The organism is Leptospira alexanderi serovar Manhao 3 str. L 60 (assembly GCF_000243815.2).
Classification (GTDB): Bacteria; Spirochaetota; Leptospiria; order Leptospirales; family Leptospiraceae; genus Leptospira; species Leptospira alexanderi.
The window spans coordinates 42,501-87,500 of sequence record NZ_AHMT02000061.1; the positions used below are offsets into that span (position 1 = coordinate 42,501).

General features: G+C 38.7%; 32 protein-coding genes and 5 pseudogenes (1 of these 37 cut by a window edge). 16 read left to right on the plus strand and 21 right to left on the minus strand.

Going from position 1 to position 45,000, the window contains the following annotated elements; all coding sequences use genetic code 11:
* The 3 genes in view from LEP1GSC062_RS19720 to LEP1GSC062_RS19730 are tightly spaced (each overlapping or abutting the next) and all read left to right on the plus strand, a layout consistent with a single transcriptional unit that may run on beyond the window.
* A protein-coding gene (locus tag LEP1GSC062_RS19720; RefSeq protein WP_010577486.1) for a proton-conducting transporter transmembrane domain-containing protein crosses the window boundary here: on the plus strand, positions 1 to 963 show its 3' portion. The gene continues 246 nt to the left of window position 1, outside the view; only the last 963 of its 1,209 coding nucleotides appear in the window; its start codon lies off the left edge, out of view; its stop codon occupies positions 961 to 963.
* The gene (locus LEP1GSC062_RS19725) at positions 964 to 2,373 is read left to right on the plus strand and encodes a hydrogenase large subunit (RefSeq protein WP_010577487.1); all 1,410 of its coding nucleotides are present in this window, start codon (positions 964 to 966) and stop codon (positions 2,371 to 2,373) included.
* Positions 2,370 to 3,191: an NADH-quinone oxidoreductase subunit B family protein gene (locus tag LEP1GSC062_RS19730; RefSeq protein ID WP_010577488.1), complete on the plus strand. Its 822-nt coding sequence runs from the start codon at positions 2,370 to 2,372 to the stop codon at positions 3,189 to 3,191. The genes LEP1GSC062_RS19725 and LEP1GSC062_RS19730 overlap by 4 nt, the downstream gene beginning before the upstream one ends.
* Positions 3,192 to 3,227: 36 nt before the next feature.
* On the opposite strand, the gene LEP1GSC062_RS19735 is transcribed toward LEP1GSC062_RS19730, so the two are convergent.
* From LEP1GSC062_RS19735 to folE, 4 genes are all read right to left on the minus strand, one after another.
* Positions 3,228 to 4,643 (minus strand): hypothetical protein, encoded by a 1,416-nt coding sequence (locus LEP1GSC062_RS19735; RefSeq protein ID WP_010577489.1) that lies wholly within the window; start codon positions 4,641 to 4,643, stop codon positions 3,228 to 3,230.
* A 1,566-nt stretch (positions 4,644 to 6,209) separates the two neighbouring features.
* Positions 6,210 to 7,025, minus strand: a complete 816-nt coding sequence (locus LEP1GSC062_RS19740) for a cobalamin-binding protein (protein WP_020985297.1) — start codon at positions 7,023 to 7,025, stop codon at positions 6,210 to 6,212.
* Positions 7,026 to 7,252: 227 nt separating this feature from the next.
* Entirely contained in the window at positions 7,253 to 9,217 is a 1,965-nt protein-coding gene (gene acs / locus LEP1GSC062_RS19745) for an acetate--CoA ligase (protein WP_010577490.1), read from the minus strand.
* Between the two features lie 114 nt (positions 9,218 to 9,331).
* Positions 9,332 to 9,883 (minus strand): GTP cyclohydrolase I FolE, encoded by a 552-nt coding sequence (gene folE / locus LEP1GSC062_RS19750; protein ID WP_002725546.1) that lies wholly within the window; start codon positions 9,881 to 9,883, stop codon positions 9,332 to 9,334.
* Between the two features lie 186 nt (positions 9,884 to 10,069).
* Here folE and LEP1GSC062_RS19760 point away from each other — a divergent pair, with 186 nt between their 5' ends.
* Positions 10,070 to 11,281: a glycosyltransferase family 4 protein gene (locus LEP1GSC062_RS19760; RefSeq protein ID WP_020985320.1), complete on the plus strand. Its 1,212-nt coding sequence runs from the start codon at positions 10,070 to 10,072 to the stop codon at positions 11,279 to 11,281.
* A gap of 485 nt (positions 11,282 to 11,766) precedes the next feature.
* On the opposite strand, the gene LEP1GSC062_RS19765 is transcribed toward LEP1GSC062_RS19760, so the two are convergent.
* From LEP1GSC062_RS19765 to LEP1GSC062_RS19785, 4 genes are all read right to left on the minus strand, one after another.
* A complete protein-coding gene (locus LEP1GSC062_RS19765) occupies positions 11,767 to 11,961 on the minus strand; it encodes a DUF1289 domain-containing protein (RefSeq protein WP_078124515.1) in 195 nt (64 codons plus the stop codon).
* 5 nt (positions 11,962 to 11,966) lie between these two features.
* Entirely contained in the window at positions 11,967 to 13,724 is a 1,758-nt protein-coding gene (locus LEP1GSC062_RS19770) for a cation:proton antiporter (protein WP_078124516.1), read from the minus strand.
* 272 nt (positions 13,725 to 13,996) lie between these two features.
* The gene (hpt, locus tag LEP1GSC062_RS19780; RefSeq protein WP_010577495.1) at positions 13,997 to 14,530 is read right to left on the minus strand and encodes a hypoxanthine phosphoribosyltransferase; all 534 of its coding nucleotides are present in this window, start codon (positions 14,528 to 14,530) and stop codon (positions 13,997 to 13,999) included.
* Positions 14,527 to 15,036: a SixA phosphatase family protein gene (locus LEP1GSC062_RS19785; protein ID WP_010577496.1), complete on the minus strand. Its 510-nt coding sequence runs from the start codon at positions 15,034 to 15,036 to the stop codon at positions 14,527 to 14,529. Before LEP1GSC062_RS19785 ends, hpt begins: the two co-directional genes overlap by 4 nt.
* Positions 15,037 to 15,120: 84 nt before the next feature.
* On the opposite strand from LEP1GSC062_RS19785, the gene LEP1GSC062_RS19790 reads away from it, so the two are divergent.
* The gene (locus LEP1GSC062_RS19790; protein ID WP_010577497.1) at positions 15,121 to 15,795 is read left to right on the plus strand and encodes a hypothetical protein; all 675 of its coding nucleotides are present in this window, start codon (positions 15,121 to 15,123) and stop codon (positions 15,793 to 15,795) included.
* Positions 15,796 to 16,078: 283 nt separating this feature from the next.
* Here the strand turns inward: LEP1GSC062_RS19790 and LEP1GSC062_RS19795 are convergent, their stop codons facing one another.
* The 6 genes from LEP1GSC062_RS19795 to LEP1GSC062_RS19820 form a co-directional block, all read right to left on the minus strand.
* Positions 16,079 to 16,660 carry a hypothetical protein gene (locus tag LEP1GSC062_RS19795; RefSeq protein ID WP_010577498.1) on the minus strand — a complete coding sequence of 194 codons (582 nt, stop codon included), beginning with the start codon at positions 16,658 to 16,660 and terminating at the stop codon, positions 16,079 to 16,081.
* Positions 16,661 to 16,682: 22 nt separating this feature from the next.
* Complete coding sequence (locus LEP1GSC062_RS19800) at positions 16,683 to 18,131, minus strand: M43 family metalopeptidase leptolysin (RefSeq protein ID WP_010577499.1); 1,449 nt, start codon at positions 18,129 to 18,131, stop codon at positions 16,683 to 16,685.
* Positions 18,132 to 18,246: 115 nt separating this feature from the next.
* Positions 18,247 to 19,365, minus strand: coding sequence for a quinone-dependent dihydroorotate dehydrogenase (locus LEP1GSC062_RS19805; RefSeq protein WP_020985313.1), 1,119 nt, complete (start codon positions 19,363 to 19,365; stop codon positions 18,247 to 18,249).
* 26 nt (positions 19,366 to 19,391) lie between these two features.
* Positions 19,392 to 20,474: an ABC transporter permease gene (locus LEP1GSC062_RS19810; RefSeq protein WP_010577501.1), complete on the minus strand. Its 1,083-nt coding sequence runs from the start codon at positions 20,472 to 20,474 to the stop codon at positions 19,392 to 19,394.
* Positions 20,471 to 21,424, minus strand: a complete 954-nt coding sequence (locus LEP1GSC062_RS19815) for an ABC transporter ATP-binding protein (RefSeq protein WP_039942826.1) — start codon at positions 21,422 to 21,424, stop codon at positions 20,471 to 20,473. Before LEP1GSC062_RS19815 ends, LEP1GSC062_RS19810 begins: the two co-directional genes overlap by 4 nt.
* A 101-nt stretch (positions 21,425 to 21,525) precedes the next feature.
* Complete coding sequence (locus tag LEP1GSC062_RS19820) at positions 21,526 to 22,416, minus strand: fructosamine kinase family protein (RefSeq protein ID WP_020985250.1); 891 nt, start codon at positions 22,414 to 22,416, stop codon at positions 21,526 to 21,528.
* 110 nt (positions 22,417 to 22,526) lie between these two features.
* Between LEP1GSC062_RS19820 and LEP1GSC062_RS19825 the strand changes: the two genes are divergently transcribed.
* The 4 genes from LEP1GSC062_RS19825 to mtnP all read left to right on the plus strand — a co-directional run bounded on the left by LEP1GSC062_RS19825 (position 22,527) and on the right by mtnP (position 27,651).
* Positions 22,527 to 23,456: a glycosyl hydrolase family 18 protein gene (locus LEP1GSC062_RS19825; RefSeq protein WP_039942828.1), complete on the plus strand. Its 930-nt coding sequence runs from the start codon at positions 22,527 to 22,529 to the stop codon at positions 23,454 to 23,456.
* Between the two features lie 198 nt (positions 23,457 to 23,654).
* Positions 23,655 to 24,503, plus strand: a complete 849-nt coding sequence (locus LEP1GSC062_RS19830) for a bifunctional helix-turn-helix domain-containing protein/methylated-DNA--[protein]-cysteine S-methyltransferase (RefSeq protein ID WP_010577506.1) — start codon at positions 23,655 to 23,657, stop codon at positions 24,501 to 24,503.
* Positions 24,504 to 25,122: 619 nt separating this feature from the next.
* Positions 25,123 to 26,691: a methyl-accepting chemotaxis protein gene (locus LEP1GSC062_RS19840; RefSeq protein WP_020985295.1), complete on the plus strand. Its 1,569-nt coding sequence runs from the start codon at positions 25,123 to 25,125 to the stop codon at positions 26,689 to 26,691.
* 96 nt (positions 26,692 to 26,787) lie between these two features.
* Positions 26,788 to 27,651 carry an S-methyl-5'-thioadenosine phosphorylase gene (gene mtnP / locus LEP1GSC062_RS19845; protein ID WP_020985319.1) on the plus strand — a complete coding sequence of 288 codons (864 nt, stop codon included), beginning with the start codon at positions 26,788 to 26,790 and terminating at the stop codon, positions 27,649 to 27,651.
* A gap of 7 nt (positions 27,652 to 27,658) precedes the next feature.
* On the opposite strand, the gene LEP1GSC062_RS19850 is transcribed toward mtnP, so the two are convergent.
* From LEP1GSC062_RS19850 to LEP1GSC062_RS19860, 3 genes and pseudogenes are all read right to left on the minus strand, one after another.
* The gene (locus LEP1GSC062_RS19850) at positions 27,659 to 28,483 is read right to left on the minus strand and encodes an alpha/beta hydrolase (protein ID WP_167324070.1); all 825 of its coding nucleotides are present in this window, start codon (positions 28,481 to 28,483) and stop codon (positions 27,659 to 27,661) included.
* Positions 28,484 to 28,489: 6 nt separating this feature from the next.
* Positions 28,490 to 29,818, minus strand: a complete 1,329-nt coding sequence (locus LEP1GSC062_RS19855) for an alkaline phosphatase D family protein (protein WP_020985278.1) — start codon at positions 29,816 to 29,818, stop codon at positions 28,490 to 28,492.
* Positions 29,819 to 29,912: 94 nt separating this feature from the next.
* A pseudogene (locus LEP1GSC062_RS19860) lies at positions 29,913 to 30,450 on the minus strand (NAD(P)/FAD-dependent oxidoreductase); the annotation flags it as partial.
* Positions 30,451 to 30,910: 460 nt separating this feature from the next.
* On the opposite strand from LEP1GSC062_RS19860, the gene LEP1GSC062_RS19870 reads away from it, so the two are divergent.
* The 5 genes and pseudogenes from LEP1GSC062_RS19870 to LEP1GSC062_RS19890 all read left to right on the plus strand — a co-directional run bounded on the left by LEP1GSC062_RS19870 (position 30,911) and on the right by LEP1GSC062_RS19890 (position 38,858).
* Positions 30,911 to 32,371 (plus strand): NAD-dependent succinate-semialdehyde dehydrogenase, encoded by a 1,461-nt coding sequence (locus LEP1GSC062_RS19870; RefSeq protein WP_020985286.1) that lies wholly within the window; start codon positions 30,911 to 30,913, stop codon positions 32,369 to 32,371.
* Positions 32,372 to 32,631: 260 nt separating this feature from the next.
* Positions 32,632 to 35,293: pseudogene (locus tag LEP1GSC062_RS19875) on the plus strand (methyl-accepting chemotaxis protein).
* A pseudogene (locus LEP1GSC062_RS25170) lies at positions 35,290 to 35,455 on the plus strand (methyl-accepting chemotaxis protein); the annotation flags it as partial. The pseudogenes LEP1GSC062_RS19875 and LEP1GSC062_RS25170, both read left to right, overlap by 4 nt.
* A 330-nt stretch (positions 35,456 to 35,785) precedes the next feature.
* Positions 35,786 to 36,787, plus strand: a complete 1,002-nt coding sequence (gene ilvC, locus LEP1GSC062_RS19885) for a ketol-acid reductoisomerase (RefSeq protein WP_010577519.1) — start codon at positions 35,786 to 35,788, stop codon at positions 36,785 to 36,787.
* A 449-nt stretch (positions 36,788 to 37,236) separates the two neighbouring features.
* Positions 37,237 to 38,858 (plus strand): annotated as a pseudogene (locus LEP1GSC062_RS19890) (caspase family protein).
* A gap of 235 nt (positions 38,859 to 39,093) precedes the next feature.
* Here the strand turns inward: LEP1GSC062_RS19890 and LEP1GSC062_RS19895 are convergent.
* Positions 39,094 to 39,300, minus strand: coding sequence for a hypothetical protein (locus LEP1GSC062_RS19895; RefSeq protein WP_004497032.1), 207 nt, complete (start codon positions 39,298 to 39,300; stop codon positions 39,094 to 39,096).
* A 176-nt stretch (positions 39,301 to 39,476) separates the two neighbouring features.
* Here LEP1GSC062_RS19895 and LEP1GSC062_RS19900 point away from each other — a divergent pair, with 176 nt between their 5' ends.
* Together LEP1GSC062_RS19900 and LEP1GSC062_RS19905 are read left to right on the plus strand one after the other, a co-directional pair.
* Positions 39,477 to 39,713, plus strand: coding sequence for a hypothetical protein (locus LEP1GSC062_RS19900; RefSeq protein ID WP_002620920.1), 237 nt, complete (start codon positions 39,477 to 39,479; stop codon positions 39,711 to 39,713).
* Positions 39,710 to 41,542, plus strand: coding sequence for a MutS family DNA mismatch repair protein (locus tag LEP1GSC062_RS19905; protein ID WP_020985280.1), 1,833 nt, complete (start codon positions 39,710 to 39,712; stop codon positions 41,540 to 41,542). Before LEP1GSC062_RS19900 ends, LEP1GSC062_RS19905 begins: the two co-directional genes overlap by 4 nt.
* Before the next feature lie 182 nt (positions 41,543 to 41,724).
* Here the strand turns inward: LEP1GSC062_RS19905 and LEP1GSC062_RS22655 are convergent.
* From LEP1GSC062_RS22655 to LEP1GSC062_RS19915, 3 genes and pseudogenes are all read right to left on the minus strand, one after another.
* A pseudogene (locus LEP1GSC062_RS22655) lies at positions 41,725 to 41,984 on the minus strand (LIC_13387 family protein); the annotation flags it as partial.
* Positions 41,985 to 44,036 carry an AsmA family protein gene (locus LEP1GSC062_RS19910; RefSeq protein ID WP_010577521.1) on the minus strand — a complete coding sequence of 684 codons (2,052 nt, stop codon included), beginning with the start codon at positions 44,034 to 44,036 and terminating at the stop codon, positions 41,985 to 41,987.
* Complete coding sequence (locus LEP1GSC062_RS19915) at positions 44,033 to 44,995, minus strand: ABC transporter ATP-binding protein (RefSeq protein ID WP_010577522.1); 963 nt, start codon at positions 44,993 to 44,995, stop codon at positions 44,033 to 44,035. Before LEP1GSC062_RS19915 ends, LEP1GSC062_RS19910 begins: the two co-directional genes overlap by 4 nt.
* Positions 44,996 to 45,000 lie beyond the last annotated feature (5 nt).

Below are 45,000 nucleotides of genomic sequence, written 5' to 3' on the forward strand. Positions count from 1 at the left end.
CCGATCGCTTGGAAGTTTCTTTTGATCAATTCCTTCGGGTTAGGGATCGCGTTTTTAGGAATCATCATAGTTACGGCTACGTTATACGGTATTGATCATCCGGTTGAAGTTTTGGCGGGTAAGTTATCCGAACATCCGGAAAATCTATGGATTGAAATCGGACTCTGGCTGGCGATTTTCGGGTATTCTGCAAAACTTGGACTTTTTCCAAATCATGTTTGGGTCGTAGATACTTACGGTGAAAGTCCGAGTCAAATCTCCGCATTGATCGCCGCGTTTGTTCCGGTCGCGGTAAGTTACGCGTTACGTCCGTTCATTCATATGGATCATCAATTGTATCCGACTACTTTCAGCGCGGCGGACGGGTTGTTAATCTTAGGAATTATAACGATGTTGCAGAGTATCGTTGCGCTCTATCAAAGGAACGATTTGAGAATGATGACTGCGAAAGTAGCTCTATTTCACAGTGGCGCGATCGGAATTTTTCTCTGGATGGATCTTCCTGACTCGGTGTTCAATTTTGTAATGGCCGGAAATATCGTAATGAAATCGGTTCTATTTTTAACGATGGGGATCGTGAGAATGGATGCCGGAAAGAGAGAGTTGAGCAAAATTTTTCTTTCTGAGAAAATCAATAAGAAAGCGTTGTCACTTTATACGGCTTCTTTGTTTGTCGCTTTTGTTCTTCCCGGTTCTCCGATTTTCGTAAATGATCTTTTACTTTTGAAAGTAGGTTGGGCCCAAGGTCAGTGGTTTGTGATTACGGTGCCGTTTTTAGGATTGATCTTTTTCGGAGTATTGCTCTACAAAACGGTTCCTCTTTTTAACTTAGAGGACCGGCCGTTTGCAAAGGAATTTGCCGGAACATTACAGATTCGTATGACCAATTCGCTTTTGCTTTTTATCATGGTACTCGGTCTCGGTATTTGGGGTTTTTATCATCTACTGCAAGGAGAATTTTGAATGCGTAGCGTGACTGGTTTATATCCGAGAAAGGGTAAAAAGGGTTACAACCGCTTTTGGCTTACAAGCGACGGAGTAGAACATGAGATCGTAGAATATTCCGAAAAGGAAGCCTTTGAGGACACCGCAAATCCGATTTGGATTCTCAGACATTCTCTTGGAACCGATCAGGGAGAAGAGGATTATTCTTCCTATGATTTCGAAAGATATATTACGGCAGATCGCAAAATCGATCTGGAAAAATTCGTAACCAAAAAAGGTATTAAGGATTTAGTATATAAAGGATTAAAAATACCGATTCCGGCGAGTCATTATTCTCACGCAGTCGGACCGATTCACGCGGGAGTGATCGAACCTGGGCATTTTCGTTTTATCGTAAAGGGAGAAGAGATTCGAAATTTAGACATTCGACTCGGTTTTCAAAAACGAGGTTTAATCGATTTGATCAAGGGAAAAGGACCGAAGGATTCTTTGCCCTATGCGGAAGCGATTTCAGGAGACAGTACAATTGCCTATGCGATCGCGTTTTCCAGAATTTTCGAAGAAGCGCAGAAAATCGTCGTTCCTCAAGAATTGGATTTTGCAAGACTCGTTCTTTTGGAACTCGAAAGAATTGCGACCCATATCGGAGATATGGGTGCGATCGCGGGAGACGTAGGTTATTATCCTTTACAAGGTGTTTGTTCTTTGCAAAGGGGGGTTCCTCTTGGAGTGATGGAAGCGTTGACCGGGAATCGTTTTGGAAGAGGAGCATTATCTCCGGGTAAGGTCGTTCTTAGAAAGGGACTCAACCGCGAAAAATTAAACGAACTCGCAGAAAGAATTCGCTCCGTTGCTGCGGATGTGGTCGCACATTTTGAACGCGCCGCGAACGTTTCTACAAACCGGGAGAGGCTGCAGTCTTGCGGGATAATCCGACAAAAGCAAGTTAGACATCTTGGTTTTATAGGACTGGTGGAGAAGTGCACAGGACTCAGCAGGGATCTTCGTAATTTAGAAAAATCATATATGTTTAGTTCTCCGATTTCTCTTGAGTTGAATCGGGATCATATGAAAGGGGACGCATGGGCAAGATTTTATTTACGTTGTGAAGAATTGAAAAACAGCGGTAAATGGCTCGTAGAGGCGATTCCGAAATTAGAAGCCGCTTTCTCTTTGAAATTCGGAAAGGTCTCGTCAAAATCCGCTGTCAAAAAAGGGACCTATTATTCCGCAGTGGAAGGATGGAGAGGACCGGTGCTAGTATCCTTGGATTTGGATGCTGTCGGTTCGATTGAAAACGCCTATATCAGGGAAGTTTCCGTTCCTAATTGGCACGCGCTTGAGTTAGCGGTAAGGGGAGAATACATCGGAGATTTTCCGTTAAATAATAAGTCCTTCAATCTGAGCTACGTAGGAGTGGATCTATGAAAATTATATTCGAGATATTGAATATAATTCGTCCTGCAAAAACGATGAATTATAAAAAGGTTTTACCCTTCAACCCCAACGCGAGGGGAATTCCGGTTCCGGTGTTATCTTCCAATGAATCCTGTCTTTCCTGCAAGTCTTGCGAACAAGTATGTCCGACTCATTCACTCAAGATTCATTCCAAGGATAAGATGAGTTTCGATTATGGAGCTTGTCTTCAGTGCGGAAGATGTTCCGAGTTTTGCTCTGATGGAAAGATTATCGATTCTGGTTTTGTTCATGTATATTCCACCGATCGGGAAGCCTTAAAAGTAACGTATACCAATGGAATGCCGGATGAAAAACCGGAAATGGAAACCGAGGAAGTAAAACGGTTTAGAAAGACCACAAAGAAAACCGGATTTCAATTTAGAGAGGTCGCTGCCAGCGGGAATAATGCAACCGAAGCGGAAATCAACGCAAGTTTTAACGCCCTCTTTGACAGTGAGGCGAGTAAAATTCGGGTCGTCGCTTCTCCGAAACACGCGGACGCACTTGTCTATTCGGGTCCGGTTGGACCGAATATGGAAGGCCCACTCGATACTGCGTGGGAAACAATGCCTTCTCCAAAAGCTCTTGTAGCTTGCGGTTCGGAAGCGGTTTCAGGAGGGCTTTTCAAACTCGGTAAACTTCCAAAAGAACCTGATTTGTTCATTGGAGGAGATCCTCCTCGCCCGGATGTGATTGTTTCCGCGTTTCGGTATTTGATGGGAACCGGAGAATTCTCTTTCAGAGCGGAACTGGCAAAGTTCGTTCAAAATTTAAAGGAAACCAAATAATCTATATTAGGCGGGAATAAAAACATGTACATCTATTTAAATAAATTTTCCCATTCTTTCCGTAGCATAAAGAGCTTCTCTGGATTTTAAACTCATACTTGAAAACAATGTTTCCGAATTCATTCCGCTTAAGATGTCTACGGGATATGTAATTCGTTTATCCTTTTTCGTATGAATCGGATAAAAACGTTTTTGATCTCTATAGGAATAAGTCGTTAAAATGACCGTTTCAACATCATGAAAGACCTGTTCTAAATTTCGAAGTAAGGTGTTTGTTTTAGAAGCGATGTTTTCGTTGATATCTTCCCAAGCGGAAAGTTCTCCCGAAATTTCTATGTTGAGATGAACGAGAATGGGCCCTTTTTCGGATTGTTTCGCTCGATTCTTTTCTAAGACTTTTCGAGCGACGTTTAAAGCATCCGTATCGTTTCCTCTTCCCGTCTTTACAAGAATCGCTTTGTTTCTCTGTAATAGTTCGAAACCGTCTCCATAACAGATCAGCTCCTCCGCATGATCTAAAATTTTCCACTTTTCAGTCTCGTTTAGATTGGATAATTTTCGCTTGTGATAGAGAGAATATGCAATATTCCAAATGGATTGATATAAAAGAGCGGGAATCAAAAGAGGGGGAAGATCTTTGACTGAAAAAAGTTTTTGAGCCAATGCGTTGAATAAATCGGGTTGAATCAATTTTTGAGAAGCGAAATCGTCCGATACGACAATTCCGATTACTTCCCGAATGAGGTACGACTTCATACAAAGTGCGGTTTGAAAATCGTTGAAAAAAGCAAGTTCTGGTTCCGCAAACAATTCTTCCGGAGTTTTAAAACCAACGTATCTGGCTGTTGAGGTATCTTTGAGAGGAAATTTTAAAAACGCCTTATGAAAAATATCAGAACTAGTTTGAAAGTCGAAATTACGAATAAACTCGGTCGTATCTAACGCACTTTCGTTTTCAAAGATCAATGTTTCCGCCATGGAGTCTGTGTTGGTAATTCCTTCCATCACATAGAGTCTGTCTTTTCTAAAGATCTTACGGACCGCTTGGGTTTGCTCTTGGATCGCTTTTCTGGCAGCTTGGTCGTCGTGATTGTGGGCGGCGCAACCAAGTTCTGGCAGGTCAGATCTATGCATATACGCGATGAATAAAGCGGGAGTGTTCGGTGTATTGCAGGTTGCGTCATTGATCAAACGATCAATACGATTCCAGAACCAAAAGTTATTTAGGTTTGTGGAAACAATATTGCCGTCCGTTCTACCGAAACGAATCGTAGTCACTGGATAACCTTTTAGTTTACTTCCGTGAACGCGGCCGTCGATACATTTTGTGACGAGAACTTTTGGTGCTCGGATACTGAATTCTCGAATGACGTGTTTCATCCTATGAATGGTTTCCGATTGAAGAATATTCTCTTCCAAATATTGATTCAGGTACTGATGAACTTCTTGCACAATCAGCCTCTTTTTACTGAGTCATTCGAAAAATGTTTTTGTCTTTTTTTGATCAAAAACAAAATTATTTTCGAATGGCTTCGGAATTTAAAATCTGCTCCAAAACCTTAAAAGAAATCACTTATAATTATTCAGTAAGTTCGTAATAAAACGTAGAAGTTCCACCGTTTTAATGGCGAGGCTTTAGTCACCATAGTGATTAGGGCTTTATATAAAGTCCTAATCACTAAAACCCTGACATCTAATATGTTAACATCTAAAAAGTTCCTACATTCTGAGGCTTTGGGACAGATTCTTATGCTCTAATAGTATCAGTTAGAAAATAATTGTAAAATTCATTTTCCAGTAGAATCACAAATTTTAAAATAAGCGTTTCCATCTTATTTAATCGGTAATTTGCCGATACGTTTGTTAACACGCCTTTAAAAAACTTCAAGGATAAACGTCGTGTAGAAGATTTATCATCGGGAAATTAAAATTTGTCTCATAAAAAATTCGATTTTTATAATTTAGGAAACTAAAACTTTTTTCTATAAAACCATCTAGCGAAAAATGAAAGTTTCTTTTTTAGGAATTTACTGCGAAAATCCGCCATTGTACTTGGAACATCATAATATTATAAATTATTTTTGAAGTAGATTCTTATAAAATGAAAATCAATTATAGTCTTATTTCAAAAAGTCTTCCAATCTTTTTTAACTAGATAGTTTACTAGAACAAAAAATGTAAGAACTCCTACGGCTCATAAATGATGAATAAACTGTAAGTTCTGTCGTTGAATTTGGATAAAATGGTTATTTTCCGCGTAAATGGCAAGGACTTTGAATTTAAATCCTGTCCTACTCATCTCTACATAATAGAGTGTCCAAGATTCTGCGCCTAAACGGGGATTTGTGCTAAAATTGCTGGTACTCCTTTATGTGAGATCAGTAAAACCCTGACATTTAATATGCTAACATCTAAAAAGTTTCTACACTCTAAGAAGTTGCAGTAAACTTTTAATAGAGTTATTGAAAAAATTGTATAATTTAACGTAAGTTCGGTGTAAGAAATCCATGATTCATTTTTCTGTAGGAAGTTCAATTTGAACTTTATAAATCTATTCTTACTACTCGGACGCATGAAAATGATACTCGAAAATAAGCGGTCGGTTTTGCAAAAGTACAACGGTTCTCAAAAATTAAGTCAAATCGGGAAATCTCGACTTTTTAGAGGAATATTCCAACATTCTAATTTTCGAAATAATTTATCATAGTATTTTATTCATGCGTCCGAGTAGTAAAATGTGGGAACTATAACAAATCGCAATTTTACGAACAAATTCTAAAAGCAGAGACTCCTACTTTTAGAAAATTCTTTCTCATTTTCTTATATCGAGCTCACGTTAATTTATAGTACCAAACTGCATGACTCGTCTGTTGTAATGAAATTAAAGCCATCCGGAGTTAATTTTTCAACAACTCTAATATAAAAATTTTTGGAGAGTTTTCATCTTAAAATTTTTTATTTCATTTTGAAACGCTTTTGTACAGCATTATAAGTTATTCCTAAGATTCTGAAACTTCTTTAAGAATGAATCAATCTGACAAGATGATCGATCCCTTCCTCAAATAATGCGGGACCAGGTTGGAGAATGATTGAAGAATCCAGCTCGTAAATTTTTTGATTTCGAATTGCGTTCACACTTTGCCAGTCCGGATGTTTCTGCACCCATTCAAAATTCACCGGTTTTCCGCACCAAGAACCTATGTATACGTCCGGATTTGCTTTCGCCACATCCGATGCAGAGATAATTCTATCCTTCGCTAAGGATTTTTTTTTGAGATATTCAAAACAATCTTTTCCACCCGCCAGCTCAATCAATTCGGAAACCCAAGAAATTCCACTAATAATCGGTTCGTCCCATTCTTGAAAGAAAACAGAAACACGACTCCGAGACAGATATCTTTTCTGAATTTCGTCTAACTTTCTTTTCCAACCTTCTATTAGTTTTTGTGTTTCGTTCCTTTTGTTTACGATAGATCCGAGGAGCAACAACGTATCAAAAATCTCGAAAATTGTTCTTTGATTCGTTACAAGAACGTTAAGTCCCTCCGATATTAAATCTTTTGCTAAGTTTGCTTGAATGTCCGAAAAGCCGATGATAAGATCCGGCTTCAACTCCTGAATACGTTTAATATTTCCGTTGATAAACGCGGAAACCTTGGGTTTTTGTTCTTTAGCTTTGAGAGGTCGAACTGTATATGCGGAGATTCCTACGATACGTTCTTCCTCTCCGAGTAAATAAAATAACTCGGTCGTTTCTTCGGTAAGACAGACGATTCTTTTCGGACCTAACCGAGCGACCATAGGAGCGAGGTTTGAGTTTCGCGAAGCGACCATAGGAGTAAGTAACTCATGTAACGCTTCCTAAGGGTCGCGTTACAGGTTTGAGTTTCGCGAAGCGACCATAGGAGTAAGTAACTCATGTAACGCTTCCTAAGGGTCGCGTTACAGGTTTGAATTATAGAATCATTCATCTTGTTCAAACAAAGTTTATTGGAATTCGGCATAATGATTCACTCACTTTTTACTTTTGTTTCGAAAGGGTTTCTATAGGAAATCCGATCTTAACTATGGAATTTCCTTTTGTCTTCGATTAACTTCTGAACCACTGACGGATCCGCGAGAGTGGACGTATCACCGAGGCCCTCGAATTCTCCCGAGGCAATCTTTCTTAAAATTCTTCTCATAATTTTTCCGGAACGAGTTTTCGGAAGACTCGGCGACCAGTGAATCACGTCCGGTCTCGCAATCTTACCGATCATCTTTTCAACGGTTGCAATAAGATTCTTTTTCAAATCGTCGTTAGTCGTAACACCTTCCTTTACCGTCACATAAGCGTAAATTCCCTGACCTTTGATATCGTGCGGAAATCCGACCACCGCTGCTTCGGCGACGGATTTGTTTTCTACGAGCGCACTTTCCACTTCGGCGCTTCCGATCCTATGTCCGGAAACGTTAATCACATCGTCGACTCGACCGGTAATCCAGTAGTAACCGTCCTTATCTCTGCGCGCTCCATCTCCTGTAAAATAATATCCTTTGAATTGAGAGAAATATGTATCAAAGAATCGTTTCGAATCTCCGTAAACTCCGCGCATCATCGAAGGCCAAGGACTTTTGATACATAGGTTGCCGGAAATTTCGCCCTTGTCCGTGAGTTCTTTTCCGTCGTTATCCACTAAGACCGGTTGAACTCCGAAGAACGGTAATGTCGCCGAACCCGGTTTTTGCGGAATGGCTCCCGGCAAAGCCGTGATCATAATCGATCCTGTTTCGGTCTGCCACCAAGTATCGACGATCGGACATTTACTTTTTCCGATATTCTTAAAATACCATTCCCAAGCTTCGGGATTGATCGGTTCTCCGACGGAACCCAAAAGACGAAGAGAACTCAAATCTCTTTTTTGGATATGGCCTAAACCCTCTCTCATCAAAGCGCGGATCGCAGTCGGAGCCGTGTAAAAGATATTCACTCCGTATTTATCAATGACGTCCCAAAATCTCCCTGCATCCGGATAAGAAGGAACCCCCTCGAACATTACGGAAGAAGCTCCGTTGGATAAAGGGCCGTAGACTAAATAAGAATGTCCCGTCACCCAACCGATATCGGCCGTACACCAATACGTGTCTTCCGGCTTTATATCAAATACATAATGAAATGTTAAATTAGCTCCGAGAAGATAACCGCCCGTGGTATGCAGAACGCCTTTCGGTTTTCCGGTGGAACCGGAAGTATAAAGAATAAAAAGAGGGTCTTCCGCATCCATCGGCTCCGGTTTACAATAAGAAGGTAAATCAGGATCGCCGATCAAAAAATGATACCAATGATCCCGACCGTCTTTCCAAGTCAGACCGGATTCGTTCCCCGTGCGACGGACAACGATTACTGTTTTAACGTTCTCTTTGGATTTTTCGAGAGCAAAGTCGACGTTTCTTTTGAGTTCAACGGGTTTGCCTCCTCGAAAACCTCCGTCCGCAGTGACAATCAACTTCGGCTTACAATCGTCGATTCTACTTTGAAGCGCTTCCGGAGAAAAACCTCCGAACACGACGGAATGAATTGCACCAATTCGAGTACATGCAAGAATCGTAATGGCTAATTCCGGAATCATAGGAAGATAAACAAGAACCCGATCTCCTTTTTTTACTCCATATTTTTTGAGAACGTTCGCAAAACGATTTACCTCTCTGTAAACGTCGTAATATGTAAGGACCCTGGATTCTGAAGGATTATCTCCTTCCCAGATCAAAGCGGCTTTGTTTTTCAAAGGAGTACTGATGTGACGATCTAAACAATTATAAGAAACGTTGAGCTTTCCGCCTTTGAACCACTCCACTTTTGCATTTTTAAAATCGTGATTTAAAACCTTGGTCCATTTTTTAAACCAAGTCAGTCGGTTTGCTTCTCTTGCCCAAAATTTGTTCGGGTTCTTGATGGATTCCTTATAAAGAGATTTATAATCCTTAAGGGTAATGTTTGTATTCTTTTTAAATTCCGCGGATGGTAAAACTACTCGTTCTTTTGCCATAACTTCCTCCGAATTCAGCAAAGAATGTTCTTTTTTTTCTCTCTGTCTACCAAATTGCGAAAAAGGAAATCCGAACCTTTCTCTTAGGAAAATTGTCCGAAGGAGGTTGATTACTTAGGTAGATCCGGTACGAATGAGATCCAAAAACTCGGAACGGGTTACCATATTTTCTTTGAAAGCCCCTAACAGGCAAGAGGTGAAAAGTTCCGAATTTTGTTTTTCGACTCCCCTCATCATCATACAAAGATGTTTCGCCTTAATGACCACTGCGACTCCTTGGGGATCAAGAACTTCTTGAACGGCGTAGGCGATTTGTTCCGTGAGACGTTCCTGAACTTGAAGTCTTCTGGCAAACACATCGACGATTCGAGGAATTTTGCTGATCCCGATGATCTTTTTGTTAGGAAGATAAGCGACGTGAGCTCTTCCGTAAAAAGGAAGAAGATGATGTTCACAAAGAGAATATACTTCGATGTCTCGAACGAGAATCATTCCTTCCGTAGGTTCTTCAAAGATCGCTCCGTTGACAACTTTCGTAATGTCGACGTGGTAGCCGGATGTCAGAAAGTCGTAGGCTTTTTTCACTCGTTTCGGAGTGTTGAGAAGACCTTCCCTGGTCGGATCTTCTCCGATCGATTTTAGAATGTTTACGATATTTTCTTCCAAATTAAACTCTCTTCATTCGATTATCCCAATTGAATCGGGAGTCTTTTTGTTAGATTCCTTTCGGAGGATTCCGGATCGGTTTTTTAAATCTAACGCCTCATTCCCATTCTCAAAAGTGCCTATTGAATCTTCCATCGGATTTTCATTTTATTGCAGATTTCCGACAGCGGGTAATTCTGTCTGATCATGGGAACCAAAAGAAAGGAAGTACAAAAAAACCGAGCTTTGGCGATCGGATTGGATGCGCGTATGATTGCTCATTCAGGGATTGGGATGAGAATCCGTGGTCTTTTGAAGTATCTCGGTCCAATTGCGGTGAAAGAGAATTTTCGGATCTATCTTTTTGGAGATGTAACGACGATTTTGAACGAAGGAATTTTATGTTATGAGTTTTCCGGTTTTGAGAAAGGTCGAAGTGAAGCTGAAACTTCGAATAATTCTTCTAAAAAAGAAAAGGGTTTTTCTTATCCTGTGATTCGCTATCACTCTCCGATTTATTCTTTTTCCGAGTTTTTAGGTCATCCTTTGATGGGAAGAATGGATCTTTTGGACATTCCTCATTTTAATGTACCTTTGCGCTATCTCAGAAAATCGATCGTGACAATCCACGATATCATTCCTTTTCGAATGAAGGAATTTCATTCAAGTTTTCTGAAACGAATTTATATGCAGGTCGTATTTCGTTTGCTTCGACGATTTTCAAAAAAGATCGTATCCGTTTCCGAATATACGGCAAAGGATTTGGAATCCGTTTTCGGTTTTTTTAAAGAGGAAATAAAAGTGATCCACAACGGAATCGACCAATCCGTTTTTTATCCTGCGACGGCTACGGAGAAAGAAAAATTTCTAAAAAAATATAAACTCAAAGAAGGTTACTTATTAAGCGTAGGAATCGGAAAAGGTCATAAGAATTTAAACTTTGTTCTCGATGCTCTAAAACCTCTTTGGGATTCTAAGATTCTAAAAACAAAATGGGTGTTAGGTGGCGTTTCGGGAAAAATTCCCGACTATTTGCAATCGGATATTATGGGTTATGAAGATCAAATTCTTCCTATGGAAAGACTGTCCTTGAACGAACTTCGTTGTCTTTATTCCTGTGCAGGGCTTTTCATCTTTCCTTCAAAATATGAAGGTTTCGGATTTCCTCCTTTAGAAGCCCAAGCCTGCGGCCGTCCGGTGATATCTTCCAATACAACTGTCATGCCGGAAATTCTTCGAGACAGTGTGTACTATTTTTCTCCGAATAAACCGGAAGAATTGCAAAGTCTTTTGAGAGATTTTTCAAAAAATCGAAATACTATAAAAAAATTGATCATAAAAGGAAAAAAAAATTCCGCCAGATTTTCTTGGGAAAAGGCGGCTTTAGAAATTTTGGAAGTTTATAAAAGTCTATCCTAAAAGTTTTCCCTAGGAACTCCCACGTTTTAGGGGGTAGCAAATTAGATGTTACTGATCTCTACATAAAGGAGTACCGCCAATTTTAGCACAAATCCCCGTTTAGATATAGAATTTTGGACACTCTATTATGTAGGGATGAGTAGTGGATAGTGTTTTAAATGTTTGTGGATAACATTTAGGTTTTTTAACTCCTGATTTTGTTCATCAAGCGGCCTGATTTCTGTAAACCTGATTTTAGGACTTTTTACATTACACTTTTTTAACCGGCCTCGAATTGTCACTGAATCTTGAATACCGTAGTTTTTTATCGCTGGTTCTGGTTGTATTTGCCACTCTCTATTTCCTCGATCACTTTCCTCTTGAATGTGTCACTGTAACGTTTGATCGTTGTCATTTTACCTGCCTTTGACTGACAACTTTTTCTTAGGATTTTACACCCAGCTCATTCGAAAATAAATTTACTAAAAATAGGAGAAATAAGAGTATTATAAATTACTTTTGCGTAGTTCTTTGGAAAAAATCTCTTCTTTGCGAATTTTCAATTTCAAGAACAAATTCTCTCTTTCAGAATCGGAATAACGAGACCAGTTTCCGATTTCATCAATGGTTCTAAAACATCCCTGACAATAACCGGATTCAAAGTCCATTATACAGATTTTATTGCATGGTGAACGAATCAATTTATTTACTTCATTCTAACTTTAGACTTGGAAACAACTTGTTTCTTCAACGGTTTTTTCTTCGATTTAAGCGGAACGTTTGCAATACCGTTTTTGGAATGATCTACGATCGCCTTCATTTCTTTAAAAAGAGACATTCCACTGATTCTTCCCGGTACGATCACGTGAGCGGCGCCACTTTCGATAAGAACTTCTGCTTCTTGTACATCGTCGGTGGTAAGAATGATAGAAGGTTGCGTGTGATGACAAATTCCTTTGATTGACTCCAAAAGTCTACGATTGGTTGTCCCTTTGAGAATCATATCAGAGATTGTACAAATTACATATCTTGCATCTTCGATTCCAAGATGATGTAAAGTTTCCGGATTTGCGAGATCGCCGTAAGCCCAACGAATCCCTTTCGCTTCCAGAAATCGACGAAAGACAGGATTAAAATCTACAATCAAAATTCGATTGAGCCATTCCGGTTTTTCACGTTCTATCTCCTCTAAAAGACTTTGTGCAATTCTAAAATAACCGAGAATAACGATGTCTCTTTTCGGCCGACCGTTAGCATAGGATTCGGTTCTTTTTTCTTCTTTTAGACCGATTATTCCCAATAGCTTTAAAATGAATCTTGAAATCGGATCATTGAAAAAAATGATATAAGTGGAAACTACCGATGCAAGAATCATCGAAGTCAAAACTGTAGATTCCAATTCTTTACTGATATGACCGTAGCCCATTCCCAATGAGAGGATCACAAGAGAAAATTCACTGATCTGAGCCAAGTTTAAACCGGTCACAATTCCGGCTCTAAGTCCTCTGCCGGAAAAATAAACCGGAGTCGCAACGGTGAGGACTCTACTAAAAATTACAAACACTACCGCTATTAAAGAAACACTGATAATCTGAATCGAAGGAATCGGAATTTTCATTCCAAGTGCAACGAAAAAGAGAGTGATGAAAAAATCTCTAATCCCCGAAAGTTTTGCGATAACGTCTGCTCCGTAAGGAAATGCGGCGATACTAATTCCCGCAATCAGTGCTCCCATCTCTTTGGATAGACCAGCCTTTTCCGCAAAACCGCAAAGTAAGAAACACCAGGCAATCGAAGTGATCAAGATAAGCTCCGGTTTGGAAGCCGCCGCTTGAAACAATCTGGATAAAAAGAATCTACTGATTAAAAATGAAACGCAGACTAATACCGAACCGACTCCAAGTGAACTCACAATCTTTAAAATCTGCGGATCCTGAAGACTCGGTTGGATACCCATAAAGATAATCGCCCAAATATCTTGTAGAACCAATACTCCGATTGTAAGACGACCTGCAATCGTACTCACTTCGAATTTATCATGTAAAAGTTTGACCACGATCATCGTGGAACTGATGGCCAGCGCGATGGCGAAATATAAAAGATCGAACTTACCGCTGAAGTTAGCGAGAATTTCCCTGAAAAATAAAAGCCCGAACAACACGCAGAACACAAACTGGATAATCCCAAGAATGAACATCGACTTTCCCATACGTGCCAGTTCTTTTAAATCAATTTCAAGACCGATGATGAACAAGAGAAGGATCAATCCGATCTCGGAAATCAACTCTATGCTCTCTTCGTTAACCACAAGACTTAAACCCAAATTCGGCCCAAGCAAAAGCCCTCCCGCTACATAACCCAAAATCAAAGGTTGTTTCGTAATCCTAGCTATGTGGGAGAAAAATGTAGCAAAGATGATACTCAAGGCTATATCATTTAAAAGGGAGAGTGACTGATGCTCCATTTATGGTTTGTCCTAAACTTTATTCCTTATCGCGTTTTAATTTTCACAACAAGTATTCGGTCTCCTATAAATCGCTCTGCATGCTAAGGTATGAAAGATTCTTAAAGTAAAAAACATTTTTTTTATCGATCCGACAAAAACCGGCACATAAAAAGAAACAGAAGGGGTGATTCGAAATTTTAAAACGACATTGTTCATAAAGAAACAATTCTTGAAAAAATGAATTGTTTCTTTCAAATTCAAGGTACAATAAAAAAATCTTAAACGGAAAATTACCCCGTTTCCAAAACATGAATGTCTGGCAGGTTTCTGTATTTTCCGTCGAAATCCATACCATAACCCACAACGAACTCGTCTGAAATCCTCCAACCCACATACTTTACAGGGAATTCTAAGATACTTTTTCTTTCCTTTAAAAGAAGGGTTACGATTTCCAAACTTGCAGGATTGCGGGTAAAGATATGTCGTATGAGATATTGAAGGGTAAAACCCGTATCTAAAATGTCTTCCACGAGAATCACATGACGATTGGAAAGGTCTGTATCGATATCTTTTAATAAATCGATATTTCCGGTTGAGGAAGTTCCGGAATAAGACCTTGCTTGAATGAAATCGACTTCTACCGAAAAAGGAATCGCTTTTGTTAAATCTGTAAAAAAGTACACTCCGCCTTTTAATACACAGATAAGAATCGGATTTAACTTTTTATAATCCTTTGTTATCTCGGAAGCTAGAAATTTTACTTTTTGAGAGATCTCCTCTCGACTAAAACAAGGACGTAAAATATTTGAATCAATCTCGTTCATCCGGGTATCCAGAATCGAATTATTTTTCCGGGAACTTTGCCTAATTCTTCCCAAGATTCCGTTTCAATTTGTATACTGAGAAAACCCGACGTAGGAAATTTAAGAAACACGGATTCGGAAAGTGATAGGTCTTCATTGCCTCGAATGAGTCGATTTGCAATTTCTTCGATTCCAGGATTATGACCTAATAAAGCCACATTCTTGAATCTTAAATTTAACTTTCTGATCATTGTTAGAATGTCTTCACTATCCGATTCATATAATTTTTCTGTGATTTTCGTTTCAGAGGATAGGGTTCGACCTTTAGTTATAATCCTATAAGTATCCGCAGTTCTTTTGGAATCTGAAACTAAAAAGAGATCAATTTTGAATTCTATCTTTTCTAAATATTTTCGAAGAGATCGAGCGTTTTTCTTCCCTTTTTCGGAAAGAGGTCTTCCGTGATCGGATTTGAATCCCGTTTCCCAATCCGACTTAGAGTGCCTGAATAAATGGATTTGCTTCAATGAATTTTGTCTCTCTTTTTACTGTTTTGCGGTCAACTTTAAATTCATTGACAAGATATAAAAGAGAAGGTTAATAATGAGGCTATGAAAGGTGTCTTTGCGTTAGCAAAAATTACTTTACTCATTTTAATACCGACATTGTTAGATGCACAATTGGTGGGTCCCCCGGATGAGGAAAAAGCGAAAAGAGACGTTCAAACTCATTGGCTTAAAAGGAACACTAGCGATAAAATTCAATCCATCGAAAGTAACGGAGAACCCGTTCTCATCGAAAACTCCAAATCTAACGCGGATATTTTATACAAATTTCCGTTTTTAGTTACGGTAAAGCACAAAGATGGTAGCGTAACGCGTACCGAAGTCGGAGCGAACTATATTTTTATTCGTACAAAAGGTTGGTTATTTTCAGAATTAGGTTTCGGCAAAAATATAGTTCTTTCCGATCCGGGTAGGGAATCTCCGGACAAAGAAACCGTTCTTAAATTAATCGAAGAAAGTTTACTCCAGGATCGATGGAAAGGAAAAACGATCGAAAATCTAAAAATTGGCGAACCGACAGCTGGAAGTGATTTGGAAACGCATTGGTATCGTTATTCGGGAGAATACGAAGTTTCAGATCTTAATATTCGTTATATCTGTTCGAACCTGATTGTAAAACTATTCAAAGAGGATTCATCCGCAACAGACTGGAAACTAGATTGGAAAGAAAAAGGAATCTGTAGACAAATCGTCGGAAGCTTGAACGAAACTTCCCCTTGAAAATATGGCATTCTTAACTTTTACTCCATTTCAAAGTGTTAGCGGCTCTGGTGATGAATGAGCGCTGTTTAATAGAGTATCAGTAATAACGTGAGTTAATCTCGATTCATTTGTAAATCGAATTTCTCGTTATCGGATATTCAGAATCGTTGTCTCTTTAAATAACCAAAACCTGTTTCTCGCCCATAGAAGCGAAACGCCTGAGTTTCACAAAAATGTGGGAACTTTTTAGATGTTCGTGATAGGATTAAGACGCTACACTCAGATAACGGATCAAATTACTTTACGGGTTCCTGATCGATGGATCCGACTTTCTCAAATTCCTATTTCTAATTCGATCCATGTTTTCTTTTTTCAATTTTTCCGAAAATCGAGTCGAACTGATTTTTCCCATTCGTAATTCTTTTAAAGTGTTTTGTACAAAAGTTCCGATTCGATCATGAGAAGAGAAGCGCTTTAGAAAATTCTCCGCATGATTTCTATCCGAAAAATAGAACGTTTTTCCATAAGAGAAGACGGCGGAGTTTCGAATAGAAGGATGTGCACCCTCGTTGGAAATGGTGGATTCCAAATAGTCCCTTGCGGAATTCCCTCCAAAATCCGCAATCAATTCGTTAAGTTGGGAAATTGCATATACTCTCAACTCCAGATCTTTTGCGATGGCTACCAGATATTCCTGAGGATTAGGATTGATTGCATAAATTTCTCGCATCAAAGTTTCTTTTTCAATGTGGCCCGTTTGTGTGACTACGGCTTTGATTTTTTGATATTGGCTCTGATCTAAAACCTGAGCTTGGGTTCCAAAAGAAACCCCAAATAAAAATGCAACGATTATACTGTAAAAGCTTATTTTTATATTCATCATAGATTTATTTAATTCCATTTTCTTAATATACAAGGGGATGTGAGCGAAGCACCCAGCCCTGTTCTCCCGTCAATTGAGTTTGATTGATTTTCGGATTTCCCGCCCAAAACATCAGATTGAGTCCTCCGCTATCGTAAAATCCCTCGCCTAAACATTCCGTCAAACCGACAATATTGTTTCCGTTCTGATCCCTGCACTCAGGGGTTTCCGGAAGCGGATCCAAAGAATATTGCCCTTTGAGTACGTCTTTTTCGACCACATGATAAAGACCTAAATAATGACCGGCTTCATGAGCGATTGTCTTTGCAAGAAATACCTGATCCGATGCGCAGATCAAATCTTGTCCTACCACCCCACAACCGGAAGCAGTTCTGTGATTTTCGATAAATACGACCATACCCGATTTCGGAGTACCCGTAACCGGAATTCCGGGTATACCGGATGAAATTCCTAAAATCCCAGCAGGCGCACTGCTCGAAATCTGATAATCTCTTGTGATGTAAATGTTCAAAGAATTCGAATCCTGTACATTAGATGGGTTATTCCTATAAAGAGATCCTAAAGAACCTACCACATCCCCATAATCATCTGAAATATTTGCGATTGTTAAGTAAGGAGCTCCAGCAGCAGCGGGCACCAAGGAAGCTGTGACCGTTACGTCGATTTTAACCGTATCTTGCGCATAAATATCCTTTAAAGTCTGTATCATCGTCGCCATCCCGGCTGTGGTGGGAGTTGCTACGACATTTTGAATAAAAATCAAGTTGATATTCAATTTTTTTCTGGATTGCCAGACCTTTTTCAAACCCGAAGAGGAACTTCCAAATAATCCGTTCTGTTCCGCACGAAATTTATATTCTTCGCAAGTTTGAGCCGTGTTATTCGTGATTTTTCGCGTAGTGACTAACGGCCCTGGCGCGGTTGGCACGATAAAATTCGCCCCCAAAAGATTATTGTTGAAATTATTATAATTCGAACTAGGCGCATAATATCCAGGAGTGGCACCTATAGGAAAAGCCGTCGTAACGGATCTATAACCTAAGGATTCGCTTTTTCCGCTATCTTGAATCAAATCTCCCGAAGCGTTTGTCCAAAGCGGATAAATAAAACGGTTCAAGTTGGAAGAAAACTGATGATTCTGTTCAGCATAAACGATTCCCATCGGATTGTTTCTTCCGATTCCGGAGAACTCCACCGTTCCGACAAGATAAGCCGTTCCGCCGTCTTGATACCCTCCACTTTCCGTTAAAAGAACCTGACTCAGATTGGAATTCGATACGCTGAAATTCGGTGCGCTTCCGCTGGTTCGAACGTTTTCTTCCGGTTCACAATGATAATTCGCCTCGTTGAGCAAATACAATCCCAAAAAAAGTTCCAAATTTTTTGAGTTTTTATCCTTTCCTCGATTTATAGGGCATCCCCATACAAAAAAACAAAGAATCAAAATCAGAATCAATGACCTTTTCAACATAGTTGTCAATTCCTAGTTTATATTATCGTAATATTCTAAAATATATGGTTTTGTTAAACACTTTTTATTTTTAGCTTGTCCGATCTGAATTCGTTTTTCTAAAAAAGATTGAAAACTATTTCGGATCGTATTGAATTTCCTTTTCTTTTCCCACCAAATCCGACACGGTTTTTAGATTTTGTTTTTTTAAGAACCGATCCAAAAACTCCAAAATCTTCAGAGGAAAAAAAGGTCCTTGATAGATATAACCAGTGTAAATTTGAATTAAATCAGCTCCTGCTAAAATTTTTTCTAGAGCCGCTTTTTCGGAATCGATTCCCCCGACTCCGATAATCGGAATTCTTCGTTTTAAAATTCGATAAGCGACTCGAACAAATTCAGTGGAACGATTTTTCAAAGGTGTTCCGGAAAGCCCTCCTTCCTTTTCCACGTTCGGATATGCTTTCAAAGAAGACTTATCAATCGTAGTATTGGTTAAAACGACGCCGTCGACTTTTAAACTCAAAGAGGACTCAAGCAAGGCCTCAAGATCTTTTGTCTCCATATCGGGAGCAAATTTTACGAACAACGGAATTATAAAATTCTTTCCAAGCCCGTTTTTAATTCCTTGAATCAGAGACACGAAATTTTCCTGTTTTTGAAAATCCCTCAATCCCGGAGTATTCGGAGAACTGATATTGATAACCGCATAATCCGCATAAGGTGAAAGTTTCTTGAGAGTATAAACGTAATCTTCGACCGCTTTTTCTTCGGAAATAATTTTCGTTTTACCTGCGTTGATCCCGCGAATCTTTCTCTTTTTTTGGGAAGCAATGATTCTCTCCGCCGAATCGGCGCCCGGATTATTAAAACCCATACGATTGATCAAAGCTTGATCTTCAGGATAACGAAACACTCTGGGTTTGAGATTTCCCTGTTGCGACTGTCCTGTGATCGTCCCTACTTCGATATGGCTGAAACCCATTCGAGAAAGAAAAGGGTAAAGTTCTCCCGTTTTATCAAAGCCAGCACCCATTCCCAAAGGATTTTCGAATTCGATTCCAGCAACTCTCGTTTTCAAACGATCACTTCGATAAGATGTCATCGATTCCACTAACGTTAAGATTCCAGGGAATTTTGCACTGATGTTAAGTAAGTTTTTTGCAAGTTCATGCGCTGTTTCCGGATCCAAAGAGAGAAAAAACGGTTTCAAAAAAGTCGAATATGCAGCTTGTTTCAAAGTCGAGGAAAACATCTCTAAAACTATTGAATCCGTGCCGATCAAGACCAGCGAAAAATTTTATTTCCTACAAAAAGAAATACGATTCCGTATATAAGTAACGCAACCACGGCGGGAATCACCGAAATAAAACCCGCCCCTTCGATAAAAACCGTCCTTAAAGAATCCGCCATCAACGTCAAAGGAAGATTTTTGATTATCGGAAGTGCGGTTTCGGGAAAATTTTGATAAGAGAAGAAGACTCCGGAAAGAGTCATCATAGGAAACGTAACCGCATTTATGAGCCCATTTCCGACTTGAGAACTCGCGGCCCTTGATCCGACGAATATTCCAATACAGGAAAATGCGAAATTTCCGGAAAGAAAAATCATAATTATGGCTCCGAAGGAACCTTCCAACGCATTCTCAAATGTAAATAAAGTAAATCCGAGTAGAATTGCCGATTCGATTGTCGTTACGATCAGTCTTGTAAAAAAGAAGGAAAGAAGAAAAGACAACTTACTCATCGGAGTTGCGGACATTCTCCGTAAAAGTTTTTTCATCCTCATTTCGATCAGATTCCAACCGACTCCCCAAAGACAGGAATTCATCACACCCATCGCAAGCATTCCGGGAACTAAATAGTCGATGTATCTCATTCCCTTCGAATCCGAACGATCCACCTGCAATTTAAAATCCGTATAACGCGAACGGATTTTTGCCAAGATCAAAAGATAATCTCTCTGACCGTTCGGGTTGTCCGTATCGAAGAAGAAACGGATTTTTCCACCTTGTGTCCTTTCGACGATTACGTTGAGTTTCCCTCTCTTAAGATCTCGAATCGCTTCATTTTTAGAAAGAACCAAAAACTTCAAGGAAGGAAGTTTATCGGAATCAGAAGTGAGAGTTTTTTCTTTCGATTTTTCGTTTTTATTGTCGGTGGAATCTAAGACTTTTTTAAGTTCTTCAAGTTGATAAGAATTTTCTAATATTGCAATTTTGACTTCTTCTGATCCCCGATTTTTAAACGCGACTCCGAGGATTCCTGCCATCGCGATCGGAAATACAAAAGCCCAGAAAAGAATCGCAGGTTCTCTGTAAAATTCTTTAAGTTGTATATTTATCAGTTGGAATGTTTGTTTCATTCTCCCAATCCTCTTCCGGTCATGCTAAGGAAAAGATCATCTAAGGTTTTTTTATGGCATTCTAATGTACTTAGTTTTTTTCCGGAAACGGAAATCGTTCGTATCAATTCCGGAAGATAATCCGTAATTGCGGAAACGTGAATTCTCGCTTCGGACTTCGCGGAATCCCAAAAGAACTTATACATTCCCTCTGATGGAATTAAATTTTCGGGATTGGATCCATCCTCCATAGAAAATCGAATAATTTCGCCGCTATCGGTTCTACCGAGAAGATCTGCCAGAGTTCCTTGATCTAAGATTCTTCCATGATCCATGATGATGATTTTTTCGCAGAGAATTTCCGCTTCTTCCATATAATGTGTGGTAAGAATCATTGTGGTTTTATCCTGTCTGAGACGGTTCAAAATTTTCCAAACGTCCCTTCTTGCTCCAGGATCCAATCCCGTCGTAGGTTCGTCCAAAAAAAGAATTTCAGGATAATTTAATATAGAAACTCCGAGAGCCAATCTTTGTCTTTGGCCTCCGGAAAGGTTGCTTACGTAAGTGTTTTGTTTCTCTTCCAGATTGATCAACTCAAGAATTTCGCTCAACCTTTGTTTTTTACTTTTATAAAAAGTCCCGAAAAGATTCAAAGTTTCTCGAACCGTGATCCGATCCATAAATCGGGTTTCTTGAAGAGCTAGGCCTACCTTAGATCTAAGAAAGGTTTCGTTTTCCTTCCAAGTAGTTCCAAGAATCGATATAGATCCCGTGTCGGGTTTTTGGATTCCCTCCAACATTTCGATCAAAGTGGTCTTGCCGGCCCCGTTCGGTCCGAGCAAAGCGACAAATTCCCCTTTTTGAATTTGGAGACTGAGATTGTTCACGGCAATCGTATTCTTAAAACGTCTTACGACGTTTCGAACATCTATCAAACTATCTTCCAGAAATGATTTTGTATTCCCGTTCAAGTAAGGCCCTTTTATATTTTAGTTTCAGTTTGCTTGTATTGTATCATTTGGAATCGTTTCCTAAATCTTAACAATGACAAATACGTATTTTCCGAACGGAATTAACTTTTACCGTAATAACGTAAGATTTGTCGAAGCGAAGATAAATAAGAAGATCCGAAGAGATTAATATGAACCAAAACGGGATACATCTGCCAAAACGGAATTCTATCTTTGAAATGCTCCGGGTTTTCGATTCCGCAAAAAGAAAGAATCTGTTGCATCTCTTCTAAATTTAAAGAGCTACCGAATAAGTTCAACATAGAGAGATCTTGTTCGGGATGTGAAAATGAAATTGAAGGGTCGATCAAATAGGAATGTCCGTTCTTTCCAGTAAGAATGTTTCCAGACCAAAGATCTCCGTGTATCAACCTCGGACTACTTCGATTGAGAGACCATTCTTCTGTAAATTTTTGAAAGACGTATTTTACATTTTCTACGTCCTTGCTCGCAATCAGCTTACGTGAAAAAGCTAAATCCAATTGGGTTGATAAGCGACTTTCCCAGAAGAATTTCTCAAAGGTGGAATACCATCGATTCTTTTGGGAAAGAGTTCCGATAAAATTATTTCGTTTCCATCCCCAAGAATTCGAATCCTTACGATAAAGCAATTTTAGATTTCGAATTAAATCTTCTCGAGTTCCCGAGGCCGATCCGGATTCAATGTAATCCATTACTAAAAGCGAGAAATTTTCGGTTTGTACAACTCCATAACATTCGGGAACGCGGACTCCGATTCTAAATAGTTCTTCCAAAGATTCTTTTTCAGTTTCAGCCATCTCCTTATTTGAAATGACTTTCACTCCAAAGGAATGATGAGGAACAGTAGCGAGATAAATTTCGTTAAGACTGGAAGAATGAAAAGTCACTTTGGGTCTGTACCCAGGATTTAAAATCCCAAGTCTGTATAAACCATCGCAGATTACCTCTTCTAAATCCATTTTAATAACCAAAAATTCACTTTTCCCGAATGATTCCGATTCTTTTCATGTAAGTAAAAAATCGGTCTGAAAGACTCTCGGATTGATTGAAATTTATGAACTGATTCTATAATTCATAAGGCGTGAACATCTTAAAATTTTTTACCGTATTATCATTGTTCGTTGGAAATGCACTCTGGGGAACTGATCGATTTTTATATTGGAATTACGTTTTAAGCGCATCCATTAAAAGGTACTCAACATCAGATTGGATAGATATCTTTTCAAAATCACACACGATCTGTTATACAGGAGCCGTCATTTTATCAAATGGTGATTTTAAGCCTTCGCCGCTCCCGAAAAATTTCATCAATCTGAGTAAGAATTATAAAATCAGACTAATTCCGTTGATTAGTACTATCTCTAAGAATAATTCTAGTTTTCTGAAATCAAACACAACCATCAAAGTTGGGATTCAAAATTTAGTTCATTTTTTGGAACAAAACTCAGAAATTGCCGGTTTGCATTTGGACATAGAATCTCTCTCAAAATCGGAGATTCCGAACTATAAGAAATTCATACAGATGCTGAAGCAAAGACTGCCCAAAGAAAAAGTTCTTACAATCGCAATTTTCCCACAATTAGAATTCCCGAATCGAAATTTGGTCATCCATTCCGATTTGTTTCAAGAAAAATCCATCGATGAATTTGTTTTGATGAGTTATGATTTTCATTCCCCAAAAACGAATCCAGGACCTGTCACTTCCATTTCACTGACAAGGAAGAATTTGGAATTCCTATTAAAACAAATTCCAAGTTCTAAACTCTGGCTCGGACTTCCTCTTTATGGATATTTTTGGAATCAAAGTGGTAAAGTAAAAATCCTTACACAAAATGACTTTCGAAAACTTAAGGAGAATTCGGAAATTATTCCAAACGAAGATGGTTTTACTGTTCTTAAAAACAAAAATGGAATCGGCTATATCTCCGATTTAAATACATTAGAAAAATATAAAGAACTAACTCAATCTTATGGACTCAAGGGAAGCGTTTTTTGGAGGATCGGTTTTTGACAAAGCTTGGAAAGGATTTCTTATGATATATTTTTTCCGTTCCCACGTCTGATTTAGATATTCTCTATATCCTAAAATTTTAAGGAAATTTAAGAACGACAAATACAAAGCTAAAAAACAAATTGAGAAATTCCAAAATATCCCAAAAACAGCAAGGATCGGGTTTTAAAAATTTGACTTTCGGATAACATTCTAAATATGGAACATTACAAGAAAATCGCAGAAGCAATACAGTTCATACAAAAACACGCCGTTTCTCAACCCGAATTAGATGAAATTGCAAAGTCCGTGAACTTGAGCCCGTTTCATTTTCAAAGGCTTTTTACCGAATGGGCCGGTGTCAGTCCGAAACAATTTCTACAATATCTTACGTTGCAAAATGCAAAATCCATACTTTCCAAACCCCAAGCGACTCTGTTCGATGCCGCATTTGAAATTGGTTTGTCCGGAACGAGTCGATTGCACGATCTATTCGTAAAAATCGAAGGAATGACTCCCGGAGAATTTAAAAACGGCGGAGAAAAACTCAAGATTCGATACAGCTTTCAAAAAAATGTTTTTGGTGATTACGTAATCGCTTCCACAGAAAAAGGGATTTGTAATTTATACTTTTATGATGTTTCTAAAGAACAGGTGGTTTTCGAACTGAAAGAGCAATGGAATAAAGCGAATCTAATTGAGCAAACGGACGAGAATCAAAATCGGGTCATTCGCTTTTTTGATAAAACATTCGACGGAAAAGAAAAAATCAAACTTCATCTTAAAGGAACCGATTTTCAAATCAAGGTTTGGGAAGCCCTTCTTAAAATTCCGGAGGGCCGATTGTCTTCTTACATGGATATTGCAAACTCCATTGGGCAAGAAAACGCTTCGAGGGCTGTCGGGACTGCGATCGGAAAAAACCCAATCGGATATCTGATTCCTTGTCACCGTGTGATCAAAAGTACAGGTGGCATCGGAGAATATCGCTGGGGTTCCGAGAGAAAAATGGCCATGATCGGTTGGGAAATAAGTAAGACGGCCCATTTAGTTTCGGGTATATCCTAAAATGGTGCAAAATTTGATTATGATCTTTAGGGGAGTCTTTGAAGAAATTATGAAATTTTCTTTTATCAATAATTCCAAAAATCGAATTTTCAATCCTATAAAGTAGGCGAGGTTGTAAAACTTTGATTTGTTCCTCGTTTTTGTCTGTCGTTTTCTAAACCGATTGAAAAGATATTGGGAGATGATTTTTGCGGAAATGTTTCTCATTTTATTTAGAGTCTTTATAAATGCATACGCGATTATTTTGAATTTATTTATGGCTAATTGCTTTGATTCCCTTACCTTCTGAAAGTTTTTTCTTCCAATCATTTTCTGGCTGGAATAACCCAAAATTCTAAACAAATATTAAGAAACGTGAGTTCGGCGTAAGAAAATCTGGGCGAATCGCTTGCGGATTTCATAGCTTAAATGGCTCGCGAACACGCTTTTCGCTCCAATTCCTTCGGAATTTCCACTACAATTGCTTTCGCATTTGTTATACCGAACTCACGTTAAAAATGAATGTAAAAATTTCATCGTTCTAAAGTCGTAATTTGTCCTTTTATAATATGGTTATTGGATTTCTAAAAAAGTTCCTACTTTTCATTTACTTAAATTAAATTTTGTAAAGGTTTGGTTTATGTCCAAACAATCTATAGAATCCATTCGCAAGAAAGGAGAAACGCTTACCTATTACGCTAGGATGGGAATCATGATTATGATGTTTCTTTCCTTGGCGTCGAGTTTTAAAGCTCTTCAGACTCAGATTAGGGTGATTCATTCTTGCGGTGCGTTGACTATGTTTATTTACTCGATTTTAGGTTTTATCCTATATAAAAAGTATGAGACTAAAAATTGGGTTCATAATTTATTCATAATATTAGATTCTCTTACACTGAGTATGACGATTTTTTTGGATAGTATGGTTTCTGCGGAAATCATTGCACCCGTTCTCAAAAATGCGATTCTCTATTCCGTTTATTATTTTATTATCGCTTATTCCGGTTTGTTAGGAAGGCCCAAGTTTGTATTGATTACGGGTTTGATTTCTTCTATAGGTTATGCGATTGCGTTGACAAATGCCGCATTCCACGGTCTTCAATTTTCTGAAGACAACGTGATTAATATGAAGCCAGGCTATATTAAACTCAGCGCGGAAATCACAAAGGTTATCTTTATGATGGGAGTGAGTTTTATCCTTTATCGTTTGATGAAATTGTTTGACGACTTATATCAGGAAGCAACTTCCTATTTTCAGGAAAATAAACAATTCCTAAATAAGTTAGAGGATAACAGAAAGGTAATTCATTCTTCGGCGGAAACATTGGAGATTTCGGTGACAGATTTTTCGGAATTTACGAGTTTGACCAGCGCAAAAATGGAATCACAAGCAGCTTCTTTGGAAGAGGTCAATGCCGTGATCGAGTCCTTATCAAAAGCTTCGGAAAAGAATGTCGATTCGATTCGAATTCAAAATGAAAATCTGATCGAACTCAATCAAAAGTCTCAGGTTCTTTTGGATGTAATCGCGAAAATATCGGAACATTCTAAAGGTTTGGATACGAATGCGAAAGAAAGTAAATTAGAAATGGAAGTAGTAAAGAAGTCTGTTGAAAAGACCGGCCAATTCTTAAAGAACATTTCGAATTCGTTTCAGCGCGTGGATGAGATCAATCGTATTCTTGGAGAAATCGCGAACAAAACCAATCTTCTTTCTCTGAACGCTTCTATTGAAGCAGCTCGCGCCGGAGCCGCGGGTCGCGGTTTTGCGGTGGTAGCCCAAGAGGTAAGTAAACTTGCGGAATTTACGGCGACGAATGCGAAGATGATTTCGAAAGTAGTTCAAGAGTCACTTGAGTTTATCGAAGAGGCAAATACAGCGTCACTTGATACGGGTCATTCCACTGAAAATCAGAGTGTGAAAATCAATCTTACAGTATCTAAAATAGAAGAAATGAATCGGTTGTATGATCGTGGAACAACGATAATAAATGATTTCGTAAGAAATTTGGAGAGAGCCAAGAAATTATCAGATGAGTTATTTTATTCCACGGAAGAACAGATGACCGGTCACAAAGAGATGATGAAAGCGATGTTTGAGATTGAAAAGGAAGTGAACGAGATCACACAGGAATCCGGAAAAATTCAAGATGGGGTTTTGAAAATTAAAACTCAATCGAGAGATTTGAAGGCTTTGAGTGTCGTTTAATCGATTTTGTGAGGTACTTCCGATTTACAATTTAGGTCCTCTTTCCAAAACTGTCCTTGAAGAAATTGACAACTTTCTTTTCTAGGGAGCGAATTAATGCCACATAACGTAAAAGCGGCCATCATAGGTGGAACGGGACTCTATAGTTTGGATGGAATGGAATTGATAGAGGAAATTTATCCCGATACTCCCTGGGGAAAACCTTCCGACAAAATCAAAATCGGGAAATACAAAGAAAAACTGATCGCGTTTTTACCGAGACACGGAATCGGACATTTTCTTTCGCCACCCGAAATCCCGAATCATGCGAATATCTGCGCGCTCAAACAACTTGGTGTGGAAGAGATTGTCGCGTTTAGTTCGGTTGGAAGTTTGAGAGAAGAAATCAAACCTCTCGATTTCGTTTTACCTTCTCAAATTATTGATCGTACTCGTTTCAGGGATTCCACTTATTTCGGAAACGGAGTGGTTGCGCACGCTCCGTTCGCGGAGCCATTTTCTCAAAACTTGGGTAAAAGAATTGAACAAACCGCTAAAAAGATCGGCTTGAAAATTCATACGGGTAAAACATTGATTTGTATGGAAGGACCTCTTTTTTCCACGAAGGCCGAATCTCATCTTTATCGTTCTTGGGGTGCGGATATCATCAATATGACCGTACTTCCGGAAGCGAAACTTGCTCGCGAAGCCGAGATTTCATATCAGATGATTTGTATGTCTACGGATTATGACTGTTGGAGAGAAGGGGAAGAATCCGTCACCGTTGAAATGGTGATTGCAAATCTTACGAAAAATGCAGAAACCGCTAAAAAACTTCTTTCCGAACTGATTCATGTGATCGGAAACGGGGACGATCTAAGTTTAAAAAATAGTACTCGATATTCGATTATAACGGCACCTGAAAAAAGAAATCCGGAAACCGTAAAAAAACTCAAAGTTCTTTTCCCGGAATATTTTTAAACTGATCTTATCGGATTTCATCTAGACTTTTTTTCAATGCTCGGCGATATTCCGGATAAAGGGCGAGGTCGTTATGCGAGCCGTTTGGGATCGTAAAAAGAATCACATTTTGATTTCGTTCTTTCAATTTTTTGAATATGATTTCCGAATTTGAATATGGAATGATCTCATCTTCCGTTCCGTGGAAAATCCTGATTTTAGAGCGTACGGTTTCCAACTTGCTCAAGTTCCGAAATTGAAAACGTAACATCCAAGTTTGTAGGAACGGATAATAATTTCGTGCCAGAGTCGGTAAATCCGTAAATGGAGTCTCTAAAAACAAATCAAGGTCCGGATTCTTAAAAGCCAAGTCCGCCGCAACTCCTGTGCCAATAGAACGACCGTAGATTACGATTTCGTTTCTAGGAACCTTAATTTCCTGGAGTACGTAGTTCAGCCACAACTCGGCATCTTCATTCATCGATTTTTCGGAAATACTTCCCGAATTCTTTCCGTATCCTCGGTAGTCGGTGATTAGAATATTCCATCCGAAGGGAAGAAAGTCTTCGCAAATTCTTCCCCAAGTTCTCAAACTTCCCGCATTTCCGTGAAAGAATAAAACCGTTTTCTTAGAAATGTTACTTTTGGATGGGAAGTAAAGCCCGTAGCTTGTTTCTCCGTCGGGAGTATTGAGTTTGATTTCCTGAAACTCATTCGGAAAACGGAATACGAAATTTTTGGGAAGTTTTTCCGGAAAAAAAATCAGCCTATCTTGGTTCCACCAAACGAGAAACAAAACCAGGAAAATAGCAGATAATAAGAATATAAAAATGGGATTCATAGATCTTTTCATAGAACATTAAGGAGTTGGAAGGATTTCTTTTTTCCAAAGTTCCTTTCCATATACGTCAAAAATCTGTAGAACGAGTTTTCTTTGACCTCGTTTCCCACTTACGGAAATTGTTCCAAAATTTCTTTTATCAACAAGGGTTCCTTCCACCCGTAAAGGATTTTTTTCGGAAGGGGAGTGATATCTGGAAGTTAATGGTGAAATGGTAAAATCATAAATCGATAAACCGTCTTCCTGGAGAAAGTTCAACTCCGTATGATGACGATCACCCGTGAGAAAAATCAGATTTTTAATTTTTAAATCTCGAATCGCGGAAAGAATTTTATTCCTTTCTTGAGGATATGTGGCGTAGTTTTCAAAAATGGGATTCGGATTTAAAAATTGCCCGCCGATCGCGACGAACTTAAATGTGGCTTTTGAATATGCTAAGGAATTTACAAGCCACTGAAATTGTTTTTCTCCCAGAATTTGTCTCGGGCCGATTTCTTTGTTGTTATTTGCCGTTCTAAATGTTCGATTATCCAAAAGAAAAAATTGAACGTCTCCCCAAATAAAAGAGCCGTAGATACCCTCTTTCGCATAATTCGGATTTCCCCAGTGAAGTTTGAACATTTCTTCCGAAGTTTCCCTCATCCAAAAGGAAGAATCTGCATCGTTCGGCCCAAAATCATGATCGTCCCAAATCGCATAGTGATGGACCGATGCGAAAAGTGGAGCAAGTTCTGGAATTCCACGCTGATGCCTATAACGATGTAGGAAACCGGTCCTTGAATCCCAATCTGGTTCTCTCAGATAGATGTTGTCTCCGAGCCAAAGCATGAAATCCGGTTTTTTGGAAAGAATGGAGTTAAAGATAAAGTATTCGCCACCATAAGGTTTTCCGGGGACGTCAAATTCACTTTCATTGACATAAGCGCAACTTCCGAGCGCAAACGAAAATGAAGGCAGCTCTTGATGGGACGCATAGGCAAAAAATGATTGTGCTTGAAATATTTGCGGGTGTTCCCCTTTAATTCTTTTCCCATCCACAAGTAGATTGTAATTATAGCTTTTGCCGGGTTCGACGCGGTTTGCGATCAATTTTGCGATAAAGCCAGTTTTATAATCCGTCTGTATTGTTTCAGAAATAAACTTATTTCTAGGATTTCCAATTTCAGAATATTCTAATGCAACTTTAGATGCCTGATCAGTTTGAATCCAGACTAAAACTTCCTTTAATGTGGAATATCCCAATATTGGCCCGGAGACAATTTTGGCGGCCTCTGCGTTTAGTTGAAGATTGAAAGCGAATAGAATACAATAAAGAGCCTTGTTGTGTTTTAGAATTTTGAATTTCATAAATAATGTCCTTTTAAATTATTACATTGCATCGAGTGTAAAAAATCGGAGTCACTTTGAAAGTTCGAAGATTTTTTCTTGGGAATCTATTTGTAAGAAGTTTATTTCCGATAAGTTTGATCGGGTTTTTTGAATCTATATAAGAATGAGAATGAATGATCTTTCCGGTAAACTTACCTGGAAACGCGGGGTTTGGCCATCTTTGAGACCAGTGATGTCCGTTGGATACGGTGAGAGCATCATAATGCTTTCCGTTTCCAGTTTTGACTAACCAAGTTCCATCTTCCTGATGTTCAACATGAACGACGGGAGTTTTAAAATAAATATGTTTCCGAAGCCCGAAATGATTCACGTAATTTATGAAATATTCTGAAATTCTTTGATGCCTAGAATAATCGGCATAAGTTGGAGGTATGAGATAGTCGTTGTATTCCATTTTATCTTTATGAGTGTTGGTGTGTAAAGACCTATAGATGTTGCTCATCTTATTGTCGTTGTTGAATCTCCAGTTGCCTCCGACCTCGCTTCCCGCTTCGTAACAATCGAACGGAATTTCTTTATGTTTGAGAACTTTGTACAGAGATTCCGCTCGGTCTCGCTCCTATCACACGAACGCTCGGTAACGAAGACATATCCTTCTCCTATTTCCATAAATGAAATATTAGCGTTTATGATAAGACTTTTAAATTATAGCAGGGTCAATGAAAAAAGTTTAGAATGGATCAGACATTCGATTATTGTCGAGACTTGTGTAATAAGGAAAGCAATCCTAGGTATAATCTTGATTATATGTATAGAGTAATGGATGAGAGTGGATATGTTTATAATTGCTTTCATAAGAAAACCGGAATCCATTCGATTCTAAAATTTCAAAATGAAAAAAAGTTCAGATGTTTTGGAAAACAATTTTTAATCGAAGATAAGTATCTCGATCTATTCGGTATATTACAATCGATTTCAATCCGAAAAGGATAATCTTTTAGCTTAACTTCTTGCGGCAAACTATCTGCTTAAAAAATTCTTTCTGTCCGAAACGGATTCTTCTTTCTTTTTCCAGTTTTGGAGAATATACAAAGAAGAAGAGGTGCGTTCTTGAGTTTAAAATTTCTTTATAGAAAAGAATTGTTTAAAGAAGAAGCTTTTTGGGGAGGATCCTGGAAGTCGGGATATCTTAACGAAAAGATTTCCGTAAACAATCCCACAAGTCTTGAGGTTTTGGGTTCCGTTCCTTCTTTGGGTTCCAAGGAAACTTTGGAAGCGATTCAAACTTCTGTACGGGCATTTTCGGATTGGTCAAACAGACCCGCAAAAGAACGTTCAATTCTCATTCGAAACTGGGCTGAAAAGATGAAAAAGAACCGAGAGGATCTTGCGATTCTTATGACCTTGGAACAAGGAAAACCTCTCGATGAGTCTAGAAGTGAGATCGATTACGCATTTTCCTTTTTGGAATGGTTTTCCGAAGAATCGAAACGCACTTACGGGGACATCATCCCAAGTCATAGAAAAGATACGAAGATCGAGGTTTTAAAACAACCAGTCGGGGTATGCGGAATTTTAACTCCTTGGAATTTTCCTTCTTCAATGATTACTCGTAAAGCCGCAGCGGCTTTGGCCGTCGGTTGTACGGTAATTTGTAAACCTTCCGAGCTGACACCATTCTCCGCGCTTGCATTAGCCGCGCTTGCACAGGAGGCGGGAATTCCGGAAGGAGTCTTTCAAGTTCTAACGGGTTATCCGGAAAATATCGCGAACACTTTGATTGATCATATTGATGTAAAAAAGATTAGTTTTACCGGTTCCACTCGTGTAGGAAAACTTATCATGGAAAGGAGTTCTAAAACTTTAAAACGACTTTCCTTGGAATTGGGAGGAAACGCTCCTTTTTTGATTTTTGACGACGCAAATTTGGAAGCCGCTGTCAAAGGAGCTATTCTTTCCAAGTTCAGAAATTCGGGACAAACCTGCGTGTGTGCGAATCGATTTTTGGTTCAAAAAGGAATTTATAAGAAATTTCTAGATCTATTTTCGGAAGCGGTCTTAAAATTAAAAGTAGGAAACGGATTTGAAAAAGATGTAAACATGGGTCCGTTGATCAATGAAGCGGCGGTTCGTAAGATGGAAATTCATGTCGAGAACGCAAAATCGACAGGAGCGAAACTCATCACCGGTGGAAACAGAATCGAACCTGATAAATTGTTTTTTTCTCCGACTATTTTTTCCGAAGTAAAAGAAAATTCTCTTTCGATGAAGGAGGAAATTTTCGGGCCGATCGCTCCTGTATATCAATTTGAGTCGATTGAAGAGGCGATTCAAATCGCGAATTCTACGCCTTCCGGATTAGCAGCTTACGTTTATACGGAGGATTATCGAAAGATTAGGCTTCTTTCGGAAAAAATCGAATCGGGAATGTTGGGAGTCAACGAAGGCCTCATTTCTAGTGAACAGGTGCCGTTTGGAGGTGTAAAAGAGTCTGGTTTCGGAAGAGAAGGATCTAAATACGGGATTCATGAATATCTTAACATCAAGTATGTCTGTATCGGCGGTTTTTAAGGGACAAATTGTCTAAGTGTTTACGGGTTGGTCTAAACTCAAGTTTCTTATCGTTCCTGTTCTAGGGAATGTTAGGGAAATTTGAATTTATGTCCAAACTACTCAACAAAACCTAAACCCATGGGTTGAGACTATGACTCTTTGCGAATCTTTCGATAGTGCTCTTGTTTTTAAATTCCTTTTATGTAAACAATATTGAGTATGGGTTTCGAATTTCCTTGACGATAGTAGTTTGCAAAAGTTTATAGAATACCTATATTATGGATCTGATCTATTTAAATTATTTCTCTTTGGCCTCGTTAATCGGGATTCTTTTTATCGGATTCACTGCGTTCTTTTTTTTCTCCATTCAAGAAAAAGCGTCCGGCACGATTTATCTTAGTGTTAGTCTTTTATTTCTTGGAGTACTTCACGTCGGTTACATGGCAGGTTTTCCATTTTACTCATCGTGGTCCGTCTTTCATAGATGGATTATAATTCCTTCTCCCTTTTTGGGGACTTTATTTCTCGCAATGTTCTTTTTTCAATATCCGCAACCGGTTTCCAAAAAGATAATGATTCCCGCGTTTTCAATCGCTTTGTCGGGAATAGTCATTATCTGTGTTTGGTATTTTTACGAGTCCTTCTCTGCAAAAAGAGTTTTTTACTTTTCAGGTCATTATTGGGACTTTCAAGTTAACTTTTTCTATAAGGTCTATGCCATAGCCATCATCTTTTATACCTTTCTTTTCGTGGCAATCGGTACCTGGAGAATGATAACACTCAAAGGAAAGGATAGAATTATTACTGGAATCGTTTTAATACCCATGGCCTTGATTATTCTGATTCCGGGAGTGTTCAACGCTATGAGTCGAGATGGGGCGGTTTCCAGGGAATTGTACCAAACGGTTTTGGACATTTCTCTTGTAACCGGTTTGTTTATCGTGCTTGTAGGTTATATCAATTATACGAGTGAAAAAACTTCCATTCTTTCTAGAATCACCGGAATTACGCTCGCTACGTTTTTTCTAATCTTACAGATCGTAAGTATATTTATTTTCAATCAATATGAAGAATCGTACGACTTAATTAAAAAGACAGAGGTTAGACTTTCCGCAGCTGGTTTAGAAGCTTCCAAGGACTTGGAATACGTTTTCCAATACGATTCTGGGACGGATTCGATAACGTCCCTCTTTCCGGGAAATTCTCAGCAACCTGACGAATCCACGCTGAGAGAATTCCGTTTTTTCAAAATAGCTCATAGTCTTTTTGAACTTCCTTCTCTTTCCAATGGGGAATTTAAACAAAGTGTCGAAGATATATTAAAAAACTCCCCCTCTGGTTTTGATGCGTATAAAGCGGGAGTAAAAGAGTATCTTTCTTCCAAAAACGAAGCTCAACTTTCAGGAAAGGACATAGAATCGTTTTTTGACTCTCTACAAAATACATTAGTCGTGCTTAGGAACAAACACTTTCACTTACCTCCGAAGGAAAAAAACGATCCGGTTTCTTTGGATAAATTGTTTCAATCGAAAGTTCCCGGAATCGACGGATATCTAAGGGAGCTAAAAAAATTCACGTTAAATCCGGATGTGACGGATTCTGCAACAAGAGATAAAATTTTCGATACGTTTCTTACACAGATAAGAAAGCCGGACGAAAGAACATACAAAGGGGAAAGAGTTTATGAATTAAACGGTCTGGTTCCCAAACATTATATTTCTTATTTTTACGTATCCGGAGGAAAAGTTTATGAAGTGGGATTTCGATACGAATCCTTAAGGGAATATCTCCATCCTACCGGTAAAATCCTTTATATATCCGTGATTTGTATTTTGTTTCTTGTTCTATTCGGATTCCGTTTTTTCTTTCAAGGAGCTTTACTCAATCCTCTCGAAGAGGTGGTAGTCGGTTTAAGGGAGGCCAATTCTGGAAACTTAGAATACCGTCTTGAAGTTAAGGTGGAAGATGAAATCGGATTTATCGCTCGTTCGTTTAACAAAATGGCACAGTCCATTCAAAACACAAGAAAACGCCTGCATTCTTCGGCGGAAACATTGGATATTTCGGTGACGGACTTTTCGGAATTTACGAGTTTGACCAGCGCAAAAATGGAATCACAAGCAGCTTCTTTGGAAGAGGTCAATGCTGTGATCGAGTCCTTATCGAACGCTTCGGAAAAGAATGTCGATTCGATTCGAATTCAAAATGAAAATCTGATCGAACTCAATCAAAAGTCTCAGGTTCTTTTGGATGTAATCGACGAAAATATCGGAACATTCTAAAGGTTTGGATACGAATGCGAAAGAAAGTAAATTAGAAATGGAAGTAGTAAAGAAGTCTGTTGAAAAGACCGGCCAATTCTTAAAGAACATTTCGAATTCGTTTCAGCGCGTGGATGAGATCAATCGTATTCTTGGAGAAATCGCGAACAAAACCAATCTTCTTTCTCTGAACGCTTCTATTGAAGCAGCTCGCGCCGGAGCCGCGGGTCGTGGTTTTGCGGTGGTAGCCCAAGAGGTAAGTAAACTTGCGGAATTTACGGCGACGAATGCGAAGATGATTTCGAAAGTAGTTCAAGAGTCACTTGAGTTTATCGAAGAGGCAAATACAGCGTCACTTGATACGGGTCATTCCACTGAAAATCAGAGTGTGAAAATCAATCTTACAGTATCTAAAATAGAAGAAATGAATCGGTTGTATGATCGTGGGACAACGATAATAAATGATTTCGTAAGAAATTTGGAGAGAGCCAAGAAATTATCAGATGAGTTATTTTATTCCACGGAAGAACAGATGACCGGTCACAAAGAGATGATGAAAGCGATGTTTGAGATTGAAAAGGAAGTGAACGAGATCACACAGGAATCCGGAAAAATTCAAGATGGAATTTTGAAAATTAAAACTCAATCAAGTGATTTGAAGGCTTTGAGTGTCGTTTGATTGGACACAGCAGCAACTTGAAATCGATCATCGAAAGGATTTTTCAGTTCAACAAAACCCTGGATCAAAGTATGGACAAGGTTCGAAAATCCGAGTTGATGGGACGGGCTTGTTAAAAAACTTTCCAAATCTTTTTCTTTCTTGGTAGATTCTTTTACATCTGAATGATACATAATCGAGATCTGGCAGAATTTGTTTTCAAATTGTCTAGCAAATCTCTAAAAATTTTCAGCCAGTGAACCCGAATTCATACCGATCTTTTTGTTTTTTTCCGAACTTCATCTTGCATCTGAGTTAATTCAAGCTTGGAGATCTTGGGTTCCGAACATCTTTAACATATTTTCAGTAGAGTTCTTCCTAACGATATAGATTTTAGTCGTAACTCTATCTTTCCCATGTTTCATAAAACAATACAAGCTATAGGTTGTATTAAAGTTGTCATTCTATCCTTTTTCAAATGTTTAGTAAAAAGGAACACTCAAGGAAAAGGACATGGCAAATATCTATTACGACGCCGATTGTGATTTAAGTTCACTCAAAGGTAAAATCATTGCAGTGATCGGTTACGGAAGCCAGGGACACGCCCAGGCTCAAAACATGAAGGATTCCGGACTCAAAGTTATCATTGGTCTGAAAGAAGGATCCAAATCAATTCAAGATGCTAAGAATGCGGGCTTCGAAGTGTACAGTGTTGCCGAAGCTTCTCAAAAAGCGGATATCATACAAATTCTCGCTCCGGATACAATTCAAGCGGATCTTTATAAAAAAGATATTGAACCGAATCTGAAAAAAGGTGATGCGCTCGTTTTTTCTCACGGATTTAACATTCACTACGATTTCATCAAACCTCCCAAAGAGGTGGATGTTTATATGGTTGCTCCTAAAGGTCCGGGTCATCTTGTTCGTAGAGTTTATACGGAAGGTGGGGGAGTTCCTTGTTTGATTGCGATCCACCAGGATTCAACCGGGGAAGCTAAAAAAAGAGCACTCGCTCATGCGGCCGGTGTCGGAGGCGGTCGTGCAGGAATTTTGGAAACATCTTTCCGCGAAGAAACCGAAACGGACTTATTCGGAGAACAGGTTGTTCTTTGCGGAGGTCTTTCCAATCTGATTATGGCCGGGTTTGAAACTTTAACCGAAGCGGGTTACGATCCTGAAATCGCATACTTTGAGTGTCTTCATGAAGTAAAACTTATCACCGATCTCATCTACGAAGGCGGATTGGCAAGAATGAGGTTTTCTATTTCCGATACCGCGGAATACGGCGATTACGTAAGCGGCCCGCGCGTAATCGACCCGGGTGTAAAACAAAGAATGAAAGAAGTTCTGAACGATATTCAGAAGGATAAGGGAGCGAAATTTGCAACCAACTGGATGGCTGAAACGAAAGCGGGTTATCCGAACTTCAAGAATATGAGGGATAAGAACGCGGCTCATCCGATCGAGTCGGTCGGTAAAAAATTAAGAAGTATGATGAAATGGTTATCTAAATAACAGATAATTTCCGTTTCAGAATCTTCTTTAGATGAAAAACCCGGCGAGTAAAGTCCTCCGGGTTTTTTTATGCGTTTAGCGAATGTTGTAAAATGAGTTTGCTAACGACACAATGTTACAATTGTTTTCTCGATTATTCTATTGATTCAGGTCTCGATAAGGCAAGAATTTTCTCGTATTGAAATCGTTCGGATTTAAAGCCGACATTTTAATCTTCGTATTTTTCTTGGCTCGAATTCCTAATAAAAAATTTGAATTTATTTCGGATTGTATTTTTTAATTGGTGCCGACTCTGAATCATGCTCATTTTTATAGAAAGTCGGATATACAAACGGTCGGAAAATTCTTTCCTAAATTTGGAAGTCTCGATTCTTTCCTTAAAAAGATAATGACAAAAGGGTTTCTTTTGCTACTCTGATTCCATTCTGAATCATCCTAGGAGGTCAGGTTTGAAATCCAAGCTATCGGCATTTAGCATCTGTTTGATTTTGTTTCTAGCGACCGATGCATTTGCACAAAAGAGATACGGACTTATTTTCGGTTCTAATTATACCGGCAATAAAGCCGGAATTCCGGAACTTAATCTTTGCGAAGCGGACGCAAGTTATCTGAACGACGAAATTCGAAGAGTCGGAAACTTCGATGAAGTGAAGGTTGTTCTCGGAAAAGAAGTCACAAAAGATAATATAGAAAAAGAAATTAAGGCCTTAGCAAAAAAAGCGGGCGATAATGATACTGTTTTGCTTTACTTCTCAGGGCACGGTGCGTTTCAAAGGGACGCATCCGCAAAGAACGGGATGAGAAATCTGATCATTTGTTATGACAGACCTCATCTTCCGGACGACGAACTGAATAAGTATTTAGAAAAGATAAAATCGCCAAAGACAGTGTTTATTTTCGATTGTTGCTTTTCGGGTGGAATCGCTAAAAAAGGAAAAGCAACTCGAGGGTCCGCTGATGTTCCAATTCCGGAAGGAAGCGACGGAACTGTAAAACAAGATGCGGAAGATTTTTTCTTTCAAGATAAAACGATCATTTCTTCCGCGGATGACAACCAGACCGCTATAGAGGTTGGCGGAAGTATCAATCATGGAATTTTTACGTACAATTTTGGACGTGCGCTTGGTACCGCGGACTTAAATAAAGATAACGTTGTTACCGCGTTGGAAGCTTTCTTCAAATCGAGAGAAGAAACCGTTCAGATGGCGAAAAAGTTTCAACACGAACAGGTTCCTCAGATTTCCGGAAACGCTTCGGGTATTTTCCTTTCTGGTAAAAAAATCCCGAACCTCCAAAACCGATCGATCCTCCAAAACCTCCTCCTCCATCCGTAGAACCTGAGCCCGATCCTGTAAAACCGGATCCTTCTCAACCCGTAGTAACTCCGGAAGAACCTCCCGTAGTTCCGACGAATGAAAGAGGTGATTTGGTGTTAAAGACTACGATCATTCAAGATCGCGCTTATGGACTTTCGGATCTTCCTCCCGATATCTTAATCTTTGCTAAGAAGAAAAGAAAAGGGAATCGAAACGTTAAGGTTTATATTGATGATCAAGAATTTGCTTCAGCTGTAACTACGACCTCTTCCAATTTCTGGGGTGCAGTTAAGAGACAAGGACAGTTGATTCCGGGTAATATCTACACAATTACCCTGAGTAGAGTTCCCGCCGGAGTTCATAAGATCACGATCAAGGCAGACGACTATCCTGAAATTCAAGAAACGTTTGCAGTTCTTCCGAACAAAAAGAATGAACTTCCTATTAATGTTTCTATGAGCGGTTTCGGGGCGATTCAAGGAAAAGTTTTCTACAAAACTTTGGATAATCCGGTGATCAATCAGCCGATTTTTATGCCTACCATTTCCAGCGTTACCGGAATTCAGAAATTGAATACCGATGGCGAAGGGAATTTCTGGTTCACGAATCTCAAGCCGGGTGATTATGAAATCAAGGCTTCTTTTGCGGAAGATTTGAATCTCAACAATTCTATGATCAACGTAAGAGAAGGGGATGTTACTAAAGTGGATGTCATTCTAAACGTGAAGATGCCTTCCACGAAAACCAAATACTGATTTTTGTATTGGAGTTTAACAAAAAAAAGCCTGCTAAAAACAGCAGGCTTTTTTATTTTCGAAATTTTCCTAAAAGAACGTTGGAAATGCCGTTTTTTTTATGAATTGGATTTTTCAAATGGAAAATAATTCGGTGTTACGCTTCCTAAAGTTTCAGAATGTTTTAGAACGTATTGTAAGTTCAAAAGAATTCAATTCAATATGATAAGATTTTCTTTAAGATCAAAATACAGTTTTAATCTTTTAAAAAATTCTTCCACTCACTGGACCTGAATCTGCGCTTACGGATTTCTTTTAATTTTTTCATCTGATTCGCGTTGAGAAGATTCCCCGCTTTTAGACCGGATTGTGGAAGAATTGTATTGTTTACGAGGTTAGCGACGGTTTCGTCAATTGAAAGAAAGGAACTTTTTAGGTTCGGATCCATTTCTGGGTAAAACATTTTTGCGCCTCCATGCGACTTTCTGGTTTGATTCGAGATCTTTTTATCGGAAATCTTGCCGGATTCTCTTCCTTGAGAAAGCAATTGACTCCCAGAACTATCTATCGAAGAAATTGGAAAATCCTTGAGTTTTTTTTCTTGTACGAAATTTCCTAAAACGATAAAATTGCAAAAAAATGCAGATCCGGCTGATCAACAATACGGGTAAAAGAATGGGAAGATTCGTCGCCTACGAATACGGTACCGATCTATTCGGATACGTATATGTGGATAAGATTAAAGGTAAGGAACGCGGTAAATTGGTTTCGCGCTGGGTAATGCCTGACCTCGGATCATTGGTTCGTTTGTTGGATTTTGAAATTTATAAGCGAGAAAACGAACACTACGAAAATATAAGCTCCTTAGTTGGATGAAACCTTCTACTCTGATTGATCGGCTAGAGCACAGAGCTGGAAAATTAAAAAGATTCTACGATCGAGTTTCCATTCTTCTTTTTAAACTTTCTCTGTTTCGTCTTATTTCCTTTTCCGTATTCGTTCTTTGGATTTCCGTTTTCTATTATTTCCATTCTTCGGTTTTTTATTATTTTCCTTCTTTGGTCTTTCTTCTCATTTTTTTCTTTTTGATTGGAAGGTATAAAAAGACTCTTTCAACTCGAGAAAAAATTCGACTTTGGATTTTTGTTTTAGAAAGAGAATCTGCGAGGATTGGAATTAAAGGTTTCGGTAAAAAATTCGGAACTAAGATTACTTTGGAAAAAATTTCTCCTTTGGCAAGAGACTTGGATCTATTTCGGGAAATTGGTTTGTTTCCTTGGTTGGATACTACGTTTACTTCAAATGCGGAACGCCAGCTGATTTCCCTTTTGGATCCCGAGGATTCCTCTACCGATTTTAAAAGAGAAAATATTCTACTTCGTCAGTCAATCGTTCGATCAATTTCCGAAAAAGAATTAGCAATTCCTAAAATACTTAGGCTTTCCTCTTATCTGAAGGAAAATCGAGATCTTTCTCTCAATCAAGAAAAAACGGAAATGAAATTGATCCACAGCGACGGTGCCTCGGAACTTTGGAAACGATATCCATGGTTGAAAAGAATTTACAGGCCAGTTGCAATTCTGGTTCTTGCGTTTATTCCTGCAAATGTGTTTCTGGGAGTTCCTTTTCCGGCTTCCGTTCTGTTCTTAAATTTGATTCTCTTTGGATTGTATCGTTCTCGTTCTTTGGAAATCTTTCGACAATATTATTCCCTTTCTGGAAGTATAGAAGGACTTCAGAAAATTCTAATATATCTAAAAGGTTTGAATGTTCGGGATAAAAACGGTAGGTCTCTTTTACAGGATACTTCTAAGGAGGAGTTAAAATCCGCTTACGAGGGTTTGGATCGTATATTAAAGCGCGTCGCTTTGACTGAAGCTCCCTTATTGCATTTAATTTTAAATAGCCTCTTTCTTTACGATCTTTGGATTTTAGGGAAAATTTCCAAATGGAAGGAAAAACATTCCGTGTTTTTGGAAAAGTCGATCGATGATTTAACCGTATTTGATTCTTTATTTCCTTTTGCGAATTTGAAGTGGATGTTTTCCGACTATTGTTTCCCGGAGATTCTTTCTGAAAATTCTAAGGAAGGAATTTCGGGAAAAGATCTTTTCCATCCCCTTCTTCCTTCGGAATTCAGAGTTTCCAATCCATTGGATCAGGTTCTGGAAGGAAATATTGTTCTCATCACAGGTTCAAATATGTCCGGTAAAACGACATATCTACGTACAATCGGTGTTTCTTCCATTCTCGCATTGGCAGGTGGGCCGGTGCCTGCGTCTCGATTTTCTTTACCTGTTTTAAAAATTCATACGAGTATGAGAAACGAAGATAACTTAGAGGAAGGAATTTCTTTTTTTTATGCGGAAGTAAGAAGGCTTTCGGAGATCGTAAAAAAAATTCAGAATTCGGATTTGCCTCATCTTGTTTTGCTTGATGAGATTTTAAAAGGAACGAACACAAGAGAACGTTCTCTTGCTTGCAAAGGAATTTTAAAAGAGCTTAAAAAGAATCGTGTAATCGGTTTGGTCACGAGTCATGATTTGGAACTCGCTAAAGTCGAGGATGTTATCTTGAAACATTTCCAAGAAGAAATTTTAAACGGCTCCATGTGCTTTGATTATAAAATTCGAGAAGGTTTGGTCCAAACAAGCAATGCGCTACGGATTTTAGTTCAAGAAGGATTGAATTTGGATTTTACTTAGAACATATATTAGAGTTGTTGAAAAATTCCATGGTTCAGATTAGCAAAACCGCTTCAAACATCCATTTCAATAGGGCAGAAGCAGATAGAGAATTAATTTTTCAACAACTCTATTAAGAATTTATTTCTGTTTGTTTGATCCGCAAAAACCGTAGCGATTTCTCGGATGTCCTTAACGAGTGTTTAAGGTTTTTTCAAAAGGATAATGCTTACCAGAAAAGAAAAGGTTCCTAATGAGGACACCAGGGCGGGTGCGAGGAAAAAATAAACGAAACCCGCGAGACTGAAACAAAAGAAAATCGGAATCAAAAGTTTCAACGTCGTTTGTGGATTTGATTCGGTAAGGACCATAGAAGAATCGTCAACGAAATTAAGAAAATACTTAAGTTTAAACTCATTCCCGTATAAAATTGATCGTAAGACTTTGCAACACCTTCCATAGGTTATTTCTTTTTGTTTTTTTCCTTGGATGCGAACAGTCCTTTAAATCCTTCCCAAGCGTCTCTTACATATTCTGATACGACTGACCCAGCAATTCCTCCTCCGTAAGGTCCGCCGACCAGAGTAAAGAATGGGGCGAAAATTGTGCTTCCCGCAAACACCGAGCCCAACCAAATCGGATCTATATAAGGAATTGATTGTTTAAATTTTCCCTTATAAATGATCGGAACTTTTAACGCTTTACCGACAATATTTCCGCCTAATCTTAAGTTAAGAATAAGATCCACATCCTTTTCAAAACTAATGTTTCCTTTTCCGTCCGCTTCCAATCCGTTTCCTTGTAGTTTTAGATTCTGAAAGTAAAATCGGTTATTTTCGATTTTAAAATCCGATTTTAGAGAGGAGAATTCGACCTTTCTTCCATCGATTCCGTTGAATGAAACGATCTTTCCGAGGGTATTTAGAACTGGAATCATGAAGTTTGCATAACCGAGTAGTTCTCCGTTGAGAATTTGAAAGTCGCCCGAACCTTCCATATTCCTGAAAAATTCTGTCAGAAAATCGGAGGATTGATTGTGAACTTCCGTAATAAAATTGAACTTACTGAACATGTTTCCACTGATGATTTGGTCGTTTATGTAAGGCATAAGAATTCGATCAGATTGAATTCGATATACTTCCCCTTGAACTTCAAATTTGGATTTGAATGGATTAATTTTAGATTTTCCTAATATTTCTCCGTTATATATATATGCATGAAAACTTGAGATATGAATCCAAGGATAAGTGTATTTCACTTCCGCTTTTAAAACTGGGAATCTGTGTTTGAGCGCGTATACGTTTTTTAAATCCGCACTAAAGTGGAAAACCCCGTCCGGACGATTCGGATTATTGAATTTTTTAGTGAATTCGAAAAGTTTGCCCAATCGAAGTACGCTGTGGTAGTCTAAATAGTTCGCTGTGACTTGAAAGAAAACGTTCGTTTTGTAATTCCATAGAATTGTTCCCTTAGCGTTTCCTTCCGCGATCCCAGGCCATACGACGGAGATGTATGGGAGATCTAATTTCTTATTCGGAATATCCAATTTCAATTCCATATTTAATTTGATATCACCGAACGGATTCCCGCCTTGATAAGCGAAGTTCTTTCCTTGTGCCGTCACATTGAAGTTGATTGGTTCATTGGGTGCTTTTTTGATTTTGATTGTACCGTTTAGAATCGTTTTCGAAAAATCTGCGTTCGGAAAGATAACCAACAGATCCCTAAAGATGGAAAGAGAACACTTGTCTAAAATGATCGTAGACTGAAATTTTAAGTTTTCAAGGGTTACCGGAAATTCATTTAAATCTGCACTTCCGTAAATCTGAAAACTTTGACCGTCTAACTTCCCCTGTAGAGTAAGATCAAGGGCGTTTCCGTAAAAAGAAATACTGAATGCCGAATTCCAAAGATAAATTCCGTATGTTCTATTGTGTGTATCGTCTTGATAGTGAACGTAAAAATTTTCGATTTGAACGTTTTTCAATCCGATTTTGAAAATCTCTTTCGGATTGAATGACGTGTTTTCGGTCGTAAAGGACGGATCAAAAATTTTTATGGTTTGTGTTTGGTGGGCGCTTTTGAGTTTGTATTTTTCCTGTTGAAAAAATTCGATTAGATCAATGGAACCGTCTTTGTGTTTATGAAGATTGATCTTTCCGCCTGAAATATAAATGTCTCTGATTTCTACTTTTTGACCTAGTAAGCCGAACCATGAAATATTGATCTTAATCCGATCGCTGATTCCCACGATCAGGTTTTCTTTCCGAACCTGAACTGTCTTGAGTTCTATTCCCGGAAATGGTAGTAAAATCAGATCGGAAGAGTCCACTTTTACTTCTAAGCCGGTTTTTTTTTCGATTTCGGTGAGTATAAAATCCTTGTAAAAATCCTGGCGGACAAAAACGAAAAGTAACGTGAAAAGCGTGAATGCAAGAGTCAGAAACAGAAGAATCGTAATAGCTTTGATTCGATTTTTATATGATAATTCTTGAATGTATTTTAAGGATTTCATTTTCTTCGATCCAGTGGAAAGTGACAAAGCGCTTTTTGATCGGTTCCGATCTCTTTCCAAACGGGAGTTTGCGATTTACAAAGGTCCTGAACAATCGGGCATCGAGTACGAAAGTGACAACCGGTAGGCTTGTTTACGATGCTTGGAATTTCCCCTTTGAGGGGAAGTCGAATTTTTTTTCTATCGTAGACGTCAAAGGTGGATTGAAAAAGTGCCTTTGTATAAGGATGTGCGGGGGATGAGATAATGTCTTTCGTTTTACCGAGTTCGACGATTTTGCCCAGATACATGACCGCAATCCTGTCCGAGATTGATTTTACCACGCCGAGGTCGTGAGAGATAAATAAATATGAAAGACCGAATTCGTTTTTTAATTCGACTAAAAGTTTTAAAACTTGAGTACCCGTAGAAACGTCAAGAGCGGAAACTGATTCGTCACAGATGACAAACTTAGGTCTTAAAACCAGTACTCGCGCAATCGCGATCCTTTGTCTTTGTCCTCCGGAAAATTCGTGAGGGAATCTGGAAAGGATATCGGAAGATAAGTTTACTCTTTCTAAAATTTCTCTGATCTTTAATTCGGATTCTTCTCGGGATGATTTTTCATGAATTTCCAAACCTTCCATTAGAATTTCCGAAATTGTCATTCGCGGGTTCAGGGAAGAATATGGATCTTGAAATATGATCTGTAGATTTTTTCTAAAAGGAAAAAATTTGGAGGAAGAAAGAGAGGTGATTTCCTGATTTTCAAAGTAAATCGATCCAGATTCGGGCTTTAATAATTTTATCAGGCCTTTTCCTAATGTGGATTTACCGCAGCCGGACTCCCCTACTAATCCTAGAATTTCATTATTTCCGATTTCAAGATTGATTCCGTCCACTGCGATGATTCGATTCTTTCTAAAGCCGAATTCTGATTTCGTATAATAACTGATGGTAAGATCTTGAATGCGAATCATAGTTT

Coding starts and splice junctions, on each gene's coding strand:
- LEP1GSC062_RS19910 (WP_010577521.1), bottom strand. CDS start 44,036: ATGAAATCCTTAAAATACATTCAAGAATTATCATATAAAAATCGAATC.
- LEP1GSC062_RS19790 (WP_010577497.1), top strand. CDS start 15,121: ATGAAAGGTGTCTTTGCGTTAGCAAAAATTACTTTACTCATTTTAATA.
- LEP1GSC062_RS19840 (WP_020985295.1), top strand. CDS start 25,123: ATGTCCAAACAATCTATAGAATCCATTCGCAAGAAAGGAGAAACGCTT.
- LEP1GSC062_RS19855 (WP_020985278.1), bottom strand. CDS start 29,818: ATGAAATTCAAAATTCTAAAACACAACAAGGCTCTTTATTGTATTCTA.
- LEP1GSC062_RS19770 (WP_078124516.1), bottom strand. CDS start 13,724: ATGGAGCATCAGTCACTCTCCCTTTTAAATGATATAGCCTTGAGTATC.
- LEP1GSC062_RS19760 (WP_020985320.1), top strand. CDS start 10,070: ATGGGAACCAAAAGAAAGGAAGTACAAAAAAACCGAGCTTTGGCGATC.
- ilvC (WP_010577519.1), top strand. CDS start 35,786: ATGGCAAATATCTATTACGACGCCGATTGTGATTTAAGTTCACTCAAA.
- LEP1GSC062_RS19895 (WP_004497032.1), bottom strand. CDS start 39,300: ATGTTTTACCCAGAAATGGATCCGAACCTAAAAAGTTCCTTTCTTTCA.
- LEP1GSC062_RS19830 (WP_010577506.1), top strand. CDS start 23,655: ATGGAACATTACAAGAAAATCGCAGAAGCAATACAGTTCATACAAAAA.
- LEP1GSC062_RS19800 (WP_010577499.1), bottom strand. CDS start 18,131: ATGTTGAAAAGGTCATTGATTCTGATTTTGATTCTTTGTTTTTTTGTA.
- LEP1GSC062_RS19810 (WP_010577501.1), bottom strand. CDS start 20,474: ATGAAACAAACATTCCAACTGATAAATATACAACTTAAAGAATTTTAC.
- LEP1GSC062_RS19795 (WP_010577498.1), bottom strand. CDS start 16,660: ATGATGAATATAAAAATAAGCTTTTACAGTATAATCGTTGCATTTTTA.
- LEP1GSC062_RS19725 (WP_010577487.1), top strand. CDS start 964: ATGCGTAGCGTGACTGGTTTATATCCGAGAAAGGGTAAAAAGGGTTAC.
- LEP1GSC062_RS19905 (WP_020985280.1), top strand. CDS start 39,710: ATGAAACCTTCTACTCTGATTGATCGGCTAGAGCACAGAGCTGGAAAA.
- hpt (WP_010577495.1), bottom strand. CDS start 14,530: ATGAACGAGATTGATTCAAATATTTTACGTCCTTGTTTTAGTCGAGAG.
- acs (WP_010577490.1), bottom strand. CDS start 9,217: ATGGCAAAAGAACGAGTAGTTTTACCATCCGCGGAATTTAAAAAGAAT.
- LEP1GSC062_RS19900 (WP_002620920.1), top strand. CDS start 39,477: ATGCAGATCCGGCTGATCAACAATACGGGTAAAAGAATGGGAAGATTC.
- LEP1GSC062_RS19805 (WP_020985313.1), bottom strand. CDS start 19,365: ATGTTTTCCTCGACTTTGAAACAAGCTGCATATTCGACTTTTTTGAAA.
- LEP1GSC062_RS19915 (WP_010577522.1), bottom strand. CDS start 44,995: ATGATTCGCATTCAAGATCTTACCATCAGTTATTATACGAAATCAGAA.
- LEP1GSC062_RS19730 (WP_010577488.1), top strand. CDS start 2,370: ATGAAAATTATATTCGAGATATTGAATATAATTCGTCCTGCAAAAACG.
- LEP1GSC062_RS19850 (WP_167324070.1), bottom strand. CDS start 28,483: ATGAAAAGATCTATGAATCCCATTTTTATATTCTTATTATCTGCTATT.
- mtnP (WP_020985319.1), top strand. CDS start 26,788: ATGCCACATAACGTAAAAGCGGCCATCATAGGTGGAACGGGACTCTAT.
- LEP1GSC062_RS19740 (WP_020985297.1), bottom strand. CDS start 7,025: ATGGTCGCTTCGCGAAACTCAAACCTCGCTCCTATGGTCGCTCGGTTA.